The following is a 57,290-nucleotide window of genomic DNA, read 5'->3' on the forward strand; positions in this document are numbered from 1 at the left end:
CGTTCACAAGTTGAAGGCATGCTAGCCTCTATCGCAGAGCTAGCTGGCGCTACTATCCAATGCTCAGGCGCATATCCTGGTTGGAAGCCTGATCCAGAATCAGAAATCATGGCTATCTTCCGTGACATGTATGAAGGTATCTATGGTCACAAACCAAACATTATGGTCATTCACGCGGGCTTAGAGTGCGGTCTGTTCAAAGAACCATACCCTAGCATGGATATGGTCTCGTTTGGCCCAACGATCAAGTTCCCTCATTCGCCAGATGAGAAAGTGAAAATCGATACCGTTGAACTGTTCTGGAACCAAATGGTTGCGTTATTAGAAGCCATTCCTGCTAAAGCATAATTCGCTGCTTTAATCGCCATTATCAAGCCGATGTTTAACCATAACATCGGCTTTTTTGTTTCATATCAAATGGCAGTTTTGTTTTTTACGTTGCCTCTGTGTATATTGAGACAAGTTATCATTTACAGAGATCATTGATATGCAAGTTTACGGTTGTTGTGACTTAGTAAGAGAAATCTACGCCCAAATTGGTAGTGGTGACCAAGGTTATATCCCCCAGGCTATTTCTTGTGCAGTACGTGCGTTAAACGACATTGCAGCGGACGAATCCTTACCTTTGGAAACACGTGAAAAGGCAGCTTTTGCCGCCGCCAATTTACTCATTTCCGACTTTGAAGATAAGTAGAGACACATTATGAATCTAGCGAACTTTGAGAGTATGGACCCCATCATGCTGATGAGTATTGTTAATATGAAGCTACGGGACGATTTTGGTGGCGATCTCGACAAACTTGCTAACTTCTTCGATATCAGTAAGTCGGCATTGATTGAGAAACTAGCAGGTGCTGGGTTTGATTTTCTTCCCGAGGCTGGTCAATTTAGATAAGACGTAGACACGACGTTTTCTTCTTGGTAAAAAGCTCTGCAAATGCAGAGCTTTTTACTTATCTCATACTGTTTGTCTTAGCCAAACGATGCCCAAATAACCGTAATCACTAAGATCGGGCAGACAAATTTCACGTAGAAAGGCCATACCTTGCCAAACCAGCCAAGCTGAAAGTCTGGACAGCCTTGTTCAAGCTCTTTTATCTTACCAGCTCGGCTCCAGACCCAACCACCAAATAAGCAGAACAACAGGGCAGCGACTGGTTGTAAATATTGTGTCGCTACCATAGCAACCAGGCCAAATAGCTCTGCAAAATTAAACACAATATAGACACTAAATAGAGCGATTAATGCGCCCAATACCCAACTGGTTTTCTTACGGCCAGTCTTGAAGCGTTCATCTACTAACGCTACCGGACATTCAAGCATCGAAATAGAAGACGTTAGCGCTGCAATAGTAAGCAACAAGAAGAAAACAACAGAAAACACTAAACCCAATAAACCAAGAGATTCAAACATCAATGGCAGCACGGTAAAAACAAGCGTGTCGGAGCTCAATAATGAACCGTCTTCAGCATAAATTTGTACCCCTTTCTGCATAGCAACAAACATCGCTGGCATCACCACCAAACCAGCGATAAATGCCACCGCTGTATCTACTAACGTGACGTTCATCGCCATCTTCGGCAGGTTCTCTTTTTTTGAAAGGTAAGAGCCATAAATCAGCATTGAACAGCCACCTATCGTTAATGAGAAAAAGCCCTGTCCCATGGCAGCAAGAATTAATTTCCTGTCCCAAACTTTTTCGAAATCAGGGATTAGGTAATGCTTGAGCCCTTCCATCGCTCCTTGTTGCATCATGATATAAACGAATAACAACGCAAATAGAATGAAGAGTGAAGGCATTAATCGGGTTGACCATTTCTCGATCCCCTGTTTAACACCACCTTGAACGATAAGAACAGTGAGAAGGTAGAAGACAATGGTACCGAACACGTTGCGTTCGACACTAAAACCCTTGAACCAATCGGCAAGACTCGTTAAGCCTGCAATATCTGCTAACGCACCAAACAAGAAGCAAATCAGCCAGCCACCAACAATGGAATAAAATGCTAGTACTGCGCATGGCACAGAAAGGCCAATCCAGCCAACAAGGCCGCCCGCTCGTTTACCTAGAGCATTAGTGGTTAGTGACTTCATACTATCCACTGGGTTAGCTTGACCATGACGACCAATCGCCATTTCCACAACCAACATAGGAAAGGCGACCACCAAAATCATCACCAAATAAACCAACAAAAATGCCCCACCGCCATTACTTGCTGCTTGAGTTGGGAACCCCCAGATGTTGCCGAGACCAACGGCTGCACCAGCTGCAGCCAGTATAAAGCCAAGTCGAGAACCAAAATGCTCCCTTGGAGCGGAAGAAGAGTTAGAAATGTCCACTGCGAATATCATGCCGTACTAGTTTGCTGGTACAGTATGATAAAAATGCGACGAGAGCAATATTACTTAGTTAAATAATCTAATATAAGCTTCAGCATTGATAGTAAGTTTTTCGTTACAGTAAAACAAAAGCAACTTAATTTACAATTACCAAAAAATGCAACACTAAAACCTAACATTCTAATACAAAAAACTCCGCTATTACTTTTTAAGCACTAGCGGAGCTCATAGATAACTAACAGTAATAACAAAGTTAAATAGTAAAGACTTGATAATCCTTTAACTCTGGGATTTTCTTTTGAAGATCTTGCTCTTGTTCAGCAACATCATTGAGAGAATCGCAGTAATCCTCTGCTTGTTGCTTCAACGATTCAGACTGTACCTTCATGGTTTCTGACATACGAGTTTTGAGCTCGTCCATCTGCTTCGATAATTCAGTCAAATTCAAGCCTCCCTCTTCACTCATTTTCTCTTGAAGAGCAGTAAACGCGCTACTAAAGAATTCTTTATTAAAGACTTCTTTCGCTTTAGCGACATCTTGTTCCCAATTGTCCATAAAGGAGCTAAAGGCTTCAGATTGGAGAACAAACTCGCCATTGTTTTCATATCGAGATTCCACATCGGCAAAAAACTCGGCAACGGCTTGTTTTACGTTTTGGAACGCTTCTGAGTTGTCAAAACTCTCTGCAACATCGTCGATAAGTTCATTGGTAAGTTCGAGCCCGTTTTCCGCAAGCTCCTTTGCTTTAGGCACGTACTTATTCATGTTTTCACGATAACTTTCAAGCGCATCTTTTTGCAACTGAGTTAGCTCTATCGCTTTCCCATTGATGAATAAATTATTGTCTTCATCAATAAGTACTTTAGAAGCGGGGGTCTTTACAATTTCTACCTGCTCGCCATCAAGGTGAACTTCATTCTTGATATCGACACCACACTGACCCACAGCCAAAGCATGACCCGAGGCTAGTAAGGTGCTTAATAATAGACTACGACTGAACACTCTATTGTGTATCTTCATAAATTACCCTATAGCATACGCTTAATATAAGTGAATAATAGCATAATGCGTCAGTTTCTCTCCAATACTAACCACAACCTCATCATCAATAGACTTACCAATTAGGGCCTTACCTAAAGGCGAGTGTGGTGTGACTACCTTGATTGTCGCCTCTTCAATGGTCAGGCCGCCAGCACATGGAAGTACGAAAAATCGCGACACCACTTCATCTTCATCTTCTATCTCTACCACGGCGGTAAGTCTAACATTGTCTAATGACGAGAATGGATTCAATACCATTTTTCGAAGTAATGCGATATCGCTTTTTACTTGCTCCAACCTCACGGCTTGCCCGTGAGCAAGATATGACGCTTCTAAAGCCAAGGTATCATATTTATGCTCTGGCACTGTTTCTTCATTGGTAGCGGCGTCAACCGTTTTCTCCATCGCAGAAGTTAACGTCACAACGTTCTGCTCCAGTTGAGCGATCACGTCGTCTAGCAGCACTTGCTTGTCCATTGAGCTCCTTACTACAATTACTAGTTAACAATGTAACGGTTAATCTTCAAACATCGTTAGTTGGCGAGCTTGCTCTAAGGGCTCCAACATAACGCTTAATCCTAACAAACGAATCTCGCGGCCTTGTTGACGCTCTAGCACCTCTCGCAGCAAGTCTTTAAAATATGCTAAATCCAATCTATTGTGGACATGCTCGATGGTAGTTAGTTTAAAGTCAGCAAACTTCACTTTGATGCCTTGCTTGATAACATTACGTTTAGGCTGAGATTTATTAAGTCGCATATCCAGTTCTGGATACAACTTCTCTTCTATTACTTGCCAACATTGTTCAAAGGAGGAAATATTAGTACTAAACGTCCTTTCGACACCAATAGACTTACGCTCTCGCTCAACGACCACTTCCCGCTCATCAATTCCGTGACTCTTTTTCCACAGAGAAGCACCAAGGCGGCCAAACCGTACGATCAGCTCTCGGTAATCACTATTACGAACGTCTAAACAAGTAAAAAGACCTGCTTTGTTAAGTTTCTCAAGGCTGACCTTTCCCACTCCGGGTATCTTACCAAGTTCGAGCTCATCAACAACCTGTTGTACTTTACCGGGTGGAATCACAAACTGCCCATTTGGCTTATTCATGTCTGAAGCGATTTTGGCGAGAAATTTTAATGGTGCGACGCCTGCTGAAGCCGTGAGTTGTAATTCATCCCAGATGTCTTTGCGAATCGCTTCCGCAATAAGAGTTGCAGAATTTTGACAGTGTGGAGAGTCGGTAACGTCTAAATAAGCCTCGTCCAGAGACAGTGGCTCAATCAACGAAGTATAGCGAGAGAATATCTCTCGAATCTTAACTGAGGTCTCTTTATAGATCTGCATACGTCCAGGGACTAACAACAAATTGGGACAAAGCTTGAGCGCTTGTGCAGTTGGCATGGCTGAACGAACCCCAAACTTTCGGGCTTCATAATTGCACGTGCTTATTACGCCTCTCTGACGCTCACTGCCACCGACCGCTAGTGCCTTGCCACGATAGTGAGGGTTATCTCGCATTTCCACTGCGGCGTAGAAGCAATCCATATCGACATGGATGAATTTTCGTATTTTGTCAGACACCGCCACTCACAACTGTTTATTTATACAGTTCAATTATACGACGAGTTTCCAGGTAATCAAAACAAAAAGACCAGAGCATTACTCTGGTCTTTCATCAAGTATTAAGGTTGACGCAATTATCAAAACCGCAGCAAACCGGATTGAACGCTTACGCAATACGGTCCTTTTCCCACGCTGCTAGCTTTTCAGCACGCGCTTGCTCACGTGCTTCACGCTTCTTACGTGCGTCACATGGTTCTGGGCAGTTACAAACTTTGTCAATGCCTACGGCACCTAGTCCACCGCAGCTACCTTTTACCACTTTCTTCTGGATAATATAGCCAATCGACATGGCAGCAATAACCGCTAAGAAAACACCAAACGTAATTAAAAATGTATTCATGTGATTGACCTATTACTTGTTCAGATAAGGTTTAAACGCTTCTGATGCAAACTCTTCAAAACCGTCTTCTGTTTTAACTATGATAAAGGCTGGGATATTGTTTTGCTCAGCGATCTCTAGTGCTTTCTCTTCACCCAAAACCATCAGTCCTGTCGCAAGTCCATCCGCTGTCATGGATGACTTATCCAAAATCGTCACCGACACCACTTTATTATGAATCGGCTTACCTGTCGAAGGATCAATGATGTGAGAGTAGCGTACTCCATCCTTCTCAAAGTAGTTGCGATAATCACCTGACGTGGCAATTGCCATATCTCCAGGTTCAATAATCTCTTGTACATTGCGTTCGTCTACGGTTGGTTTTTCAATGGCAATACGCCACTTCACACCTTCACGATTAATGCCTTTTAGACGCATTTCACCGCCGACTTCAACCATGTAATCTTGAACGCCAATACTTTCTAGGTAATCTGCAACTACATCGACACCCCAACCTTTTGCGATAGTAGACAGATCGACATAAAGGCTACGAAGATCTTTTCTTAACGTTGTATCTGTTGCAGACAAATGTTTGATGCCTGTTTGCGCTTTACGAGCAGCAAGTTCTTCATCACTAGGAACTACTTCTGGACGAGCTTCTGGTCCAAAGCCCCACAAATTAACCAATGGACCCACCGTCACGTCTAGCGCGCCTTGCGTCAGTTCATTCAAACGAATGGCTTCATTAACTACGATGGCTGTTTGTCGGGAAACCGGAAATGGTTCCGTACCATAGTAACGGTTGAAGCGACTCAGTTCTGAGTCTTGACGATACGTCGACATCTGGTCGTTTACTTCTTCAAGTAATCGATTTATTTCAGCTTGAATGACTTCCGGTTTAGGGGAGGTATCAGTCACAATGTACTTAACATTGTAGATTGTACCCATCGTTGGTCCACTCAAATGAACCTGTTCACGCTGGTTGCCGCAGCCCGATAAAATTACTGTCGCAAACAATGCAACCAAAATTAGCTTAAGATGTTTAGCTAGATGAAACATACCTTTACTCACCTACTTTCAAAAGTATTTACGTTTGCCCCAAAAGATTAAGGCTTAGACAAACGTAAATAGTTTCAGAAACTTAGAAACAGGAATTGTGTTGTCCTGAAAATACAAATGGCTGACTCACATGAGCCAGCCATGTCGATACTTCAATGAAGATTAACCACCGAAGTCATCTAGAAGAATGTTTTCATCTTCTACACCAAGATCTTTCAGCATGCCGATAACAGCCGCGTTCATCATTGGTGGACCACACATGTAGTATTCACAATCTTCTGGTGCTTCGTGATCTTTGAGGTAGTTCTCATAGATTACGTTGTGGATGAAGCCTGTGTAACCATCCCAGTTATCTTCTGGCATTGGGTCAGATAGAGCAACGTGCCACTGGAAGTTATCGTTCTCAGCCTGTAGACCGTCGAAATCTTCTACATAGAACATTTCGCGTACAGAACGAGCACCATACCAGAAAGACATCTTACGCTTAGACTTCAGACGCTTAAGTTGGTCAAAGATGTGCGAGCGCATTGGAGCCATACCAGCACCACCACCGATGAATACCATTTCGTTGTCTGTTTCTTTCGCGAAGAACTCACCAAACGGTCCTGAAATCGTACACTTATCACCTTCTTTAAGTGACCAGATGAACGAAGACATGATACCCGGTGGTACATCAGGATTATTAGGCGGCGGCGTAGCGATACGCACGTTTAGCATAATAATACCTTCTTCTTCAGGGTAGTTAGCCATTGAGTATGCACGGATGCATTCCTCATTAACCACTGACTCGTAGCGGAACAGGTTAAACTTGTCCCAGTCTTCACGATACTCTTCAGGTACGTCGAAGTCAGAGTACTTAACATGGTGAGCAGGTGCTTCGATCTGGATGTAACCACCAGCACGGAAAGGTACTGATTCGCCATCTGGAATCTGAAGCTTAAGCTCTTTGATGAAGGTCGCTTTGTTATCGTTAGAGATAACACTACATTCCCACTTCTTAACACCGAAGATTTCTTCTGGAAGTTCGATGTCCATGTCCGTCTTCATGTTAACCTGACATGCTAGACGCTCACCTTCACGTGCTTCACCTTTAGTAATATGGTCAAGCTCAGTAGGTAGAATATCGCCACCACCAGTTTTCACTTTCACGCGGCACTGACCACAAGAGCCACCACCACCACAAGCAGAAGATACGAATACGCCAGCACCAGCTAGAGCACCCAGAAGCTTACCGCCTGGTTGAGTTACGATTGCCTTCTCAGGATCGCCGTTTACAGAGATCGTGATGTCGCCTGTTGGTACTAGCTTAGATTTAGCGAACAAAATCACTAAAACTAGGGCTAGAACAATCAGCGTAAACATCACTACACCAAGAATAATGTCCATTGACTATTCCTTATACCTTACAGTTGAACACCAGAGAAAGACATGAAGCCTAGTGCCATCAGACCTACTGTGATGAACGTGATACCAAGACCACGAAGACCAGGAGGTACATCAGAGTACTTCATCTTCTCACGGATACCCGCTAGCGCAACGATAGCTAGCATCCAACCCACACCAGAACCGAAGCCGTATACGACTGATTCAGCAAAATTGTAATCACGCTGTACCATGAATGATACGCCACCAAAAATCGCACAGTTAACCGTGATTAGCGGTAGGAAGATACCTAGTGCGTTATACAAAGGTGGGAAGAAGCGGTCCAGTACCATCTCTAGGATTTGTACTAGTGCTGCGATTACACCGATAAAGGTAATAAAGTTCAAGAAGCTAAGGTCAACACCTGCAACCAGCGCATTTTCTCTTAGTACTAGGTTATATAGTAGGTTGTTCACTGGTACCGCAACGGTAAGAACAACGATAACTGCAACACCTAGACCAAATGATGTCTTAACTTTCTTAGATACCGCAAGGAATGTACACATACCTAAGAAGAAAGAAAGCGCTAAGTTTTCAATGAAAATCGACTTAACTAGTAAGCTAATATAATGTTCCATGACTACCTTACTCCTTCGCTTCTACTTGTTCTGGCTTAAAGATACGAATTGCCCAAATCATAAAGCCGATTAGGAAGAACGCTGAAGGTGCTAGAAGCATCATACCGTTTGGCTGATACCAACCACCGTTACTTACTAGTGGTAGAACTTCCAAACCAAACAGCTTACCAGAACCAAGAAGTTCACGGAAAAACGCAACTGTTAACAATACGAAACCGTAACCTAGGCCGTTACCAATACCATCGATGAATGACGGTAGTGGCTCAGATTTCATTGCAAATGCCTCTGCACGACCCATTACGATACAGTTAGTAATGATCAAGCTTACGAAAACTGAAAGCTGTTTTGAAATATCATAAAGATACGCTTTCAAAACTTGGTCAACCACGATTACCAATGATGCGATAATCGCCATTTGTACGATGATACGCACACTGTTTGGCATGTGGTTACGAATAAGAGAAACGAATAAGTTAGACAGAGCAGTTACAAAAATAACCGCGATCGTCATAACAAATGCTGTCTCTAGTTTGGTGGTCACTGCCAATGCAGAACAAACACCAAGAACCTGTAACGCAATCGGGTTGTTATCCAACACCGGTGCGAGCAAGCTCTTCTTCATTTCTTTAGCATCAGACATTAGTTTAGACCTCCGTCACGAACGTTTGCTAGGAATGGACCAAAGCCCATATTGCCCAACCAGAAGTCGAAAGTACCTTGAACGCCGTTAGCTGTCAGTGTTGCACCAGATAGGCCATCAACACCGTGCTCAGAACCTTCAGGAGCACCACCTTTCACGATCTTAATCGCTGGCTTGAAGTTATCATCATAAAGCTTCTTGCCAACAAACTGAGCGCGCCAAGTTGGGTTTTCAACTTCACCGCCTAATCCTGGGGTTTCACCTTGTTCATAGTAAGTAATACCGTTAACAGTATTACCATCAGTTTGAACTGCTACGAACGCATACATCATAGACCATAGACCATTACCGTGAACTGGTAGAATTACGCTTGTCACTTTGTCGTCTTGCTTAACTAAGTACACAGTACCGATGTTTGCACGACGTAGGATCTTAGCTTTGTCTTCATCAGCAGTTAGACGAATAGACTCAGCTGGGTCTTTAGCTGCACGACGCTGATCGTAAGTTTCTGCGTCACCTTCAACAAATTTACCAGTGTTGAAATCAACCAAACGAGGTTCGATGTACTCATGGTAAAGGTCTGCAACAGAACCTTCAGCTTTGATGCCAGCTACTTCAACAATCTTTGACTGTTTATCTAGCTTAGCGTTAGCAACTTGTTTGTCTTTTAGAAAAACGGCTGCGGTCGATACAACGATTGAGCACACTAAGCTCAACGCGATAACAACAAACAGCGTCTTTTTAATGCTATCGTTATTACTTGCCATAGCGTGCTTCTCTCCGTTTAACGTTCTTCTCGATCACAAAGTGGTCGAATAGCGGTGCGAACAAGTTAGCAAATAGAATTGCTAGCATCATACCTTCTGGGTATGCAGGGTTCACAACACGGATCATGACACACATAGCGCCAATCAAAATACCGTAAGCCCACTTACCTTTATTAGTGAACGAAGCCGATACTGGATCCGTTGCCATAAAGAACATACCGAATGCGAAACCACCTAGCACTAGGTGCCAATGCCAAGGCATTGCAAACATTGCATTAGTATCTGAGCCAACAACGTTGAATAGCGTCGCCACAGCAACCATACCAACCATAACACCTGCGATAATGCGCCATGAAGCAATGCCCATGTAAACAATCATCGCTGCACCGATCATAAGTGCAAGTGTCGATACTTCACCAATTGAGCCAGGGATGTTACCAATGAACGCGTCCATCCAAGTGATCGTTTGACCAGTAATGTTGTTGATAAGTGCGCCTTCGCCGCCTTGTGCCCATTGGCTTAGAGCCGTCGCGCCAGAGAAGCCATCTGCTGCAACCCATACCACGTCACCCGAGATTTGTGCTGGGTACGCAAAGAATAGGAAAGCACGACCAGCTAGAGCTGGGTTAAGGAAGTTACGGCCTGTACCACCAAAGATCTCTTTTGCTACAACAACACCGAAGGTAATACCTAGGGCTGCTTGCCAAAGAGGAAGAGTTGGTGGAACAATCAGTGCGAACAGAATAGAAGTTACAAAGAAACCTTCGTTAACTTCGTGCTTGCGCACCATACAGAACAAGACTTCCCAGAAACCACCAACAATGAATACTGTCGCGTAGATTGGTAGGAAGTAAGTTGCACCAAGTAGCATCTTACTGCCCCAACCCGCATCAGTCCCTAGCGTTCCGCCAAGACCTTGAGTTAGCCAGTAGTGCCAGTTGCCATCGATAACGCCCGCAAGCTCAGCGCCAGCGTAAAGATGGTTAAGTGCCATAATTGCTTGGTTACCCGCATTGTACATACCCCAGAACATTGCTGGGAATACTGCGAACCAAACCATGATCATGATGCGTTTTAGGTCAACGCTATCACGGACATGCGAGCTGCGCTTCGTGACCAGACCTGGCGTGTAGAATAGCGTTGCCGCTGCTTCGTACAGTGCAAACCACTTTTCATGTTTGCCGCCTGGTTCGAAATGATGCTCGATATCCTCGATGAATTTCTTAAGCATGGATTACCCTTCCTTCTCAATATTGTCTAGGCACTCACGGAGGAGTTGACCATATTCGTACTTACCTGGACAAACAAAGGTGCATAGCGCCAAATCTTCTTCATCTAGTTCAAGAGCACCAAGACGCTGAGCGCTGTCCTGATCACCTGCACATAGATCACGAAGTAATAACGTTGGCTCCATATCTAAAGGCATTACTTTCTCGTAGTTGCCGATTGGAACCATTGCACGATCACTACCGTTAGTCGTAGTTGTCATGTTGAACAACTGACCTTTGAATAGGTGACCTAGGAACGAACGAGTAATTGAGAACTTGTTCTTACCTGGTGTTGCCCAACCAAACAGTTCTTTATCACGACCTTCGCGCAATACAGAAACTTGTTGATGGTAACGACCTAGATAAGCGTGTGGACCAGAAGCTTGAGTACCAGACAGTACTGAACCAGAAATGATTCGTACTTCACCAGGCATCAACTCGTTGTTAGTCACATCATCTAGGCTTGCACCTAGTTGAGTTCTGACTAAACGAGGGTTATTAACTACTGGACCAGCAAGTGAAATCACACGATCTGTATAGATTTCGCCAGTGGTGAAGAGCTTACCGAATGCAATCACATCTTGATAATTAATGCTCCAAGCAACGTTATTCACGCTAACTGGATATAGGAAATGCATGTGAGTGCCAACAAGACCAGCAGGGTGTGGACCATTGAAAACATGCTCTTCGACATTGGATTGATTTGAGCGAGGTAGACTCGTTCCTTTTTTGCAGACGTAAACTTTGCCTTCTGTCAATTTAGACAGAATATCAAGACCTGCAACGAACGCTTCTTTTTGCTCATTGATAACCAATTCAGGCTCAGCCGCAAGTGGATTAGTATCCATTGCAGTTACGAAAATCGCTTGAGTCGTTGAATCGATCGCCGGTACCTTGCTAAACGGACGAGTACGCAACGCAGTCCACATACCTGATTCAACCAGTTGAGTTTTGATCACTTCGCGATCAAGACCTGCTAGTTGGTCAGCTGTGTAGCTATCGAAAGTAACTTGCTCGTCACCTGCCACTTCAATCACAACAGATTGTAGGACACGCTTCGCGCCACGGTTAACTTCAATAACCTTACCGCTTGCTGGAGAAGTGAACTTAACACCAGGGTTCTTTTTATCTTCAAAAAGAACCTGACCTTTTTTCACTTCATCACCCACGCGAGCATGCATTGTTGGACGCATACCCACGTACTCTTCGCCAAGCAAGGCGACTTTAGTGATGGACTTACCATCATTAATCACCTGGGATGGAGTTCCTGCGATAGGAAGATCCAAGCCCTTCTTTATTGTAATCATACGCACTTGCACTACTTTTATCGGGAAAAAGATTCTTTAAAATTGCGTAACATATAGACACGACATTGAGTGTCTAACCTTGGTTTTACTAGCACCAAGGCAGCAACATCACTTTAACAATCTCGTCATAGAATCACTGCGAGATTTTTCTGGTGCGGTAGTTTAGCATCATTTGCAAAGGGGATGCCATGATGAATCCCTGTAAAGGGGTCATTATTTCGAAACTTTTGCTATCTCTAGGGTTGTGAATATGTATAACTTTGACCAATCGCACAAAGTCTTATTAACCCTTTTGAAAATAAGCGATTGCTCCATTCATATCCTGAAACATTCCTCATTAACAAAAACACATAACATTATATGTTGACACGCTGTTAATGAATTACCACCAAAGTGGTAGCAACTCCATCAAACACTTACGTAAAAATAACTGAGGTTTATTGTTGACGCGTGTGATTGTTACCGAAACGCTATGACCTGCACCAAAACTAGAAAGAGTATAGAGCTATTTACCGCCGCCTGCGCAATTAGGGCTGTCTGGGGCAAGTTGATTCTCTTTTGTCCACTCTTCTGGTGTATAAGTATGGATTGCTAAGGCATGAACAGGACCTGCCAATTCATCTGCTAAGACCGTGTTGACTTTACGGTGCCTTGCAATAAGACGCTCGCCATTAAAGCTATCGCTGACAACAATTACTTTAAAATGACTCTCCGAACCTGGAGGGACATTATGCATATTGCTTTCGTTGCGAACATCTAAGAATGTGGGGTTGAAAGTCTGATGGAGCTTTTGCTCGATGGTTTGTTGAATCATCTTACTTCCTTGGGCTGTAACTATTTATTTTTATTTAGACGGTAAAGTATATACTTTACTTAATCAAGAATCTTCCCTTAAATCATATTCGCCTTGGCGAAAGTTCCGAGATTTTGTCAAAATACAACCATTGTCACCAAATCACAGCATTATGAAGACTGAATTAAACCTATTTGAGCGCTCATATTCACTATTTCGTTTCCCTAAACTCAACAATGAACAACTTCAAGCTTGGGATGCTGGAGACGAATACCTGATTCAACATTTTGAAGAGCTAAAAATACCCACCGGATCTAATATACTGATTCTTAACGACAGTTTTGGTGCCTTAAGTTGCTGGTTTTCAGAACAGCATCAGGTGACTACAATCAGTGATTCTTTTATTTCTCATCAGGGCATTAAGCATAATTTAGCGCTTAACCATTGCAAGCCCATCGATCTTCGTGCCTCAACCGATGAATGGCCGCAACAGGTAGATATCGTGTTGATGCAGATTCCCCGCAACAATCGTTACTTGACATGGCAGCTCAACCAAGTCGCCTTAAAGTACAAAGATAACTGCTCGATCATTGCCGTAAACAAAGCAAAAGAGATCCATAGTTCTACTCTTAAGATTTTTGAAAAATATGCGGGACACACCACAACTTCACTCGCTTGGAAAAAGCATCGTTTGGTGTTTTCAGAGCTGAACAGCGCACATCAAGAGAGTATTGACCCTTATACCACTTGGCCAGTAGCAGAGCATAAATTGGTACTTTCTAACTTACCAAATGTGTACTCGGGGGAAAGTCTTGATTTGGGTGCTCGGTTTATCCTAGAACATCTTAAGAGCGACACCAAATATCAAGACATCGTCGATTTGGGCTGCGGTAATGGCGTATTAACACTGAAGCTAAAACAACTCAACCCTCAAGCAAAAATCACGGCTATCGACGAAAGCTTTATGGCCGTGAAGTCAGCTCATCACAACCTAACTTTAAACAACCTAGCGCTAGATGGTTGTGAATTTGTGGCAAATAATTGCTTAGACGGCTTCCAAGCAGACAGTCAAGATTTGGTGGTTTGCAACCCTCCTTTCCATCAACAACAAGCGGTGACCGATCACATTGCGTGGCAAATGTTCTGTGATGCTAAGCAAGTTCTTCGAGATACAGGGGAGTTAATGGTTATCGGCAATCGCCATCTAGGCTACGATAAAAAACTGGCGCGACTCTTTGGCAAACACAATGTAAAACTTGTCGCATCTAACGCCAAATTTGTTATTTTACAGGCAACTAAGTAAAGTTTGAGTCATTGTTGCTGCTAATAGTCATATAGCTTAACAATAATCGGATAATATTCATCATGAGGTCCAAGCGGACTTCATAACTTTACTCGTCATTTTGAAGAGTGTGAAAAGGAATAATCAATGAAAAAGCTCGTTCTGGCTGCTTCAGTCGTTTTACTTGCTGCATGTGCAAGTCCTCAAAAAGAACAGATTAATTTTGCGCCAACCGCAGCAACCAGCGCTGCCAAGATCGTTGAAGGTAAGGCGATGTCCATCTCCAGCCAAGATGTACGTACTGCGCAATACGTAGCTTTACTGGATAACGGTCGAGCAAACATCACCCCTGTACATACTCGACAAAATGTTCGCATTGGTATCGAGAACGCCCTAGTTAACCAATTCTCTTCAGAAGGTTATCAGGTAACCGTAAACAGTAAGAACACACTAAAAGTTGAAATCCAAGAAGCATTAGTCTCGGTCAAGCATACCGTGATGGAGAATGACATGAACGCGACAGTCATTCTTGAGCTGACGGCGGAAAATGAACAAGGTAAATTGGTGAAAACCTACACAGGGACAGCAAAGCGTTCTGGATTAATGAGTGCTTCTAACGAAGAGATCGAAACCGTACTTAATGACACCGTAAACCTTGTTTTAAAAGAAATTGCTAACGATACTGAGCTACAAGATTACATGAAGGAACGTTTCTAATGATGAAAACACTTGTCGCCTCTCTAGCACTGATCGCTACTAGCGTTTTTGCAGGACCAAAAGTAGAAGTCGAAACAAATTTGGGCTCATTCACCGTAGAGTTGAACCAAGAGAAAGCACCTATCACGGTAGAAAACTTCTTAACCTATGTTGAAGATGGCAGTTACGTAAATAGTCAATTTCACCGCGTAATTCCGGGATTTATGGCACAAGGTGGTGGTTTTGATAGCAAGTTTAACCGCTTACCGGTTAACGCCCCAATCAAAAATGAAGCTTCAAACGGACTGGATAATGACGCGGCAACCATTGCCATGGCTAGAACCCAAGATCCAAACTCTGCAACACGTCAGTTCTTTATTAACTTCGTTGATAATGACTTCTTGAATTACAGCGTGACGAACCCAGGTTATGCTGTGTTTGGTCAAGTTATTGAAGGCTTTGATGTAGTTCAAAAAATGGCGCAGAAACCAACCCGTAGCGTTCGTGGTATGCGAGATGTTCCAATGGAGCCAATCGTCATTACTAAAATGGAAATTATTCAGTAACTTAGCATTAAAAAGTTGATTCAATATTGATAGTCAACTAAACCCATAGCTTGATAGCATAGTTCGTCATTTGAACTGGCTATCAACATTTTGGGATAAAGGGAGCGCAATTGTGGAACAAAAAATGACGTGGTTAGACACGGTCAAAAGCTATTGGGACAAACGACTGCTTTGGGTCTTTATGTTGGGATGCTCAAGTGGCTTTCCATGGGTTCTGATTGGCTCTAATATGTCTGGATGGCTAAAAGATGCAGGTTTAACTCGTGCTGCCATCGGATATTTTGGTTCTGTTTTTGCTGTCTATGCCATCAACTTTTTGTGGGCTCCATTAGTCGATAGGGTAAAATTGCCCGTCCTGCACTCAGCCCTCGGTCAACGTCGTAGTTGGATATTCTTGTGTCAGAGCTTCATTCTGGTTGCTACCTTATTTATTGCAGGTGTTAACCCCGCCAATGATTTGATGTTTACGTCAATGCTCGCTTTGTGTATCGCAATTTCATCAGCGACACAAGATATTGCTATCGATGCATTTCGTATCGACACCTTCCCGAAATCTGAGTCGAACAAGCTACCCCAAGCATCAGCTATGGCTGTGATTGGTTGGTGGACAGGCTACTCGTTACCTGGCTACCTGGCGTTTATCAATGCCGACTCAATGGGATGGAATGGCGTCTACTACGGCATGGCCGGTATCGTTGCTATTTTGATGCTATTTACTCTTCTCGTAGGAGAGCCAACAACCGCAAGGGATAAATTGCAAGCTGAAGCCGAGAAGCGCCATGAGAAAGTGGTTGGCAACCCAGTAATTAGCTGGCTATCAGTTACTGTTATTGAACCTTTTCTCGACTTCTTTCGCCGTAATGGTGTTCAGGTCGCGATTACCCTACTGTTGTTTGTTTTCTTGTTTAAGATCGGCGAAGCCTTCTTAGGCAGAATGTCAATTCCGTTCTACAAAGAGATCGGTTTTAGTAACGAGCAAATTGGCTACTATTCCAAACTCATTGGCTGGGGCGCAACCATCTTATTTACACTATTGGGCAGCATGTTCAACGTGCGTTTTGGTATTGTAAAAGGGTTGATGATTGGCGGTATCGCGATGAGTGCCAGTAATTTGATGTTTGCATGGATCGCGAAGGTTGGTCCGACTGAGCACCTGTTCTTAGCAACCATTTTAGTGGACAACTTTACTACCGCCTTCTCCACTGTTGCCTTCGTTTCGTTCCTTACCGTACTAACGGGACAGGCTTTCTCGGCGACACAATACGCCCTATTGGCCTCTTTGGGTAACTTCGGTAGAACTACCTTGGCTTCATTTAGTGGGGAATTGGTTGATGCGCTAAATGACTGGGCCCTATTCTTTGTCATTACATCGCTAATGGTTATTCCCAGTCTTATTATGCTGTATTCATTAAGGCACTATTTTGCCGACCTCTTGGATAAAGCACGCGAAAGAGACCGACAAGAAATCAAAGAAGATAAGTTAGCTGAATAGTTGAAATAAAAAAGAGCCTCAAATTTACGTTGAGGCTCTTTCCTTTGCGATATGACCCTATCTTGCACCTAAGGATACATCCCCTTCCCAAACATATTAAATACTCTTGCTACGCCTTGGGTAAAGATCATTGGCTCGGTTAGGATCGACAGGCACAAACAATCTTGTCCTTCAACGGTCTGAGGCGCATGTTTAGTTTCTCCGTCTTCACGAATGAAATCACCAACATGATATTCGCCGTTTTCATCTTTAAAACTACCGTGTAATACAAGTGTTGATTCAAACCCTTTGTGGGTGTGCTGGGGTACCTGAACGCCTTGGTTGATGTAGAGTAGGCTTACCCTACATTCCTCATCAACATCAATTGTTGAAGTAAACACCTTGCCGCCATAACTCCGCCATTCACTCATCCTTTCTACGAGAGGAGCTATCGTCGCCGGAACAATAAACTCTTTGCCATCTACCTGAACCTTGCCGGGTTTTCTCGCCTTGGGTTTAGAATAGTCAGCGTCAAGGGTCATTATATCGTCAAGCATGTTGGAAAAAACCATCTCCAAATCTTTTGAAGATTTTTCTTCCTTCGAACTTAAAAGCATCATAGCTTCGCCTGCTTCTGCTTCAAATTTCATCACTTTGGAGCGACATTCTGAGCAAGTCTCAATGTGAGAGGCGATTGCTGCACCGTGCGCAGAATCTATCTCACCCGTCGCATAAAGCTTTAATAATTCTGAACTAGGGTGATGACTCATATCAATTTGCCTCCATTGAATGTCGAAGTTTCTCCACTGCCAATCTCAACCGCGATTTAACAGTCCCCAACGGAATGTTGAACATTTCAGCAACTTGTTGGTGAGGTAACTCTTCCAAATAAACCGCTTGCACTACTTCCCTCTGAGCTTTGGGTAACTCATCCAAAAACCTAATTATCTGTTCTTTCAAACGATCAGTTTCCGGAGAATAGTGTTCAACAAAATCTGGTGGGCAATAGTCTGTAGGCCAGATGTCGTCAGCATGGACATGCAGCTCTTTACCCTTTTGCTTGCGGAGCATATCGAAACATAAGTTGCGCGCAATAGTGTATATCCAAGTCGACAGCGAACTTTTCGATCCATCGAATAGATGTGCTTTTTGCCAGACCGTCGCCATGGTCTCTTGCACCATTTCGATGGCCACTTGCTCATTGCCCATGTGCTTGTAGGTAAATTGCTTCAAGCGAGGAGTGAAATAGTTAAACAGGTTGGCAAAGGCACTTTTGTCCCTTTGCTTAACCCGTTCCATACATTCTGCCCATTCTTGCTTACTAAGGGCTTGGGGACTATCTAATGTCATGCCTTGTATCCCTAGTTTTCCAGATGATCCAAATCTCTTCCTATTTAATACGTCGAATTTACAACAACGATCACTGCGGTTGAACAAATATTTAGTGCCTGGTTGCATTATCAGCGTCGTCGCTACGAAACGCTTCCCCCAAAAATGACAACGTAGCCGAGCAATCCTGTTGTGTTACGAGATGTTCGAAGTGATGACACTCTAGTGGCAGTACTTCCAACCATCTCTGGCTTACCCAAGCTGCGTCGTCAAAAAAGCGATGCAGGTACAAGTTGCCAATTTGAGGAAACTTTTCGTAGACGTGCTGGAGACGCTCACCGATGAATTGGTCTTCATCACTCAAATTTGTCGGAGGCCAACTCTCTATCCAACTGACTTGGGCTTGACGCAAACCGTCTTCTTCAGACTCGACATGGTGAATCTGAAATTTGCGAATCCCAGACACGGTGACGCCAAGCATCCCGTCATCAAGGCTCTCAAAATCTACGATACTGACGTAAGTGCCTACAGATGAAACGTTACTGGGGATGGCTCCCGCGGATGCACTGATCAAGCAGACGCCGAAACCTGATTCATTTTTCAGACACTCCGTTACCATGCGCTTGTAACGAGGTTCAAAGATCCTGAGCCTCATTTTTCCCTCAGGCAACACCACTGAGCGCAAAGGAAACAACTTTATCTGCGTCATCATAGTTCCTTTTAGTTTTCGATACCCTTTCTACGCTAACTCACTAAATACGATCAGAACCAAAATATGTTAACAACTATCGAGATTTTGTTATCACACAGATCGACAATATTGATTAAATTGTAGGCTATTTATAAAAGTTCCCATCCACCGCTAGTATTTGTGATTACTCTCACAAACTTTAGTAAACGTTTGCGATGTTGCACATTTACTTTGAGATATAAATCGCTATCATGCCCACCCATCGGATGAGTTCGCATGGATTCGCGGCTAATTTCAGTACAACTTAAAGAGTAGTTAACACTATGCGTAAATCACTTTTAGCTCTTGGCGTTGTTGCAGCGGTAGCTTCAGTACCAGCTTCAGCAGAATATCTATACGGTTTTGGTGGCGTTTATCTTGATCATCAGAGCTGGGATCACGGTCCTAACTCTATCCAAGATGGTAACAACGGTAACGGTCGTAACCAGTTTGTTCTTGGTATTGAAGGTGGTGCGGGTTTCACTTGGGGTGAACTGTACGGTTTCTACGATCGCGAAAGTGTTGAAAAAAGTGCCTCTGAGCAAAAGAACTCATTCAAAGGTACTGCACACGTTTACCTAGGTGATACTGGCGTATCGCTATACGGTCAGGTTTACCACCACGACAACCCATCGCAAAGTGAAACCAACCGTGTTTTAGGTCTTGGTTACACGGCTCTACAAGGTGATAACTGGTTCTTCAAACCTTGGATTGGTGTTCATGACATCACATCTTGGGATGATTTTGGAGTCAACAAAAATGTTAACGGTCGAAATGGCTACATGGCAGGTTGGACAGCACGCTACGGTTTCGAAGCGTTTGGCCAAAACTTCTCGTTCGTTAACTGGAACGAAATCGAATTTGACCGTAACGATGCGTATGCAGAAAACCAAGGCGGTAAAAATGGCCTTAACGGTGCATTGCTATTCAACTGGCACGCAACAGAGCACCTAACTGCAGCTATCCAATACCGTTACTTCAACAACAAGCTTGGTGTTTACGGTTCTTCTGGTGCAAATCAACAGCACTACGGTGATGCAATCATCTACCGTCTACAATACAACTTCTAATTCTTCGAAGTTAGATAAAATGGCGCTGCGGCGCCATTTTTTGTATCACCAACTCGCTAACATAGCTTTCGAAAACCACAGCTAAATTTGCTATTCTTCTACCCTCTCTTTCCACGATTACATAGCTATTGTGAATATTACTATTTTAGGCCCCGGCGCCATTGGCTCTTTGTACGCTTATAAGCTTCATCAGGCAGGGCATCGAGCTTCGGTTTGGGGGCGTTCACCTCAAGATACCGTAGCCATCGAGCTAGATGGTGGTAGTGCTATCCACTTACCCAATTGCGATATTACCTCACTTAAAGCGAGTGATCTTGTTATCGTTACATTGAAAGCATGGCAAGTGGAATTGGCTTTAAAGCCACTACTGAAACATTTAAATAGCGATACCATCTTGCTCTTTCTTCACAATGGTATGGGCACCGTTGAGCACTTAGAAACCGCCGTTAATCACCACCCAGTGTTACTTGGTACTTCTACTCACGGCGCGCTTAAACTATCAAGCTCACAAGTACGCCATACTGGCCTAGGCCAGACCTTTATTGGGGCCTGGAATGACAAAGGCTCACGTTGTTCCTTTATCGCCGACGTTCTCGACCATGCTTTTAAACCAGTAGTTTGGAATTCTGAAATTCAAACTGCACTATGGAGCAAACTTGTTATTAACTGCGCCATAAACCCATTAACAGCTATCAACAACTGTCAAAATGGTGGACTGGCTCATAAAGATTATCAGCAACAGATCGCCATGGTAGTGCGCGAAGCAACTGAGTGTGCAAACAAAGTAGGAGTGACTCTTAAAGCAGAAGAGATGTTGGATACCGTCTACAAAGTCATCCATGCCACTGCGCAAAACTACTCATCCATGCATCAAGACATTTATAATAAAAGACAAAGCGAAATTGATTATATTACCGGCTATGTGGTCTCTATTTCAAAGCGATACGGTATTGCTGTTCCCACCAACCTAGCCCTGTATCATCAAATTAAACAGATCGAATCAAGTTGGAATCAACATGACTAAGAAAATCCTTGTTCCCATAGCGCCAGGCACCGAAGAGATGGAAGCGATTACCATCATCGACATTATGGTGCGTGCAGGTTTCAACGTGACCGTCGCTAGCGCGGCATTTGATGGCGCGCTGACGATGAAAGCGTCACGTGGTGTCACCCTGACTGCGGATTGCAGGCTGGTCGATGTCGCCGATGAAGAGTTCGATGTTATCGCCTTACCAGGCGGTGTAGGCGGCGCCGAAACATTTCGAGACAGCACATTATTAGTCGAAATGGTTCGCCAACACCAATACGACGGCAAACTGGTTGGTGCTATCTGCGCAGCTCCTGCATTGGTGTTGCAACATCACCAGCTTTACCCGAATGCGCTGATGACTGGCCACCCAAGTTTTCAATCACATATCCCAGAAAACCGCTGGCGCAGCAAACGAGTAACAATTGATATCAACCACAACCTTATCACAAGCCAAGGCCCTGGAACCGCCCTCGAATTTGCGATTGAAATTATCATCGCCTTATGTGGTAAAGAAAAAGCCTGGCAAGTGGCTGAGCCTATGATCACCAACCCGACTCTTCACTATCATAAAATGGGTAAATACGATGAGTGAGTTACTCAACATTCGGGCCCAGTTCCCAGCTATTGATGGCGATTTGGTTTATCTGGACAGTGCGGCAACGACACAAAAACCGCAAGCTGTAATCGACTGTATCACTCAGTATTATGGTAACCAAAACGCCAACGTCCATCGTGGTTCACATTCACTCACCGCAGTTGCAACCGAGCGCTTTGAAGCAGCGAGAGAAACCGTGGCGCGCTTTATTAATGCGGCTTCTAGTAAAGAGATCATCTGGACACGAGGGGCAACCGAAGCACTCAATCTTATCGCACAGACTTACGCTCGAAGCACCCTACAACCAGGGGACGAGATTCTGGTTTCTGAGATGGAACATCATGCAAATATTGTCCCGTGGCAAATCGTTGCTGAGCAAACTGGCGCGAAGGTTGTTAAGATTCCAATAACACCAGAATGTCACTTTGATCTTAATGCGTTTGAGGCGCTACTCAACCCGAGAACGAAAATTGTCGCCACTACGCAAGTCACTAATGTTACTGGAACTGCTCTGCCGCTAGATAAGATTGTAACGCTAACCCGGGCTAACACCGATGCCATTATCATAGTCGACGGTGCGCAAGGTATTGTTCATCAGCAAACGGATGTACAAGCGTTGGATGCTGATTTCTACGTCTTTTCAGGACATAAACTGTATGCACCAGCTGGTATTGGGGTGCTGTATGGCAAGCTAGCCCTACTGGAAGCTATGCCGCCTTGGCATGGTGGTGGCAAGATGGTGGAAAAAGTGTCTTTTGAAGGCACCACATTTAGTCAACTACCCGGAAAGTTTGAAGCTGGGACTCCGAATGTGGCAGGAGCCTTAGCACTAGCTTGTGCCATAGATTGGCTATCAAGCTATGACCGTCAACTACTGGAGAGTCACATCAGTGACCTACAACATCAAGCTTTTCAGGGTTTAAGCGCCTTAGAGGATATTCGCATCATTGGTTACCAACCTGGTGCAAGCGTCATCACTTTTGTGATGGATGGCGTTCACCATCAAGATATCGCCACGCTGTTAGATCAACAGAACATTGCAGTAAGAGCTGGTCATCACTGTGCTCATCCATTAATGGATGCGCTTGGTGTGAAGGGAACAGTTCGAGCATCTTTTGCTATTTACAACACAAAAGAAGATGTAGAGAGATTTCTTATCGCACTAACTAAAGCGGTGGATATGCTGTAACGATAACGTTTCAAACTTCAACAACATCGCTTCAATAATAAGGTCGACTAACGAATGTGAGTCGACCTTATTTATAACCAATTACTCTGACGCTTTAGACTTAATGACATCAACAATGGCTTTCAAGCCATTACCGCGAGATGGACTAAGATGATTGATGAGGTTTAACTGTGCGAAATACTCATCCAAGTCGAACGCCAATATTTGCTCCGATGTTTTACCATTGAAAGCTGCCAAAACGATAGCGATCAAGCCACGAACGATTCGCGCATCAGAATCTGCCTGAATCTGCCATTTGCCCTCTTGCTGGGTAAGTACTAACCATACTGAGCTTTCGCAGCCAGCAACTAGAACCTGATCCTGCTTGAGAGATTCATCCAATACTGGCAACTTCTTACCCCACTGAATAACCTGTCGATAGCGATCTTCCCAACCTTTCAATTGAGCCATGGCGTCAACAACATCTTGTGCGTTGATTTCCAATCCAAATGGGTTGTTGTTACCTGATGACATAAGCGGCCTCTATTTCTGCGCGTATTTCTGAATAAGCTTCTCAACGATACGAGACACCGCAACAAAGCCAAATGTCGCAGTCACTACCGTAGCCGCGCCAAAACCACTTGCACAATCCATACGTTTTGGCCCTTCCGCCGTAGACTTCACTCCACAGACAGAACCATCAGCTTGAGGGTATTTAAGCTGCTCCGTAGAAAATACGCAGTCAATGCCAAACTTACGTGCAGGGTTCTTACTGAAGTTGTGATGACGACGCAAAGTGTCTTTGAGTTTCTTAGCTAACGGGTCTTGAATCGTTTTTGTCAGATCCGCCACCATAATTTGTGTTGGATCGGTCTGTCCACCAGCTCCACCAGTGGTCACAACTTTGATTTTGTTGCTACGACAGTAGGCCAATAGCGCTGCCTTAGGTTTAATGCTGTCAATGGCATCCAGTACATAGTCAAAGTCTTTACTGATGTATTCCGAGACATTGTCTGCTGTAATAAAGTCATCAATCAAATTAACTTTGCATTCGGGGTTAATCAATTTTACCCGCTCAGCCATAACTTCAATTTTGCTCTGACCAACAGTACCTGACATCGCATGGATTTGGCGATTAATGTTGGTCACACAAACGTCATCCATATCGATAAGAGTCAGCTCACCCACGCCAGTTCTTGCAAGCGCTTCAACCGCCCATGAACCCACACCACCAATTCCTACCACACAAATATGCGCCGCACGTAAGATCTCGACCTCACTGTTGCCGTATAGTCTGCGCGTGCCGCCAAATCTTTGATTGTAGCTATCAGAAGCTGGTTGGTTAAGTTCTCGCATGGGTTACCTAACTTGTCTCGGAGAAAAAAGAAAGAGTGCGATTTATACGCACTCTTAGTAAAAAGGTCAACTATGTACGAAACACGCTCGTACTATTTTCTCAATGTTACTTTTTCTCAGGTGGCAATGCCCAAGGACTCTCTGTCGCCGAGTTTTCTAGACCAAGCTTCCAAACTCGACCAAAGTGCTTATAGTGACCAGCCTGTGTACCCGCAAAATCACCCATCCCATGATATAAGTCGAAGTGATTTCCTTTTACCGCCCCACCAGTATCAAGCACAATCAATAGACGTAATTCATGGGCACCACTCCACGTACCATCCGCATTCAACAGCGGTACTTCTGCAAGGATTGGTGTTCCCATTGGAAATGCTGAGCGATCACCCGCTACCGACGCCATTGGCAATAATGGAATGCCAGCCGTACCCGTCACCGGTGCGGCATCTTGAGGCTGGAAGAACACATACGAGGTATTTTGCTCTAGTAGCTCTTGCACGGTCTGCTCATCTTGCTGCATCACCCAATCTTTGATGGCTTTAAGCGACATCTTTTCTTTTGGTACTTCACCGCGTTCAATAAGCACACGTCCGATACTCACGTACGCCTTGTTGTTTTTGCCGGCATAGGCGAAATATTCGAGCGTGTCATCATCTTCAAAATGAACAAAGCCACTACCCTGCACTTCCATAATGAATGGATCAATCAAGTTGCTTGCATAGCCAAGCTCTAAACCTTGACCATTAAGCGCACCACCGTAGATTTCAGCTCGAGTTGGGCAGTCTTGCGAACAATCTGGTAAGGCATAGACCGGATAGCGGAAGGTTTCATCTGGCTTGTGACGCAGTTCCATCACTGGCGAAAAATAGCCTGTAAATAACACATTACCTTTGTTATCGCCGCCCCCTAATTGGGCCGCTTGCACACCAAAATTTGCCAGTTGCGCTGGATCGCCACTTTGGATCGCCCACGCCTCTAGTTGCTCATACAAAGGCTGATAGATTTTAGCCATCGACGGCGACTTCTTAATCACTTCATCTGCCTGACTTGCAAAAGAGTTGAAGTTTCTAGGTTGGTTCGACTCGATAACTTCGGTCTTGTTAAGCAGTTTGGTAAATTCGCCATCTTGATATTGCTGAGCGCGGTCAGTTTGTGCGCAGCCAAATACGAGCAATACAGAGGCGAGAGGCAGAATACGTTTGATCAAGTTAGTCATCCCTTATTTGTGGTGCATTCAGGATGGCAAACTCTTTAAAAAAGCGCAATAAAACCGAACGTTATAGTAGGTTGTTTTTGTGTTTTCCTGACAAAACAAAGATGGGATTGTAATGAGTCGGTGATAATTGCCTCAATTCCGTTTTAGCTTCATTGAGAATGTGATAACGATACAAGGTAGGACCAACATAGAATGACAATTCATCACGAGTAAGCTCAAAGTCTGTCGCAACTACTCGGTTATCGATAACCACTTTATCAGGAGTAAGCTCGAAGGAATCTCTAGCAAAAGGAGCCGCATCTCTTTCGTACCAAACACCGTACACGGCCTGTTTTGGATTCGCATGAGATTGATAACGGTCATACAAGTCTTGATATAATCCTAATACTGCTAAGCTACCGACTAACGCCAGCACGATTAAGGTTCGTTCCAACCACTTATTGGGTTTTAGTCTAGCTGCCGGTACTGCTTTGATTCCGACTGCACCGCTTTGCTTACCGCTACTCATACCAAGCCTTACCATTTATCGACAGCGCCATATTGTCACTGCAAATCCAATCATGCAACTCATCACCTAAACTGCGCAAATTAAACCTTGCGCAATACTGAATAAAAAGTCATTATTTCAACATAAATAAACCAAGAGTAAGCCGCGTGAAGATTCGTAGTACCGCCTTAGTTAAAGGATTTAGGCAGTCCACACCTTATGTTAATGCACACCGTAACAAGACCATGGTCATTATGTTAGGTGGCGAAGCGTTTTCCGATAAAAACTTCACCAATATCGTCAGCGACATTGCCTTACTGCACAGCCTCGGTGTCAAACTGGTTCTCGTCCACGGCGCGAGACCACAGATAAACCAATTACTGGAGCAAAATGATTGCCATTGTCCTTACCACAAGGGAACACGTGTCACGACGGAAAAATGTCTCGATTACGTGATGCAAGCGACGGGAAGATTGCAACTCGACATCACCGCTCGCCTGTCTATGAGTCTTAATAATACTCCTATGGCAGGCAATCAACTTAACGTCATCAGTGGCAACTTCGTTATCGCGCAACCTCTTGGAGTCGATAATGGCATCGACTACTGTCACAGTGGGCGAGTCCGTCGTATCGATATCCAAGGAATCAACCAAGTACTCGATCAAGGTTCTATTGTACTTCTTGGTCCGGTTGCCGGCTCTGTCACAGGCGAAACTTTTAACCTTCTCTCAGAAGAAGTGGCGACCCAAGTCGCAATAAAATTAAATGCCGATAAATTAATTGGTTTTTGTTCCGAGCAAGGCGTGCTGGATGAAAATGGAAATGCTATTGCAGAACTATTCCCTGCCGAGGTCAATCAACTTATCGAGCAGTTCGAGGATAAAGAACGCGTTAACGAGGGTGAAAGCAGCGGTACGCTACGTTTTTTACGTGGCGCTCAGTCGGCTTGTCGCGCGGGTGTTCCTCGTTGTCACCTTATCAGCTATAAAATTGATGGCGCATTGATACAAGAGCTATTCTCTCTTGACGGTATCGGAACGCAAATAGTCATGGCCAGTGCCGAACAAGTTCGACAGGCCGATATTGATGATATTGGCGGTATTTTTGATTTGATTCGCCCGCTTGAAGAAAAAGGTATTTTAGTTCGTCGTTCGCGCGAGCAACTTGAGCAGGAAATCCATCAGTTTACCATCATAGAAAAAGATGGGTTGATCATTGGCTGTGCGGCACTTTATCCATATCTACATGAAAAGATGGCAGAAATGGCCTGTGTCGCTATTCATCCCGATTATCGTGATGGCAACCGTGGCGTGTTATTACTCAATCACATGAAACAACAATCAAAGATGAAAGGGATAGAGCAGATCTTTGTGCTAACCACTCATAGCTTGCACTGGTTTAGAGAGCAAGGATTCTTAGAGATCGGTGTAGAATCCCTGCCAATGGCTAAACAAGATTTGTACAACCTACAGCGCAAATCAAAGATCTTGTCTGTAGCAGTTTAATCATAGCTCGATAGCAGTCGATTTTATGAAATCGATTGCTATCAATAAAATTCACAAATTATTTTACTTCTCAAAGATTACTGTCTAAAATTCGCTCAAATCACAGGCATTTTTGTGATGGGACTCCCAAATACATAGTGCTTTTTGGGGAATGCAAGGATAGCTAGGTGTGCCACGACAACTTTAAGAGTGACATCTATGCGTACAGTTATTTGCAATTCCATTCAGAGCTTCTGGGATATGGCTGAAAACCAGTTCTTAGAAGGACACAATGTCCATTGCGTGTTTCCGGTAACTGACAAGGTAAAGTCTCTAATGAAGATTTACCAACAACAGTATCGAATCAACCAAATCACGTATTCAGAAGTCTTTAACTAAAGGCTTTGGGCATCTACCGCCATGGATGGTGGAAAACCACTCACTGTATCCCTCTCTTTCTTACGTTTTAGTTCACTAATCGCTTCGCTAAACCACTATGTCGTAACGTTTTATGGCGAATACCTCGATTCACGACTCGCTGATCAGCCACCAAAGTGAACTGTTTTTTCGCTCGAGTAATGCCAGTGTAGATAAGCTCTTTAGTCAACAAGGGCGAGAAGTCGGCTGGTAAAATCATAAACGTATGAGAAAACTCACTGCCTTGAGACTTATGAATCGTCATCGCATAAGCCGTCTCATGCTCAGGCATACGGCTCGGCAGCACAGACTTAATACTACCATCAGGCAATTCAAAAAATACTTTCAGCCTTGGTGTCTCAGCGCAATGGTCCCACATACAAATGCCGATATCACCGTTAAATAAGCCAAGACCATGATCGTTCCTTGTCACCATAACAGGGCGACCGATATACCACGCTTCATCGCCTCTTGAAATGAGTCCGCGCTGCTTTAAACGTTTTTCGATTCGCTGGTTAAGCCCCGATACCCCAAAGTCGCCTTCACGCACCGCACACAATAATCGGCTTTGGGCAAAACTGGAGAGCACCTCTCTCGCCAAACGCTGCTGCCAATGTGACAACGTTTCAGCACTTTGCAGTTCTTCTCCGTGCGGATTGGCACGCACCAATAGCGTCAGGTAATCTTTGTAAGTACGTACTAGCTTATCAACTAACTGTTGATAGCTATCCGCGCTTAAGGCTAGCCATTCAATATCATCAAATGTTTTGTTCCAGACCTGATCAAAACCGTAGCTATTTGCCGAGTTAACTTGCTTAGCCAGTTGACCGATGCCAGACCTTGCATCAAAACGATAACTTTTTTGTAGCACACACAAACTATCAACCAATGCTGAGGTGGATTTTGAAGATTCCACTTTGCCAGCTAATCGGCAATCAAACTGCGTTAACGCTTGAATCAAATCATTTTGCTGACTGCTATAACCAAACTGAGCAAAGTCACAAATGTCCGACAACACTGCTCCGGCTTCCACTGAGGCTAGCTGGTCTTTGTCTCCAAGAAGAATAAGTCGAGCATGCGCCGGTAACGCATCCAATAGACGATGCATCATCGGCAGATCCACCATAGACGCTTCATCGAGAACCAACACATCTAAATGCAATGGGTTAGCGTTGTTATGTCGAAACTCAACGCGACCGGGGATTGCACCGAGCAAGCGATGTAGCGTGCTCGACTCCGTTGGAATTTGCTGCTTAATTTCTGGCTCCACAGTTAACGAGTCTACCGCTTTACCTATGGATTCCGTCAAACGAGCTGCCGCCTTCCCCGTTGGCGCCACCAGCTTAATTGAAGGTGATTCACCGGCTTGATTCGCCTGATGTACCATCGCAGCTAACAACTTAGTTACCGTCGTAGTTTTGCCAGTACCGGGACCACCTGATATCACCGCGAATCGACGTGTAAGCGCAACTGCGGCTGCTACTTTTTGCCAGTTTAAACACAGAGATAATGGAATAGCATCATCCAAACCTTGAAGTGCTTTTACGTTTGTCGCTTGCGTGACTATATCGTCAACATATTGCCAATCGATAGATTCCGGCTTAACCACATCGAGAAAATCGCAGATAACTTGCTGACGCATAACCTGATTATTCTGCTCTGCGGGTAGAGCAGACAAAGCGGAATAAAGATAGTGGTACTCACGCGTGAATAGGCGGTCTAACATCTTTGCGACGCTTTGCAGCGCATTTCTCTCAATGGAAATCGGTTCAGCCATGGCATGGAGGCGAGTAGCGATCGTCTGCTCAAAGTAGTAATAACGCTGTAGATATAATCTATTTTGCTGCCAAACCAATGGCGTGACCGCCGATGTCATAATGTCGTTTGGAGACAAACAGGTAACCGTAGACGCCTCCGTCATTACCTTTTGCCAATCGACTTGATTCACCATGCACTCTAGCGACTCAGCAGCTTCACCGTACAAACCGATCAAGCTTGGCATCGGCAGAGAGACTTGCTCATCTGCATCAAGGTTGACGCAAATATGCCCTTGACCTAATTGGTAGCTTGTAACCGCAGCTAACCACATCAACGGATCTCGATGCTGTTGCTCAATGGAAGAGATAAACTTCGCAAACTGAAAATCCAGCGGTCTCAAGACATTTTTTTCCGCTAGATACGTGACCCATTCGGAGAAGTTTTTTAATACCATTGCCATCAGAATCCTAACCCCATTTGCTCATTTGTCTCATCTAATTGCAAAGACTCTCCTGAAATAAGCCCATCTAATGCTTCTATCATGGCTTTGTCGGGCCTAGCACTAAAAATACCGGAGTCAGAGTCGGGCCTAACACCACGTAAAAAGAGATAAAACACGCCGCCAAAATGCTGGTCATAATCGTAATCAGAGATACGGGTTTTCAAGAACCGATGCAGCGCTAGTGCATAAATTTGGTATTGGAGATCATAGCGATGATCAACCATAGCGTTATCGAGTTGATGTTTTTGATAACGCTCTGCTTCATCACCTAAATGGTTAGATTTCCAGTCGAGCACATAGTACTTACCTTGATGTTCGAACACTAGGTCAATAAAACCTTTAAGCATGCCTTTAACGGTGTAAAAGCCCAGTTCGCTCGCCTTAGCGGATAACGCATCGTAGCGTTGTATAACACGGTTTAATGACACCGCATCAAGCACTTCAATCGGCAAAAGAAATTCCATTTCCACCAAACGTTGCATAGAGTCCTTATCCCTTAAGTACAGCGCTTCACCATCTAGCACCGTATTCATGACCTGATCGACAAGTTGCTGAATCACCGGTAACCATTCTGCATCGTATTGCTCTCGCTCGAGAAGCTGTCGAATAACCTCGCTATTTTGTAGTGATGTCGCGGGCTCGGTAAATTCGATTTCTTCAAACACGGTATGTAAAAACGTGCCGGGACGCGCCCCTTTAGGAAAATGAAAAATGGTTTTTTCTGGTTCCAATAACACGTCGACTTCATGCTCTTCGGATGAATCGATATCAAGTCCAGATGCTTCAATAAACACCTCACTATCGTTGCTATGATGGCTCTGTTTTACAAGGGCTGAATAACTGGTGATTCGCCAGTCACGATCAATGGCCATTGATTGAGCTTTAGCGACGAGCTCTTCGGTCGGTTGCGCCAACTCTTGATAACGCTCCTCATCAAGTTCTGGTACCTCTGTGATAGCGATAGCTTGAGAAGCATTGGCAAGCTGATTGAGCGCAGAACTTAACTCGCTCACTCCCATTTCTTGACCATTTTGGATTAGATGCCCTATTGCGCTGTGATGAACTCCAGTTGGCTCCTTGGTTGAGCGGCCATTTCTCAGTGGCGCCATCCCGATAAAACAACCATAAACTGCACGAGTTAATGCCACATAGATGAGGCGCAAATCTTCGGCAAGCCGCTCTTTATCGGCTTGTGCCATAGAGGCTGATGATTGACGTAGATCGAGTACCGATGATTGGCTTTCGGCATCATAATACTTGGCTTCCATCGCTTCTCGATAATTCACCACAAACGGCAAATAAACCAAGTCGTATTCCAAACCCTTTGACTTATGAATAGTGATAATCTGAACGAGATTACGCTCTGACTCTAAACGCTGAATATGCTCATCACTAGAGCCTAATCCTTGCTTGGCATCCTCTATCGCTTGCCCCAACCAACGTAGTAATGCACTGTCGCTCTCCATATCTTGTCTTGCTGCTTGCAGCAGTTCGCCCAAGTGGAGATAGTCGGTAAGTAATCGCTCACCACCATCAGTAGACAACAATCGGTTGGAGATTTCTCGCTTAAACAATACTGAACGCAGCATTGGTAAAATACCGCGCGATATCCACTGTTGGCGATAGTCACGAAATTCAGCAACCACTTGTTCCCAGAGATTTTCATCATTATTGAGGCTGTCCAGTTGAACGGCAGGCAGAGCAAATAGCTGGGAGGCTAACGCACTTTTTAGCATTCTTTCATCGTCTTGATGCCAAACTGCCAGCATCAAACGCAGTAAGTCATCAGCTATTTCGCTGGTAAAAACGCTATCCCGGTTGGAAAGATAAACACTAGCGATACCGCGCTCAGCCAAGGCCTGTTTAATCAACTGACCTTCACTACCAGTTCTCACCAACACAGCGATATTGCCCGCTTCAATTGCTTCGTTTTTGTCACCATTAATCAGCGCTGCTTTACCGGTTTGGGACTGGGTCAACACCTGTTTGATGTGCTGAGCGGTAGCGGCTGCCATCGTTGGTACATACTCACTTTTAGCAACGGGGGATTCCGCGTCTTGGAGCCAAAACTGCATTGCCGCTTGATGTTCACCGTTAAACTGCCACTGCATTTTACTCGCTTTAGGGCTAGCATTGACAGCATGAAACGGAATGTCATCATCGTAGAGAAAAGCCGAATCTGCCTGCTTAAACAGTGCATTAACGCCGTTGACCATACTCTCGCTGGAACGCCAGTTCGTACCTAGCGTATAGTGGTCTTGTACCTGGTTTCGAGCTTGTATATAAGTAAAGATATCAGCGCCACGAAATCCATAGATCGCCTGTTTCGGGTCACCAATCATAAACCAACCACAGTCGGCGTGACTTAAGTACACATGACTAAATATCTGATACTGAAGCGGATCCGTATCTTGGAACTCATCGATCATCGCAACCGGAAATTGTGTTCGGATTTTTTCCGCCAGACTGTCACCAGATTCGCTGTCCAAAGCCGCCGACAAATGGGTCAGCAAATCATCAAATGAGAGCCATTGCTTTTGTTCCTTAGCTAGAGCCAATCGCTGACGACAATGCTGAATAGCCAATGCCAACAACGAGGTTTTGAGCTCAGGTGGCTGTGCTAAGAAGGCTTCAATCTCAGTAAAGATCGTCATCGTTGGCGCGTCGCCTTTAGGCGTTTTTTCTGTGAGAACGTTTTGAGCGAATTTTTCTAATTGCGTTGGTAGGTAGTAGTCCAATGTTTCTTGTTTAGACCAATCAGTAATCGCCTCAACCCAAGTCGGCAGTGACTTTTTAGTGTAACTGCGTTTGTTTACATCCGATTGACTCACACATCCAACAATGTCGTCAGCGACCGCTAGCCATTCCGACTTAAGGGTTCGGATTCGCTGTAAATTCTGTGCATGAAGCTGGGTAATATCACTACAAGCATCGACATTTGTTAGCGACAGCGCCGGGCCTGTCAAGTAATTGGCAATGACTTTGAGTAGATCATTTGGCGTCGCCCATAGCTTTCGGACTTCACTCGCAAGCTCCAACCCCAGAGGATAAAACTGACTGCGCCAAAAATCTGCGACCACTTGAGCTTTTAGTCGGCTTTCGTCGGTGATGAATTCATTATTAAATCGAGATCCAGACTCAAACGCATTTTGTGTCAGCATTCTTTGGCAAAAACCGTGGATGGTGTACACCGCCGCTTCGTCCATTTGACGTTCTGCCTGAAGCAAAGTATCTACCGCAAAGCGATGATCTGTGATGTCATCTAGAAGAGGTTTAATGACCGGGTCGTCACTATCACCGCGCGCAAAAGCAATTCGAGCCTGATGAATTCGAGCGCGAATACGATCTCTAAGCTCAGCCGTTGCCGCTTCAGTAAACGTTACGACTAAGATCTGGTCGACAGTTAGTGGCTGTTTATGACGACTTTGGTCGCTGCCATGACCGAGAAGTAGGCGCAAATAAAGGCCCGCAATGGTAAATGTTTTACCAGTACCCGCTGACGCTTCTATTAATCTTGCACCGTGCAATGGAAATTGCATGGTGTCTAACGCTATTGGTTCATGGCTCTGTGACATGGTGTTTAAACTCAACTGTGTGATCCAACGCTTAATTCTTTAATTCTATCAATAAGATGAAACTATCATTTATACAGGGTGCGATCGCATTCACGGAATTCATTATCTGCTCCCACTACTATGCGCCCTAGAAACTGGTCCCTCTGACCTACTTGGCCGCACAGCAATCTCCCTACACACTATAAAAATACTGGCGGCCGCCCCCTTTCTTGCTCACGCAGCCTTCCCAAATTCACGAAACTTTCCCTATTCATGAGAGTAGTACTCTTCAGCATCCATACTTAGGGTTCTTGGGGCTTCTAGCACGAGCTGCGAGACTAACTTGAGATCATTGGCAAGCACTTCACTCCATTCAGGCCAGACTCTAGAAATATAAGGATTCTCGCCCTCTCCCGTTTGCATGTAACCACCGATAAATCGAGCTTCCATTTTACTCAACATCTTTTCATCGTTCGGAGTCCAGTTGCCTCGACTATAGTTCGCCTCGATACCTGCTAATGCCGATTCAGGGAAATAGGCTAGAGGTTTATCCAAACCACCAAGAAACAACTCAAGTAATTGCTTCATATACTGTTCCGCTTGAACGCTATCAAGTTGAGGATAGACACGATGTACTACCCCTTCTTTTTTGTCGTAGGCTAGCATATGGGTCGCTGCTGGTTGACCTGCGAGGGTCAGTGCTAAATGGTCAATCCACGCACTTAAATAGTCACTAGAACGCAAACGCCCACTGCGGTATCTAAGCAAGCCCGAGGCATAAATACCCGTGACCCAACCTTGTAACTTAATGGCGCTCGAACCTAAGGTTAATTGCAGGTTTATTTCGGTATCGTCCAGTGCTCTATTCGACAACGGTCTCACGGCCTTAGCGAGTTCTTCAGTTTGCGCCACGTTCGATGCAAATTCCAAATCACCAAAGTGATTGATAGGTAGATAGCCTTGCGCCTTCTGTTCGGATTTAAATGCCGTTAGCAAGTCAGTGCCGTCTTCTGATTTGGTAAAAACATCAAGTAGCTCTTTTCGCAATACAAAGCTCTCTAATCCATTAAGCGCAAAAGGTTCATCGTCTTCGGTTGTAAACTGCTGTGAATCAAAACTGACTTCAAGCCTGCGGTTGAATAGATATTGAACGGGCAACCGCCAAAAACGCTGCAACTCGGTAAGTTCCAGCTCAACAATACTGCCGACGGCACGTTCAATAGGCTCAAGCGTAAATGGCTCTGAACCGTCAAACCTCACATTACTGAGCTGCTGCAAAGCAGCGGGTAGCCACTCAGAGGCATAACTTTGATAGCTGTGTGCGGACTTAAAATGAGAAGCACTAAACGGCACCATCGCGTATTCCTGAACCAAACTGTTGCGAAGTTTGGCTCCAGACTCATCCACGCTTAATTCACTATCTCCTTGCAAGCAGTAGTTTTGCTCACAATATTCCACCAGCTCTGATACTAGTACCGAAGGTACTCGCTCAGTGTTGTCCTGAATAGAGCGTCCAACGTAGCTAATATAAAGCTGTTGCTGTGCCGATAATAAGGCTTCCAAAAATAGATAGCGGTCATCATCTCGACGAGATCGATCTCCCGGTTTGGTGCGACCTGTCATTAAGTCAAAACTTTCAGGTGGAACACTTCTCGGGTAAACACCGTCATTCATACCAAGCAAACACACAGCTTTAAATGGTATCGAGCGCATTGGCATTAAGGTACAGAAGTTGACTTGCCCAGCAAGGAAGCGCTGACTGACTCGTGATCCCGATAGCTTATCGATAAAATATTGGCGTACAATGCGAGGTGCAAGTGGTTCGCTATAGCAAGCATCTTGAAGCTGTTCTTTGAGACCAGAAAGCGTGTCACGAATCGCTTTTACAACCACTTCACCTTCTAGATCAACATCAAAGAAATCATCCAACAAGGCATTAATGTGGGTTTGCCATGTATCTATTGGCGCGGATTTGGCAAGCAATGCTCGATACTTGGTAATAGTGTCAATAAACTGTGCCAGTTTTCCTGCACTTTCGGCTTGCATACCTTGAGTCTGCTCATAAGGCGCAATGGTGCCATGCTCAAACTCAAACAAGCCTGCTTGTTCGCTGATAGCATACCCGGCCAGCATTCGAGAAATACCGAACATCCATGAGTTTTGCTCAAATTCAGGTAAGTCGAACTCACTGGCAGTGTGGTTATCCAAACCCCAACGTATCTGAGCCTCTTCGACCCAAAGTTTTAATGTAGCAAATTCACTGTCACTGATATTGAATCGCTGCAAAATAGCAGGTACCTCAAGCAATTCAAGTAACTCACTACTGGAACAACGCAACTCAGGTAACTGCAATAATAGGTTAAAAGCATTCAATAAAGGGCTTTCTTTGTCTGCCGTTCGGTCCGAGATCGAAAATGGAATGTAGCGCTCACCGGAAGCATTACCAAATACCGCCTGAATCGCAGGGCTATAAGCGTTGATGTCGGCTACCATGACAATTACATCACGCGGCTTGAGATCGGGGTTACGATCAAACATCGCTAGCAAGTTATCATGCAACACTTCCACTTCACGCATTGGACTGTGGCAAACGTGTAAAGATAGTGAATGATCTTGAGGTGAAATGGTTGGCTTATGTTGAGAACTTAGCAACAACTGATCATCTTGGTGTTCTTCTAAGTTCAAAATATCCGCTTGGATATTCTCCAACAACGTCGTTCGCTGTCCATCAACAAATGCTTCTATTTCGTTCGACTCCAGCTGTGAAAGAAGATAGAGATTATCCCTTCCTAACTTACCCATAGACGCTAGTAAGCTGTTACCAACTTCAGAGATATGCAGTTCATCTTCGATATTTTGATCGATAGAGCCTTTAAGCTGCTCCACCATCGACATATCGTCAGAATGTGCCACATCAGCAATTTGTTGTAAGTGCTTACGCTTGTTGGCAGCAAGCTTAGAAAGATATTTTCTGTCCCGCACTTCACCCCAGTAGTAACGACAAGGGTTGGTGAACATCAGATGCACATCAATATGCTGCCCGAGCGCCTTAAGTGCGTCCAAATATCGCGGAGGCAAAGAAGAAATGCCGAAAACAAATAAACGCTTAGGCAGCTTATCTAAACCATGCGACTTCACATCCACATTGTGTGTTAAGGCATCAATAAAGTGTTCATAGAGGTTAGCACGGTGGTAAGGTGACTGACCTAACGCTACCGTATGATCATACAACGCCTGCCATAGCTTAGGTTGCCAAGGCTGCTGCTCTTCTAGTTCAACGACAGGTTCCCCCGCTTCCCATGCCGCTATCCACTCTGGTCGATAAACCAAATAGCCGTCATAGATATCGGCGATTTTTTCTGCCAATTGATAGCGTTTCGAGGCATCGGCATCATCGGAAAGGTACTGAGCGAGCGGAGCAAAGTCTGGGTCATTGAGATGAAGCGGTAACAGATGCATGATTTTCCATGTCATCGCTTCTTTATTGAATGCACTGCGCTTGGGCACCTCATCCAAGACTTGAACAAATCGGTCCCAAATAAACGTCGCGGGAAGTGGAAAGTCGATATTGGCAGCAATGCCAAATTCTTGTGCCAGCGCCATTTTCAGCCATTGTGACATACCTGGACTTTGCACAAGAATCTGTTCTTTTTCAAATGGATTCTCTAGTGGGTCAATTTTGATTAATTGCACCAGCAGAGATTTCAATACATCGATTTGATTTGAGTGATAAACGGTGAACACGTTGCCGCGCGCCTTTAACTAATTGTCCTCACTCAAGATTAACACATTAACTTCAGTTCTAATATTCACTTGAACTCTACGCTGCTTGATGTGAGGGTTTAGGTAGGTAAGCCATTAGATAACGGACCGCTACGTAGCTCACAACAATCGTTGCCACAATTAACTCAATATTGGCTAGCATTCGAACTTGCTGAATCGCACTCTCTGATATTCCGTGAGCGCCCATCCAAGCCACCAATTTGTACAAGGCTGTAGCACCAATAACCATAGGAAAGGTAAACGCCGCATAGCCTGGGCTAAATGGTAAGCGAAGCAATTTAATGAACGCCAAGTAGATAATCATCGTCATCAGTACCGCGATACCGAACAGTAGTGCAAGTATCACTGGTGAAGGCTCTGCTGCTACAGTTAGGTAGCCAGCAAGTGAGAGACTCGCAGGCGCTGCCATAATTGCTAATGTTGGTTTAGCTGCGTCTGGAATTTCATGAGTGAAAATCAAACGATAAATCATGGTAGGAAGCATCACTGCGTACACACCTAGGCCAAAGTACAAGGCACCGTTTGCTACCCATTGCAGATTTGGATTACCAGAGAACGCCACATCTGCAACCACAATACCAACAGGTGGTACAAACCAGCTTGGTACCATATGGTGTAATTCGAAATCACGACTGCGGTGATAAACAAAGCTTGCTAGGAACACGATATGTAAGCCTACAGCAACTAGCCAGATACCATCGCCAAGTCTAGGTAAAAACTGACCAACTGAGTGAGAAACCACCATAGTGGCCATTGCAAACGTAGGAACAACACTGCCTACAACAGGGTGTGCTAGGTCTTCTCTTAATAGGTGGTTATGAAATAAAAATTTGTAAGCCAAAATCACAAGCAATACACTCGCGATGGCCGCGCCCATCCACTGTGCGCCATGATGCAGTTCCAGTGCATTTTCCCAGCACCAGCCAAGACTCGCGATACCTAGAGCCAATCCTGCCATTGGTGTAGGTGCGCCTTTAACTCTGTAGTGTGCTTTTTTCACGGTCGCAATCATTATTAGCTGCCTCAATTAATGTGTTGCGCTTATTCTAACTCTGTCTTATGTTTAGGTATATCCATTAAAATTCAACCAACGTTCAGATTAACTAAACATGACTCCACATATCTCGCTTAAGCAACTTAAAGTCTTCGTAGCCGTCACCCAGCATCAAACGCTCACTGCTGCGTCGGAAACACTGTTTCTCTCAAAAGCGGCGGTGAGTATGTCGTTAAGTGAACTAGAAAAGCAAATCGGCCATGCTCTTTTTGATCGGGTAAATAACCGTTTGGTGATCAATCAAGAGGGTCAGAAATTACTCCCTCTCGCCGATGAACTGCTTAGTCGAAGTCGCGACATAGAATCTCTATTTAGCGATGAGCAAAGCTATCGCGGGCAATTACGCATTGGCGCTAGTGACACCGTTGGTAATCAATTAGCGCCGTTTTTATTGAGTGATTTTCGCCAGCAACACCAACATAAAGCGCAACAGTTGTTTATCTCCAATACCGCGTTGATCTGCCAAAAGCTCATCGATTATGAGTTGGATATCGGCTTGGTTGAAGGTAAAACGCTGCATCCCGAACTTAATAGCACTCAGTTTAGTGAAGACGAAATGTGTATCGTATCTTCGGTCAATCACCCACTAGCAAACGGCGGCATGAATGATTTAACCTTACTTGAAAACAGCGATTGGATATTGAGAGAACCTGGCTCCGGCACAAGAGAGTTTTTCTTAAGAACGGTTGCACCAAGAATAGAGGTATGGCACGAAGCATTCGAGCTGAATACCACAGAAGCGATCATTAACTGCGTATCGGCGGGATTAGGTCTCGCGTGTTTATCTAAACTTGCCGCACAAACCGCGATTAATGACGGTCGTATCAAACAACTTCCTGTTGCGCTGGATATGAAACGACGGTTCTGGGTATTAGTTCATAAAGAGAAATATCAGAGCCCGCTGCTTAAGAACTTTATCGATTTTTGTCAGGTGTGGGATAAAGCCTAGTCTTGCATGAATAGGAAATAGGCAATCAGTTCTCACTTTTGACCCGCCGACTGGACAAGCGGATCTCGCATCTGTATAAACAGACAGTATTACACGTTTCAAAATTAACATATTAGAGGATTAACCATGGCTGTAATCGTCAAGTACGTGGTGGAACGCAACGGAGAAGAAAAGATGACTTTTACCTCTAAAGCTGAAGCTGACGCTTATGACAAAATGTTGGATATGGCAGACGAGTTATTCTCACTGCTAGGCGAAAGTGAGCTCATTGAAGATGAAGCAAAACAGGAAGAGCTGTCCCTTTTCCTTGCTCAACGCAAAGAAGAAGTGCTTTATGCTCTGGGTGCTAAGCGTAAACCAACACCAAAGAAACCAAAAGTGGTTGAGCCTGTAGAAGAGGACGATAGCGAGGCTGCAGCGTAATTCGCTTACCTTAATTTCTCCCTTCTCATCAATAAACCAGCACCGACCAATCAGGTCCTGCTGGTTTTTTTGTCTCTAATAGCGACTATTTCTTATTAGACAAAACTATCGCTAAAAAGACAAAGGGTATCGTTTTACAGACTTTTGCCATTTTTGCCCTTTCATCACATCCTGTCACTCTATAAGATGATTGCCAACAAATTACACCAAGTCGCTGCAGTTTGGCGCGACTTTTGGACAATTCTATACATGGAGAACGAGAGTCATGGCAGCATTTTCAATTGCTTTCGGCAGCGCAACCAAAAACCGCGACGGTAAAATCATCGAAGCGTTTTTCCCACATCCACGTCTAAATCCAAGTGATGCACTGGTCTCAGCCATTGCTGAAGTAGCAGGTTACACAGACGGTAACCAAGCGATTGAAGTAACTGCAGAGCAAAGCGCCGCATTAGCGACAGCATTCGCCTCAAACGACGATGCACAAAACGCAGCTTTCGCTGAAAAAGCAGCAAACTCTTCTCAACCATTAGTTATCGTTATTCTTGCCACTGACGAGAAGCCACAATCTGTTGCAGAAGGCTTCCTGAAGCTACAACTGATTTCTAACCGCTTGGTTCAACCACACGGCACTGTGTTAGACGGCATCTTTGGTCTGCTTCATAACATCGCGTGGACTAACCAAGGTGCTATCGACCTTCCAGAGCTGGCTGACCGCCAAATCGAGGCTCGCCTTGCGGGCGAAACACTAACGGTTGATTGCGTCGATAAGTTCCCGAAAATGGTGGACTATGTGGTTCCAACTGGCGTTCGTATTGCCGACACTTCTCGTGTACGTCTTGGCGCACATGTTGGTGAAGGTACAACGGTTATGCATGAAGGCTTCATCAACTTTAACGCAGGCACGACAGGCGTTAGCATGGTTGAAGGCCGAATTTCTGCTGGCGTTGTCGTTGGTAACGGCTCTGATATTGGTGGTGGTGCATCTATCATGGGTACACTGTCAGGTGGCGGCACGGTTGTGGTATCTATCGGTGAGAACTCATTACTGGGCGCGAATGCTGGTCTAGGTTTCCCGCTTGGTGATCGCTGTACTGTTGAGTCTGGTCTGTATGTTACAGCGGGTTCTAAAGTACGTATGCTTGATGCTTCTGGTCAAGAAGTAGAAATCGTCAAAGCACGTGACCTTGCAGGTAAGCCAGACCTACTATTCCGTCGCAACTCTGTGACTGGTCAAATCGAATGTCTAACCAATAAGACTGCGGTTGAGCTAAACAGCGAGCTACACAGCAACAACTAGTCGGTAGTAATAGCCCGATGTTAAAGAAGAGCCTCAGCATAGTGCTGAGGCTCTTTTTATATATCCAAATCTTTATTGTCGATACTTACTGGGACTTGTTTGTTAATCAAATTGACTAACATAATAGAACGCGCTTCACCGTCAGCCTCTTGGAAGATGGCTTCAATGCCAGCAAACTGACCACCAATGACTCTAACGCACTCCCCTTTGTCAGGAAGGTCAGCGCAATCTGGCTCATCGCAATGAACAATAGATCTTAATTCAAAAATCAGATCACCATTGATCTCTTTAGGATGAGCGCCAAAACGAATGAAATCAACCACACCTCGTGTCGAGCGAACGGTAGTGAAAGAAGGCCCTACCTCATAATCAAACTTCACGAATACATAGGATGGAAAGAGCGGCTCTTTCACATTCTGTCGTTTGCCACGCAATATTTTTTCTACCGAGATCTCTGGGTAGTAGCACTCTAAGCCTTGATTTTCGAGATGCATTTTCGCGCGAGCTTGTTCTCCGCGCTTACAATAAAGCAAATACCAACGTTTCATTTTCACTGCATAATGTTTCTAATTACCTACATCGTATCACTAAATTTGCGGTCTTTCTCTAAAGTTCAATTAATGAATCGAATAGTAAAGAGGAATATTCCTAATAATTGCGAGTTAACAAAAAATGAAATGTTAGTTTGCAGCACATTTTTCTCGTACTATCCCTGAAAAATTTACTTACATTTCATCGTGTTAAACATTTCATTCACAATATCTATTAATTAATGCTATTGCAGTTATTAATTTGGTCATGTATACAAGTTGGCACATTATATTCTTTGATAACTAAAATTAGTAAAACTTATGACAGCACAGCACAACATCCTAGGCCACCCACGAGGCCTGTTTCTATTGTTCGGTACCGAACTATGGGAACGTTTTTCCTATTACGCAATGCGTGCCATCCTAGTTCTGTTCTTAACTGATGCTACTATGAATGGCGGTATGGGCTGGTCCACTAAAGATGCTCTAGATCTCTATGGTATCTATACTGGACTTGTTTACATCACTCCACTTATCGGTGGTTACATTGCCGATAACTTCCTTGGCCAACGCAAATCTATCATCATTGGTGGTGTATTGATGGCGGCAGGTCAATTTACTCTAGCTGCAGCGGCATCAGGCGAGCCTAATGCGCACTTATTTTATGGCGGTTTGGCACTTCTTATCGCTGGTAACGGTATGTTTAAGCCAAACATTTCAACCATGGTTGGTGACCTTTACGAAGAAGGCGACAACCGTCGTGATGGTGCCTTCACTATCTTCTATATGGGTATCAACTTAGGTGCACTACTAGCGGGTATCATAGTGGGCTCAGCAACGGATTCATTCGGTTGGTCAGCAGGTTTTGTGGTTGCTGGTATCGGTATGGTGCTCAGCTTAATCATGCAGCTTACTATGGCGAAATCTTGGTTAGGTGAAATCGGTAACGTGCCTGCGGCTGCTCGTGCAAAAGCACTGAACAACTCAAAAACAAAGGCGCCATTAACTAAAGAAGAGATCGATCGCCTTAAAGTTATCCTTATCATGGGTCTATTTGTTATCGTTTTCTGGGCTGGTTTTGAACAAGCCGGTGGCCTGATGAACATCTACACGCAGCAATATACAGACCGTATGATTGGTGACTTTGAAGTACCAGCAGCTTGGTTCCAATCGCTAAACCCGTTCTTCATTATTACTCTTGCTCCTGTTTTAGCGGCAGTTTGGGTGAAACTTGGTAAGCGTGAACCTAACTCTCCAGTTAAATTTGCTCTAGCACTATTCTTCCTAGCACTTGGCTTCCTTTGTATGGTTGGTGCGGTGATGGAGCAAGGCGGCGACACTGCAGTTAAAACCTCTATGCTTTGGTTAGTGGGTGCGTTCTTCTTCCACACACTAGGTGAGCTTTGCCTATCTCCGATCGGCCTATCACTTGTAACGAAATTAGCACCGCTTCGCCTCGCATCACTTATGATGGGTGCATGGTTCGGTTTCAATGCGATTGCAAACTATGTGGCTGGCCTTATTGGTTCACACGTTGGTGAACTAGGTGCAATGGCTATCTTTGGCGGCATTGCCGCAACGGCCGTCATTTGTGGTGTTATTTTACTCGTGTTCTCAAGTACCTTAGTAAAATGGATGCACGGTGCCGAGTCTAACGGTATTAGCAAGGCTCAAGAAGTAGAAGAGCAACAAGCACAACTCGCTTAATAAACCAATAAGCTTAAAAACTAAAAAGGGTCAGACATTCAATGTCTGACCCCTTTTTTAATTAAGACAAGCCATTAAGCAGACTGAACCAATTCAACCATCATGTCGATGTGTTCCTGCGAATCGTTAAGACAGCTAATATAACGATAACTTTCGCCACCCGCTTCGATGAAGGTTTCTTTCGCCTCCACCGCGATTTCTTCCAGTGTTTCTAAACAATCCACCGAGAATGCCGGTGTGATAATATCAAGCGATTTAATGCCTTTATCTGGCATTTGCTTTAACGTCTGTTCCGTATACGGTTGTAACCATTCCTCACGACCAAAAATGGACTGATAACTCATTCCTATTTGCGACGAATCTAGGCCTAACTCTTCACCCAGAAGCTTCGTCGTCGCTTCACAATGCAGAGGATAGACGTCACCGTTATCAGCGTAGCGTTTGGGAATACCATGATATGAGCACAGCAAGTAATCCGCTCTTCCGTGCTGCTCCCAATGTGCTCGTACTGAATTGGCTAGCGCTTTGATATAACGAGCGTTGTCATGATAGTCGCGCACCAATGAAATGCTCGGAAGCGTCGAGATAGATTTACAAGCCTTGGCAATACCATCAAATGCAGCGGCAGTCGTCGTCCCAGAGTACTGAGGATAAAGTGGCAGTACCACGACCTTATCAACCCCTTGATCTAGTAGTCTTGAGAGACCATCTTTAAGCGAAGGATTGCCATAGCTCATACCAAGTTCAACAGGCATATCCAGAGCTTGCGCCAGTTTGTCGGCTTGTTGACGGGAATACACCATTAGAGGTGAGCCCTGCTCCATCCATACTGATTGATACAGTTTAGCGACCTTAGGAGAACGAATAGGCAAGATTACCCCGTGCAAAATAGGGCACCAAAGCCAACGATTCATATCCACAACGCGGTGATCATGCAAGAATTCTTGTAAGAACGCTTTCACTCCTTTTGCTGTAGGTTCATCAGGCGTACCTAAGTTAACCAGCAAAACTCCCGTTTTTAGCGAACCGCTCATAGACTTCCTTTTAGTTGTTATTTGATTTCTAAACGAATTATATACTCTAGCTGAGCATCCATGGATCAAAAAAAACGACCTAAGAAGGTCGTTTTTTTACTTGATTCACAATTGTGAATTAAGACAGAGCTTTTTCGATATCTGCGCTTACGTCAGCAACTTGCTTAGTACCGTCAAATTTCAGGTACTTAGTGTTACCCGCTTCAGCTTCTTTACCGTAGTAAGCAATCAGCGGCGCAGTTTGATCGTGGTAAACGCCTAGACGAGCACGCACTGTCTCTTCTTTGTCGTCATCACGAACTACTAGGTCTTCACCTGTTACGTCGTCTTTACCTTCCACTTTAGGTGGGTTGTAAACAACGTGGTATGTACGACCAGATGCTAGGTGAGCACGACGACCCGCCATACGCTCAACAATCACATCATCAGCAACGTCAAACTCTATAACGTAGTCTACGTCTACACCCATCTCTTTCAGGCCATCAGCTTGAGGGATAGTGCGAGGGAAACCATCTAGTAAGAAACCTTTTTCACAGTCGTCTTGAGCAATACGCTCTTTGATTAGACCAAGAATGATATCGTCTGACACTAGTTGACCTGCATCGATAACCGCTTTGGCTTTCTTACCAAGCTCAGTGCCTGCTTTGATTGCTGCACGTAGCATGTCACCAGTAGAGATTTGAGGGATACCGTACTTCTCCATGATGAATTGAGCTTGTGTGCCTTTACCAGCACCTGGAGCACCTAAAAGAATGATGCGCATGATTTGTCCTCTTATACTTAAAAAGATTTTATACCGAAGCTCACAGCGAAAGGCTTCACCTTAGTGGCTGCTTTACGATAAGTTTCGGTATAAAGATGAATTCTGAATGTATAAACATTGCTCAACAAAGATCTGAATGTTTATGCGTGCGGCGCATTCTAACACAGAAATCTTTTGCTTGGCGCGAAATACGACTAAAGAATAGCCAACAAGCATCTAAAGTTCGCTAACTCTGTGTTAAACCACACTTTAAAATGAATGAGCCCAATAGTATTGGGCTCATTTTTATGCTTTAAGTCACAAAATAAATCTAAGGATATTAGACTTTAGACAAAAGCTTATTCACTGCACCTAGGAATTGAGATGGATCTGTCATAGAGCCACGCTCAGCCAGCATTGCTTGCCCTAGTAATACTTCAACCCAGCGACCAAACGCATCTTCATCCGCTTCGTCTGCCATGCGTTTAACCAGCTCATGCTCAGGGTTAATTTCAAAGATGTACTTAACTTCAGGCACTTCCTGACCAGCTGCTTCAAGCAACTTCGCCATCTGTGTGCCCATTTCGAAGTCATCGGTAACCACAACAGCTGGAGTAGTCGCAAGCTTGAACGTGGTGCGAACTTCCTTAACGCGATCACCTAGGTAAGCTTGAGTGCGCTCGACCACAGACTTAAACTCTTCCTCTGTCTCTTTTTGCTTCTCTTTTTCCGCTTCGTCTTCAAACTTACTTAAATCAAGACCCGACTTAGTAATAGACTGGAACTGCTTACCGTCAAACTCGGTTAGGTAGTTCATTAGCCATTCGTCAATGCGGTCATACATAAGAATAACTTCAATGCCTTTCGCTTTGAATTGCTCCAAGTGTGGGCTGTTTTTTGCCGCCGCGTAACTATCCGCAGTTAGGTAATAGATCTTGTCTTGTTCTTCTTTCATGCGCTCAACATAAGACGCAAGAGACACAGTTTGCTCAGCCGAATCCACCTCCGTCGACGCAAAACGAAGCAGGCCAGCGACCTTCTCCTTATTTGCCATGTCTTCCGCTGGGCCTTCTTTCAGTACTAGGCCAAACTCCTTCCAGAACGCTTGATATTTCTCTTCATCATTCTTAGCCATGCGTTCAAGCATAGTTAGCACGCGCTTGGTGCATGCGCCACGCAGTGACTGAGTTACTTTGTTGTCTTGAAGAATTTCACGCGAAACGTTAAGTGGTAGATCATTTGAATCAATTAGACCACGGACAAAACGCAAATAAGATGGCATGAACTGTTCTGCGTCATCCATAATAAATACACGTTGTACATACAGCTTAAGTCCGCTCTTATGATCGCGATTCATCATATCCCAAGGCGCTTTAGCTGGAATGTACAACAAGCTAGTGTAGTCATTCTTACCTTCTACGCGGTTGTGACTCCATAGCAGAGGGTCAGCAAAGTCATGAGACACATGCTTATAGAACTCTTGATACTCTTCATCGGTAATATCAGATTTGTTGCGAGTCCAAAGTGCTTGCGCTTTGTTGATCTGTTCCCACTTACCTTGTTCTGTCTCTTTACCTTCTTCATCACGCTCAAGCGTCCAAATAGATACTGGAATGCCGATGTGGTCTGAATATTTGCTGATCACATCACGAAGGCGCCATTCAGATAGGAACTCTTTGCCTTCTTCACGCATGTGAAGAATGATATCCGTACCACGTGTTTCTTTAGTAATATCTTCGATGGTGTAGTCGCCTTCACCGGCAGAGTGCCATTGCACCGCTTGGTCAGCTGCAGCACCCGCTGCGCGTGTGCGCACGGTCACCGCGTCTGCCACGATAAACGCTGAGTAGAAACCAACACCGAATTGACCGATAAGTTGTGAGTCTTTACTTTGCTCATCTGACAATTTAGCAAAGAACTCTTTTGTGCCTGATTTTGCAATGGTGCCTAAGTGTTCGATCACATCATCGCGCGTCATACCGATACCATTATCAGAAACGGTTAACGTGTTGCTGTCTGCATCAAACGACAACTTAACACCAAGGTCCGCATCACCTTGATATAAATCTGCGTTAGATAAAGCCTGAAAGCGCAGCTTATCCGCCGCATCGGACGCATTGGAGATTAACTCTCTTAGAAAGATCTCTTTGTTTGAATACAGAGAGTGAATCATTAAGTGAAGAAGTTGTTTTACCTCTGACTGAAAGCCACGGGTTTCTTTATTGTTAGTTTCAGCGGTGCTCATGCTATCTCCATTACACATTTAATACCGAGTTTTGACATTTTCTGGAACTCGCTATTGCTATGATTAATCTGCTAAAGAAATGAGGATGAAGATTGTAAATTCAAGGTCAAAAAACATAAAAATGCTGTTTTTTTGATTTGTTTTTATTATCCTACTGCTCCTGACTATAAAAAAATCCTAAAATCCTATAATTGGCTCTGCAATTATTCAGTGCCAAAATATCAGTATCTGTCGCGTTGCGGCACTAAAAAGAAGAATGCAATGAGTAACATAGGCACTAAGTTTATACTCGGTCAAAAGTACATTTTTGACCCTAATAGCAACTCTTTAGTCGATCAAACCAATAACGATGAAGTAGTCCGTCTTGGTAGTAATGAAAGTCGCATTTTACTTCTACTCGCTGAAAGACCGAACGAAGTCGTGACCCGTAACGACCTTCATGAATTTGTTTGGAGAGATCAAGGCTTTGAAGTCGATGACTCAAGCTTGACTCAAGCTATCTCTACACTTCGTAAGATGCTGAAGGATCCAACAAAATCACCGCAATTTGTTAAGACGGTGCCTAAACGTGGCTATCAACTTATATCTAGTGTTGAGCGCTCTGTACCTGTCGCTTCATCAGAAGCCATAAATGAAGCTCCTGTTGTTGACCTTGCCAAAGAACTGCAAGAGCCAAGTGCTGCGTCAGCGACTCCTTACTCAGAGCCAGTCATCCCACCGGCCCCAAAAGAGAAAACGCCGCCAACCGTTTGGGCAATGGTCGTAGTGGCAATTTTGCTACCTATTCTTGTACTTATGGCAACCAATCCAGCACAGTCTAGCTTTAAAGAGCTTGGTATGGTGGAAAGCGTGAAGATTGTGACGCCTGAAAACCACCCTGATGTCTCTAGCTGGCAACCAAAGATTGAGCAATGTGTTGCTAAGTATATTGAAACACATACTGACGACATGCTGCCTCTAGAGGTGATTGTAACAGGCGATCAGAGTGATCAAATTGCCCTTAACTTTATTCATAGCGTCGAATTCTCTGGTGAAAATAGCACAATGCGTATTTTTACTGAGCAATCAGACCTAAGCAAAGTGTGCAAGTAAGGAGTGTCCTGATGAAAATGAAATACGCTGCTATTTTACTTGCGCTATCTACTGCTCTAAGTGCTTGGCTTTACTGGGGAAGTGATTTAAAAATCGAGCAAGTTCTAACCTCCAATGAATGGCAATCCAACATGGTGGGTATCATTGCTGCTCGTGACTATCCGGATACAGATATCGGACCGTTAAGCCGTTTAGAAATGTCGGCTAATGTAAAGTATTTGCCGGGTGGTGAATATATCCGTGAATCTTCAATGCGCTTATACGGTAGTGATCCAGAAAAACACACCTTGATTAAGATTTCTGAGAAAGGCGCTTGGGCCATCAGTGACAACTACTTACTGATTTCACCTCGAGAGTTCAAAGACACTGCGACGGCACAATCGGATGAGTTTACTCATGAGCAACTTGCGATGATTAAGCAGTTCCTAAAAATGGAAGCTCAGCAGAGTCGCCGTATTGATATTGTTAACGAAAAAACACTATTGCTGACCAGTTTAAACCAAGGTTCATCCATCTTATTTTCTAACTAAGTTAGATGTTAAATATTATAAAGGAGGCGATTGCCTCCTTTGTTTTTGTAGCAAAAAAGTTTACGCCCATAAAAAAACCAGAGCCAGGCTCTGGTTTTTTTGTTTGCCACCCAACACGACGCTTAGCCTAGTAGGCTCAATGCTGCGTTTGGCGCTTGTTTCGCTTGTGCCAAAATCGAACTTGAAGCTTGCGATAGAATTTGGTTCTTCGTCATCGCTGTCGTCTCTTTCGCGAAGTCCGTGTCTTTGATACGGCTCTTCGACGCGTTCACATTCTCATTGATGTTGTCTAGGTTGTTGATAGCGTGGTTGAAGCGGTTTTGGAAAGCACCAAGCTCTGCACGGTGACTATCCACATACTTCATCGCTGAGTCCAGAATCGCAACGGACTCCTGAGCGCCACCTACTGACGTGACATCAATATCGTTAACTGTTGCTGCTGCCGCTGCACCTGACATGTCTAGCTCACCTGAACCCGCTAGCGTACCACCGAAGCTTAATGATGCGCTGTCGATGTCTTTATTGTTGCTGGCGAATACTTGTAGAGCGCCATCTTCATCTACAGACGCTTGCACTAGGTCAGTTTGACCATTGATGTACGTCGCTAGCTGCTCAATGTCGTCGCCTTGTTTCGCGTTAATCGTCAGCGTTGTCATCGCGTTACCCGCGCTGTCGTTCATGTCGATTGTCAGTGTTGAGCTTGCTGCCACTGACCAATCTTTATCTTTTGCGTTTGCTGCTTGGTAAACCGAGCCACCCATGCCGCTGTTGTCTGAGCGCATATCTTTCAGGCTTAGCATCACCGCTTCACCATTATTTGAACCGATTTGGAATGACTGAGTACCGTAAGTACCGTTCAGTAGACGGTTACCACCAAATGCTGTGGTTTCAGCGACGCGGTTTAGTTCGTTGTTCAGTGCCGTCACTTCTTCTTGAATCGCCACACGCTCTGCTTTTGAGTTTGAGCCGTTTGCCGATTGCAGTGATAGGTCACGCATACGTTGCAGGATGTTCGTTGTCTCATTCATCGCGCCTTCAGCAGTTTGAGCGATAGAGATACCATCGTTCGCGTTGCGCACTGCCACATCAAGACCACGGCTTTGAACGTTCAAACGGTTCGAAATTTGTAGACCCGCTGCGTCGTCTTTCGCACTGTTGATTTTATGACCTGAAGACAAACGCTCCATTGATGTTGCTTGCGCTTGACTTGCATTGTTTAAGTAACGCTGAGCCGTCATCGCTGAAACGTTAGTATTTACATTCACTGCCATGTTGTTTCTCCAATTGATTTTCCGGTGTAGCGGTTTCCGACGTCTCGGAAAACCAAGTAGTTCTCTCAAAGTTACTATCTTTATCGTCTTCAAAAAGAAAGACTTGAGAAGTTTATTTATGGAAAACCACTTTTTTTATGGCGTTGGGCATGATTTGTGATAAGAAACATAAAAAGTGAAGTTTTGCAGGAAAAAGAGCTAAAGTTATCTGCCAAGCCGTCGTACGACCTATTTTGCGATTAGCTCTGCAAAAGAGTAAGTGCTAGGTTGGGTGTCTGTTTTGCTTGAGCCAAAATCGTAGTGCTAACCTGTTGAAGGATTTGTTGCTTTAACATTTCAGTCGTTTCTTTCGCGTAGTCAGTATCTTTAATGCGGCTGTTCGAAGACGATAAGTTCTCTTCCATATTTGCCAGATTATTAATGGTATGACCTAGCCTATTTTGATAAGCCCCTAGCTCAGCCCGATGACCATCCACATACTTTAAAGCTTGATCGATTACAGACACCGACATTTGCGCACCGCCTACTCCTTCGATAGACAAATTATCCACCGTCACAATACCCTGTGTCGCAATATCTAAAGCTTGAGCAAAGTTCCCTGAAAATGTAACGCTACTGGTGACTTGCTGGGAGTCAGCGAACAATTGTAACTGCCCCTGCTCGTTTACTGAGGCTGACATCGTATCCGTTTGCCCGTTAATGTAAGTCGCAACCTGTTCAATATCATCGCCAACTTTAAGCTCTATCGTGTCAGTCTGAGTTCTACCTTGAGCATCTTGATAACTGAAACTCAAGCTGCGATTACTTGAATCCACCTGCCACGATTCAGAAACGCTATTATTGGCACGATAAGCAACTCCGCCCATTTCCAATTGGTCAGAACGCATATTTTTTAGTTCAACCTGAATGGCCTCTCCTGCCTGGGCACCTATTTGAAACGTGGTCTTACCAAAGCTTCCATTGAGCAATCTTTTACCACCGAACGAGGTGGTTTCTGCGATTCGATTTAGCTCATCATTGAGGGCAGAAAACTCTTCTTGTAGCGCCTTTCGCTCTTGAGCCGAGTTGGAACCATTGGCTGATTGCAGCGAGAGGTCTCGCATTCGTTGTAGGATTGCCGTGGTTTCATTCATCGCGCCTTCTGCGGTTTGCATGATGGAAATACCATCATTTGCATTACGCTGCGCTACACCTAGGCCACTGATTTGAGCTTCTAATCGATTAGAAATTTGCAGGCCCGCTACATCGTCCTTAGCACTATTAATGCGATAGCCAGACGACAGACGCTCTAACGACTGATTCAACGCCTGAGACGCTTTATTCAGTTGATTTTGGGCCATCATTGCACTGACATTGGTATTAACAGTAATCGACATACAAGTTCCGAAAACAAAAGGGTTACTTTGATATCGACTAAATGAGAAAAAACTGAAGGGGAAAAAGATAGTGAGAAGGTTCCTAGTACAAACGCCTAGGAACCAAGATATGGATTATGCTGCGATATTTAGTGAGGCAAGCATCTCTTGCGACGGCGCAAAGAAATACGCCCCTGTGACCGCTTTGGTAAAGCGTAACAACTGGTCAGTTTTACCATCAGTTGCACCGTACATACTTTCAAGCATCGCATCGAAGTTATGTACCGTATGACAATAAGCAATGAACAGTAAGCCATGAGCGCCACTTACCGTACCATACGGCAAGCTGTGACGAACAATTTTAAGTCCTTTGCCTTCCTCTTTGATGTCTACACGCCCTACGTGAGATGCAGCAGGAACATCATCCAGCTCTATAGAATCAGGCTTGGTACGACCGATTACTTTCTCTTGTGCTGCAACATTAAGGCGGTTCCACGCAGGCAGATTATGTTCAAAACGTTGCACCATTACGTAACTTCCAGAGGCAAACTCACCATCAGCAACTAATGCGACTTCACCACGCTGATCACCTTTCGGGTTTTCAGTGCCATCAATAAAGTCCGTCATATCACGAGCATCCATAAAGCGATAGCCGTAGGTCTCATCCACAACAGTTACGTCCTCAGCAATCTGACCCATGAGTTTACGCAACACATAAAAATGCAGATCATGACGCTTAGAGTGACAATGCACTAATACATCTACTTCAGTCGATGGGGCGTGAATATCACCTTCACCTAGTTCTGGGAACGCTTTCAGCTCTGGCGGCATCGCCTGTTCAAACTGTGTCCAGAATGAGTGAGAGAACGCCACTGATGACGTCAGTTCAGCACCAGGTTGAGACTCATTAAGCTCTTTTACTAACTGTGGTAATGCTTGCAGTGCACTTAGCACTTGCTGAGGGTTTTGATTCACTTTTAACTGCATGTACAACGCAAATGGTTCAGCATCAGGCGTTATCGCACTTTGTGGTAATGACATTGATCTTTCCTCTGTTTTTGCACAGTGTATTTTTAACTAGTTACTCGTAGTATGACCTTGATCAGTAACTGTATTGATTTTTCTTGGCATCGCTAAGCAATCTATCACATAGCGACTATTTACCAAATAAATAGCAAACCAGCACAGCAGTACCAGAGTCATCGCGTTGGTCCAGGTAAACTGCCAGTGCTGTAAGCTGACTAAGTAGACAGTATGTCCTAGCTGCATTAGCACCACGAGAATAGAAGTGCCTCTTAAATAGCTAACAGAGCGATTGATTTTGTCTGTATCCGCTTTACGCAATCCCATTAGCCACATTCCTACAACAATCGGTAGCCCCATGGCCAATCCGAGGTAAAGCATAGTGTGGTTTGGGTAAACATACTCGAGAATTTGACTTCCATCTTGGCGACTCGCACCAGCAACAATAAATACCACCCAGGCACGTGTCAGGAACGCCCACCCTAACCAGAGCCAAACTGGCGCTTTGAGGATTCCGTGCTGGTCATATTGTTCTATGCCATAGCGCATAATACGTCTCAAATTCTAACTAATATCAAACTATATGGTGTTAATGGCGCAATGATTCAAGTTCAAACTCTTGGTTATGATAAAATGCAGCAAATTTTGAGTTAGGATGAGTATGAAAACCAACAAAAGTGCGCCTTCTGTAGAAACGCAGCAAGAAGCGATGCGCATAGCGAAATCAACCCAAAAGCCTGGTCAAACAAAAGAACAGACTAAATTGATCGCTCAAGGAATTGAAAAAGGCATCGCGCAATTTAAAAAACAGCAGAAAGAGAAAAAACGTCAGGCAGATAAAGCGCTAAAAAAACAGAAAAGAGATAAGCAGCAACGTGAGCACGTTGAAGCAGGCAATCAAACACAAGATGTTCAAGTTCAAGAAGTAGGCTCTACGCGTTTACCTTGGATGTTATTGGTATTCAGCTGGATAGGTTTTATCGCTTATGTTGCTCTTAACTAAACGCGGTCTCGGTGCTCTAACTGCACTGATTGTGTTGCAAGGCTGCTCAACACCAAGCAATCAACTTTCGTCAACACAAGCTGAGCGCGTTGAGGTAAGACTGGATGCCACTATGGATGTCTCATCTTGCGTTTGGAAAGGCGACATCACTGGTTCAGAAGGACGCTGGTATAGCTCGATTTTTTATGGCAATGATGCACTGGCCCGTGGCGCAATGAATGACATAAAGAATCATGCAAGTGAGTTGGAAGCAGATACTGTACTTTTGCTATCCCCTCTCGACTTTCAAACGTCGGTAACCTTGATAGGTAGCGCATACCGCTGTAAAAAATAAAGCCAGAGTCTTCACTCTGGCCTCATTTATCATCCATATGCACACGGCTGATACTTAATTCACACTCAACAACGATCTGCTGTTTAAACGCCAAGAGTCGACTCGATGTCATTCTGGCGTTCAATCACCCATTGGCTGTCGAATGGTCCCCAGTCAGATAACTGGTAATAACCATCATTGTGTCTACGCCCATCTTGAACAAACATGAGCTCAATGCCGATACCAGGTAGCGCCTTGATTACATCTTGAATTGTTCGGCGAGGCCACCCCGTTTTTTCGATAAGTTTTGGCACATTCGGTCTCTCGATGCTCTCAACAAGCAATGCGAGATAGAGACGACGTGCAAAAACAGGACTCAGTTCCATTGACACCTCCTATTTATGTGCATTTCCAATATATTGGATTTCAACAAGATGGTGTTGCGCTTGATCAATTTCTCGATAATCCGCGCGATATCAACAATTCAGATTTTGTAACTTTTCATCAATATCGGTCAATTTAGCTGGCTTTTCTGTTGTTTTTGCGCCATCTGTTCAGAGCAAGCAGATCAGAACAAGTGTGATAAAGAACAAGTTTTTGTTTATAAGGAGAGTTCTTGATAGGATGCTTGAAAACAAAATTGCCGAGTCGGCAAGTCAAATATAGAAAGGAAGTCATTATGTCGATCACCATGTTTGGGATCCCTAACTGCGACACAATTAAAAAAGCTAAAAAGTGGCTCGAAGCTAATGACGTGGAGTACACATTTCACGACTATCGTAAGACTGGCATTTCAGAGCAAATGGTTCGCGAGTTTTGTGATGCTCTAGGTTGGGAACAAGTACTAAACAAACGCGGCACGACGTACCGCCAGCTTTCACAAGAGCAAAAAGACACACTTAATGAAGACTCAGCGATTTCACTTCTTGTTGAGCACCCTGCCATGATTAAACGTCCTATTATCGATATTGACGGCAGCAAACACATCGGCTTCAAAGCTGATCAATACCAACAAATTTTCAACGCATAATTCGAATTAACGATAAGTACAAGGATCATCAAGGATGACAGACAGCCCCGTATTGGCACTCGCAAAAGATTTAATTAGTCGCGAATCAGTAACACCGGAAGATGCAGATTGCCAAAAGGTAATGATTGAACGCCTAGAAAAACTCGGCTTTGAGATCGAAGTGATGGTGTTTGAAGACACCACCAACTTTTGGGCTCGCAAAGGAAGTGAAGCGCCACTATTTGCCTTTGCAGGCCATACCGATGTTGTACCAGCCGGACCAAGAGAGCAATGGCATACCCCACCATTTGAACCAACGATCATTGATGGTCATCTTCATGGACGTGGTGCAGCAGATATGAAAGGCTCGCTAGCCTGTATGATTGTTGCGGTAGAACGATTTATTGAACAGAACCCAAACCACAAGGGCTCCATTGCTTTCTTGATCACCTCTGATGAAGAAGGCCCATTTATTAATGGAACAACCCGAGTGGTCGATACCTTGATGGAGCGTAACGAGCTGATCGACATGTGTATTGTAGGAGAACCTTCAAGTACGCTAGCGGTTGGCGATGTGGTTAAAAATGGCCGTCGTGGTTCTATCACTGGTGATTTGAAAGTAAAAGGCATACAAGGTCATGTTGCTTACCCTCACCTAGCAAACAACCCAGTGCATCAAGCGCTTCCTGCATTAGCAGAGCTTGCAGCAACAAAATGGGATGAAGGTAACGACTTCTTTCCTCCGACCAGCTTCCAGATCCCTAATCTACATTCTGGCACCGGTGCAACTAATGTGATTCCTGGTGAACTCGATGTGCAGTTCAACTTCCGTTTCAGTACTGAACTGACCGACGAAGACATCAAACAACGCGTACATTCGACACTAGACCTTCATGGGTTAGATTACGAGTTAAAATGGACGTTAAGCGGTCATCCGTTCTTGACGGATAAAGGTAATTTACTGGACGCGGTAGTTGATGCAGTGGAAGAGGTCAACCATAAGAAACCTGAGCTTCTAACGACAGGCGGTACATCCGACGGCCGCTTCATTGCACGCATGGGCACTCAAGTAGTAGAGCTTGGTCCTGTTAACGCAACCATTCACAAGGTAAACGAATGTGTAAACATTGCTGATCTTGAAAAGCTCACCGATATGTACGAGAAAACTCTTTTTAACCTTTTGAGTAAATAGATATGGATAGAAAGCAGCTTGTTGGTCAAAGTGAATGTGAGTTGGTTCCACTTCAAGTTGGAAACAAAGTGTTTCTTGTGCATCAGCAAGTTAGGCAAGATTTGCACGCTCTGATTCAAGCTGCTTCATCCGATGGATTTCAACTGTATATCGCCAGTGGATTTCGAAGTTTCGAGCGTCAACTTGGTATTTGGAACAACAAAATGTCAGGGGGTAAGCCAATTCTAGACGATGATAGCCACCCCATGGATACTGCCTCATTGTCTGATGAGCAAAAGGTTCGAGCAATTTTGCGTTGGAGTGCTTTGCCCGGTGCAAGTCGCCACCACTGGGGTACCGATTTTGATATCTATGCAGGTAACTTGTTACCTGTTGACACTTCTCTCGCCTTAGAGCCTTGGGAATATACACAAGGTCATCAAGTACCCTTCTATCAATGGCTAAAAAACAATGCTGGTCAGTATGGTTTCCGTTTTCCTTATCAGCAAGATCGTGGCGGAGTAGCCTTTGAACCCTGGCATATAAGCCACCATGCCACGGCAGAACAATGTCTTAGCCAACTTTCCATCACATTGCTTCAAGAAACTTTAGAGCAATCAGAGATTTTGGGACAACGTGCCATACTTTCTCAACTTGATTACATCTACAATCAATATATAACAAATATACAACGTTGAGAGTGAAGTATGATCGAATGGCTATTTAACCCGTGGGTTATCATTATTGTTGTTGTAGCCGTTGTTATTGGCAACATTGCAGCACTGAAACACACCGCCAATATGAAGTTCAACCAAGAAGATAACGTCCGTTCACGTAAACATGAACTCGACCGCCTCAATGAGTTAGATAAACAAAAATATGGCGAT

General features: G+C 44.4%; 58 protein-coding genes (2 of these 58 only partly in view). 25 read left to right on the plus strand and 33 right to left on the minus strand.

Annotated features, from left to right (window positions below):
• From VME0621_RS09290 to VME0621_RS09300, 3 genes are all read left to right on the plus strand, one after another.
• Positions 1-348: the end of an aminoacyl-histidine dipeptidase gene (locus tag VME0621_RS09290; protein WP_062458094.1), read on the plus strand. 1,122 nt of this gene lie to the left of the window's left edge; 348 of the gene's 1,470 nt are visible here — the last part of the coding sequence; its start codon lies off the left edge, out of view; the stop codon is at positions 346-348.
• A 139-nt stretch (positions 349-487) separates the two neighbouring features.
• A complete protein-coding gene (locus tag VME0621_RS09295; RefSeq protein ID WP_006075713.1) occupies positions 488-694 on the plus strand; it encodes a YaeP family protein in 207 nt (68 codons plus the stop codon).
• 9 nt (positions 695-703) lie between these two features.
• Positions 704-895, plus strand: coding sequence for a DUF4250 domain-containing protein (locus VME0621_RS09300; protein ID WP_038229260.1), 192 nt, complete (start codon positions 704-706; stop codon positions 893-895).
• 77 nt (positions 896-972) lie between these two features.
• Here VME0621_RS09300 and VME0621_RS09305 read toward each other — a convergent pair whose 3' ends face one another.
• From VME0621_RS09305 to bolA, 13 genes are all read right to left on the minus strand, one after another.
• A complete protein-coding gene (locus VME0621_RS09305) occupies positions 973-2,334 on the minus strand; it encodes a sodium-dependent transporter (RefSeq protein ID WP_172427882.1) in 1,362 nt (453 codons plus the stop codon).
• Between the two features lie 259 nt (positions 2,335-2,593).
• The gene (locus VME0621_RS09310; RefSeq protein ID WP_006075176.1) at positions 2,594-3,361 is read right to left on the minus strand and encodes a DUF2884 family protein; all 768 of its coding nucleotides are present in this window, start codon (positions 3,359-3,361) and stop codon (positions 2,594-2,596) included.
• Positions 3,362-3,382: 21 nt separating this feature from the next.
• Positions 3,383-3,859, minus strand: coding sequence for a GreA/GreB family elongation factor (locus tag VME0621_RS09315; RefSeq protein WP_038229253.1), 477 nt, complete (start codon positions 3,857-3,859; stop codon positions 3,383-3,385).
• Between the two features lie 39 nt (positions 3,860-3,898).
• Positions 3,899-4,969 carry a DNA polymerase IV gene (dinB, locus tag VME0621_RS09320; protein WP_082795495.1) on the minus strand — a complete coding sequence of 357 codons (1,071 nt, stop codon included), beginning with the start codon at positions 4,967-4,969 and terminating at the stop codon, positions 3,899-3,901.
• A 148-nt stretch (positions 4,970-5,117) separates the two neighbouring features.
• Positions 5,118-5,351 (minus strand): (Na+)-NQR maturation NqrM, encoded by a 234-nt coding sequence (gene nqrM / locus VME0621_RS09325; protein ID WP_006075179.1) that lies wholly within the window; start codon positions 5,349-5,351, stop codon positions 5,118-5,120.
• 12 nt (positions 5,352-5,363) lie between these two features.
• The gene (locus VME0621_RS09330; RefSeq protein WP_062458102.1) at positions 5,364-6,389 is read right to left on the minus strand and encodes an FAD:protein FMN transferase; all 1,026 of its coding nucleotides are present in this window, start codon (positions 6,387-6,389) and stop codon (positions 5,364-5,366) included.
• Positions 6,390-6,551: 162 nt separating this feature from the next.
• Positions 6,552-7,775: an NADH:ubiquinone reductase (Na(+)-transporting) subunit F gene (gene nqrF, locus VME0621_RS09335; protein WP_006075181.1), complete on the minus strand. Its 1,224-nt coding sequence runs from the start codon at positions 7,773-7,775 to the stop codon at positions 6,552-6,554.
• 17 nt (positions 7,776-7,792) lie between these two features.
• Positions 7,793-8,389 (minus strand): NADH:ubiquinone reductase (Na(+)-transporting) subunit E, encoded by a 597-nt coding sequence (nqrE, locus tag VME0621_RS09340; protein WP_038229250.1) that lies wholly within the window; start codon positions 8,387-8,389, stop codon positions 7,793-7,795.
• A 7-nt stretch (positions 8,390-8,396) separates the two neighbouring features.
• Positions 8,397-9,029 carry an NADH:ubiquinone reductase (Na(+)-transporting) subunit D gene (locus VME0621_RS09345; protein WP_038229248.1) on the minus strand — a complete coding sequence of 211 codons (633 nt, stop codon included), beginning with the start codon at positions 9,027-9,029 and terminating at the stop codon, positions 8,397-8,399.
• Complete coding sequence (locus tag VME0621_RS09350; protein ID WP_038229246.1) at positions 9,029-9,796, minus strand: Na(+)-translocating NADH-quinone reductase subunit C; 768 nt, start codon at positions 9,794-9,796, stop codon at positions 9,029-9,031. The genes VME0621_RS09345 and VME0621_RS09350 overlap by 1 nt, the downstream gene beginning before the upstream one ends.
• Positions 9,786-11,027, minus strand: a complete 1,242-nt coding sequence (locus VME0621_RS26575) for an NADH:ubiquinone reductase (Na(+)-transporting) subunit B (RefSeq protein ID WP_006075186.1) — start codon at positions 11,025-11,027, stop codon at positions 9,786-9,788. Before VME0621_RS26575 ends, VME0621_RS09350 begins: the two co-directional genes overlap by 11 nt.
• Before the next feature lie 3 nt (positions 11,028-11,030).
• A complete protein-coding gene (locus VME0621_RS26580) occupies positions 11,031-12,371 on the minus strand; it encodes a Na(+)-translocating NADH-quinone reductase subunit A (protein WP_006075187.1) in 1,341 nt (446 codons plus the stop codon).
• A gap of 505 nt (positions 12,372-12,876) precedes the next feature.
• Entirely contained in the window at positions 12,877-13,185 is a 309-nt protein-coding gene (bolA, locus tag VME0621_RS09365; RefSeq protein WP_062458105.1) for a transcriptional regulator BolA, read from the minus strand.
• Positions 13,186-13,336: 151 nt separating this feature from the next.
• On the opposite strand from bolA, the gene VME0621_RS09370 reads away from it, so the two are divergent.
• From VME0621_RS09370 to VME0621_RS09385, 4 genes are all read left to right on the plus strand, one after another.
• Positions 13,337-14,467: a methyltransferase gene (locus VME0621_RS09370; protein WP_062458107.1), complete on the plus strand. Its 1,131-nt coding sequence runs from the start codon at positions 13,337-13,339 to the stop codon at positions 14,465-14,467.
• 126 nt (positions 14,468-14,593) lie between these two features.
• Positions 14,594-15,163 carry a YajG family lipoprotein gene (locus VME0621_RS09375; protein WP_062458110.1) on the plus strand — a complete coding sequence of 190 codons (570 nt, stop codon included), beginning with the start codon at positions 14,594-14,596 and terminating at the stop codon, positions 15,161-15,163.
• Complete coding sequence (locus VME0621_RS09380) at positions 15,163-15,708, plus strand: peptidylprolyl isomerase (RefSeq protein ID WP_082795496.1); 546 nt, start codon at positions 15,163-15,165, stop codon at positions 15,706-15,708. The genes VME0621_RS09375 and VME0621_RS09380 overlap by 1 nt, the downstream gene beginning before the upstream one ends.
• A gap of 124 nt (positions 15,709-15,832) precedes the next feature.
• Positions 15,833-17,200 carry an AmpG family muropeptide MFS transporter gene (locus VME0621_RS09385; RefSeq protein ID WP_062458284.1) on the plus strand — a complete coding sequence of 456 codons (1,368 nt, stop codon included), beginning with the start codon at positions 15,833-15,835 and terminating at the stop codon, positions 17,198-17,200.
• A gap of 68 nt (positions 17,201-17,268) precedes the next feature.
• On the opposite strand, the gene VME0621_RS09390 is transcribed toward VME0621_RS09385, so the two are convergent.
• From VME0621_RS09390 to VME0621_RS09400, 3 genes are all read right to left on the minus strand, one after another.
• Entirely contained in the window at positions 17,269-17,949 is a 681-nt protein-coding gene (locus VME0621_RS09390; RefSeq protein WP_062458112.1) for a ChrR family anti-sigma-E factor, read from the minus strand.
• A gap of 1 nt (position 17,950) precedes the next feature.
• Complete coding sequence (locus VME0621_RS09395; protein WP_038229236.1) at positions 17,951-18,529, minus strand: RNA polymerase sigma factor; 579 nt, start codon at positions 18,527-18,529, stop codon at positions 17,951-17,953.
• Positions 18,530-18,620: 91 nt separating this feature from the next.
• Positions 18,621-19,217, minus strand: a complete 597-nt coding sequence (locus VME0621_RS09400; RefSeq protein ID WP_062458115.1) for an LON peptidase substrate-binding domain-containing protein — start codon at positions 19,215-19,217, stop codon at positions 18,621-18,623.
• Positions 19,218-19,522: 305 nt separating this feature from the next.
• On the opposite strand from VME0621_RS09400, the gene VME0621_RS09405 reads away from it, so the two are divergent.
• From VME0621_RS09405 to csdA, 4 genes are all read left to right on the plus strand, one after another.
• Positions 19,523-20,308 (plus strand): outer membrane protein OmpK, encoded by a 786-nt coding sequence (locus tag VME0621_RS09405; protein ID WP_062458116.1) that lies wholly within the window; start codon positions 19,523-19,525, stop codon positions 20,306-20,308.
• A gap of 130 nt (positions 20,309-20,438) precedes the next feature.
• Entirely contained in the window at positions 20,439-21,332 is an 894-nt protein-coding gene (gene panE / locus VME0621_RS09410) for a 2-dehydropantoate 2-reductase (protein ID WP_062458119.1), read from the plus strand.
• Positions 21,325-21,930 carry a DJ-1 family glyoxalase III gene (locus VME0621_RS09415; protein WP_006071112.1) on the plus strand — a complete coding sequence of 202 codons (606 nt, stop codon included), beginning with the start codon at positions 21,325-21,327 and terminating at the stop codon, positions 21,928-21,930. The genes panE and VME0621_RS09415 overlap by 8 nt, the downstream gene beginning before the upstream one ends.
• A complete protein-coding gene (gene csdA / locus VME0621_RS09420; protein WP_062458122.1) occupies positions 21,923-23,122 on the plus strand; it encodes a cysteine desulfurase CsdA in 1,200 nt (399 codons plus the stop codon). The genes VME0621_RS09415 and csdA overlap by 8 nt, the downstream gene beginning before the upstream one ends.
• A gap of 81 nt (positions 23,123-23,203) precedes the next feature.
• On the opposite strand, the gene csdE is transcribed toward csdA, so the two are convergent.
• From csdE to VME0621_RS09440, 4 genes are all read right to left on the minus strand, one after another.
• On the minus strand, positions 23,204-23,635 hold the full coding sequence (csdE, locus tag VME0621_RS09425) for a cysteine desulfurase sulfur acceptor subunit CsdE (protein WP_062458125.1): 432 nt from the start codon (positions 23,633-23,635) through the stop codon (positions 23,204-23,206).
• A 9-nt stretch (positions 23,636-23,644) separates the two neighbouring features.
• Positions 23,645-24,457, minus strand: coding sequence for a tRNA cyclic N6-threonylcarbamoyladenosine(37) synthase TcdA (tcdA, locus tag VME0621_RS09430; RefSeq protein WP_006071107.1), 813 nt, complete (start codon positions 24,455-24,457; stop codon positions 23,645-23,647).
• A 106-nt stretch (positions 24,458-24,563) separates the two neighbouring features.
• Positions 24,564-25,661: a murein transglycosylase A gene (gene mltA, locus VME0621_RS09435; protein WP_038222258.1), complete on the minus strand. Its 1,098-nt coding sequence runs from the start codon at positions 25,659-25,661 to the stop codon at positions 24,564-24,566.
• 70 nt (positions 25,662-25,731) lie between these two features.
• Positions 25,732-26,178, minus strand: coding sequence for a DUF2850 domain-containing protein (locus VME0621_RS09440; protein ID WP_006071103.1), 447 nt, complete (start codon positions 26,176-26,178; stop codon positions 25,732-25,734).
• A 146-nt stretch (positions 26,179-26,324) separates the two neighbouring features.
• Between VME0621_RS09440 and argA the strand changes: the two genes are divergently transcribed.
• Positions 26,325-27,662, plus strand: a complete 1,338-nt coding sequence (gene argA / locus VME0621_RS09445) for an amino-acid N-acetyltransferase (protein WP_038222242.1) — start codon at positions 26,325-26,327, stop codon at positions 27,660-27,662.
• A gap of 198 nt (positions 27,663-27,860) precedes the next feature.
• On the plus strand, positions 27,861-28,040 hold the full coding sequence (locus VME0621_RS09450; protein WP_006071100.1) for a hypothetical protein: 180 nt from the start codon (positions 27,861-27,863) through the stop codon (positions 28,038-28,040).
• A 67-nt stretch (positions 28,041-28,107) separates the two neighbouring features.
• Here the strand turns inward: VME0621_RS09450 and recD are convergent, their stop codons facing one another.
• The 4 genes from recD to VME0621_RS09470 form a co-directional block, all read right to left on the minus strand.
• On the minus strand, positions 28,108-30,276 hold the full coding sequence (recD, locus tag VME0621_RS09455; protein ID WP_062458129.1) for an exodeoxyribonuclease V subunit alpha: 2,169 nt from the start codon (positions 30,274-30,276) through the stop codon (positions 28,108-28,110).
• Positions 30,276-33,893, minus strand: coding sequence for an exodeoxyribonuclease V subunit beta (gene recB / locus VME0621_RS09460; protein WP_062458132.1), 3,618 nt, complete (start codon positions 33,891-33,893; stop codon positions 30,276-30,278). Before recB ends, recD begins: the two co-directional genes overlap by 1 nt.
• A 246-nt stretch (positions 33,894-34,139) precedes the next feature.
• The gene (recC, locus tag VME0621_RS09465) at positions 34,140-37,616 is read right to left on the minus strand and encodes an exodeoxyribonuclease V subunit gamma (protein ID WP_062458135.1); all 3,477 of its coding nucleotides are present in this window, start codon (positions 37,614-37,616) and stop codon (positions 34,140-34,142) included.
• A gap of 76 nt (positions 37,617-37,692) precedes the next feature.
• Positions 37,693-38,667 carry a TDT family transporter gene (locus VME0621_RS09470; protein ID WP_062458138.1) on the minus strand — a complete coding sequence of 325 codons (975 nt, stop codon included), beginning with the start codon at positions 38,665-38,667 and terminating at the stop codon, positions 37,693-37,695.
• Positions 38,668-38,764: 97 nt separating this feature from the next.
• Here VME0621_RS09470 and VME0621_RS09475 point away from each other — a divergent pair, with 97 nt between their 5' ends.
• The 3 genes from VME0621_RS09475 to dapD all read left to right on the plus strand — a co-directional run bounded on the left by VME0621_RS09475 (position 38,765) and on the right by dapD (position 41,378).
• A complete protein-coding gene (locus VME0621_RS09475; RefSeq protein ID WP_038229212.1) occupies positions 38,765-39,658 on the plus strand; it encodes a LysR family transcriptional regulator in 894 nt (297 codons plus the stop codon).
• A gap of 126 nt (positions 39,659-39,784) precedes the next feature.
• Positions 39,785-40,081, plus strand: a complete 297-nt coding sequence (locus tag VME0621_RS09480) for a YebG family protein (protein ID WP_006071091.1) — start codon at positions 39,785-39,787, stop codon at positions 40,079-40,081.
• A gap of 265 nt (positions 40,082-40,346) precedes the next feature.
• The gene (gene dapD / locus VME0621_RS09485) at positions 40,347-41,378 is read left to right on the plus strand and encodes a 2,3,4,5-tetrahydropyridine-2,6-dicarboxylate N-succinyltransferase (protein ID WP_038229211.1); all 1,032 of its coding nucleotides are present in this window, start codon (positions 40,347-40,349) and stop codon (positions 41,376-41,378) included.
• 56 nt (positions 41,379-41,434) lie between these two features.
• Here dapD and rfaH read toward each other — a convergent pair whose 3' ends face one another.
• Positions 41,435-41,926, minus strand: coding sequence for a transcription/translation regulatory transformer protein RfaH (rfaH, locus tag VME0621_RS09490; RefSeq protein ID WP_038229209.1), 492 nt, complete (start codon positions 41,924-41,926; stop codon positions 41,435-41,437).
• Positions 41,927-42,229: 303 nt separating this feature from the next.
• On the opposite strand from rfaH, the gene VME0621_RS09495 reads away from it, so the two are divergent.
• The gene (locus VME0621_RS09495; protein ID WP_038229208.1) at positions 42,230-43,615 is read left to right on the plus strand and encodes a peptide MFS transporter; all 1,386 of its coding nucleotides are present in this window, start codon (positions 42,230-42,232) and stop codon (positions 43,613-43,615) included.
• 74 nt (positions 43,616-43,689) lie between these two features.
• Here VME0621_RS09495 and hemH read toward each other — a convergent pair whose 3' ends face one another.
• From hemH to htpG, 3 genes are all read right to left on the minus strand, one after another.
• A complete protein-coding gene (gene hemH, locus VME0621_RS09500; protein WP_062458142.1) occupies positions 43,690-44,649 on the minus strand; it encodes a ferrochelatase in 960 nt (319 codons plus the stop codon).
• A 118-nt stretch (positions 44,650-44,767) separates the two neighbouring features.
• Positions 44,768-45,412, minus strand: coding sequence for an adenylate kinase (gene adk, locus VME0621_RS09505; protein WP_006071083.1), 645 nt, complete (start codon positions 45,410-45,412; stop codon positions 44,768-44,770).
• Positions 45,413-45,731: 319 nt separating this feature from the next.
• Positions 45,732-47,636, minus strand: a complete 1,905-nt coding sequence (gene htpG / locus VME0621_RS09510; protein WP_062458145.1) for a molecular chaperone HtpG — start codon at positions 47,634-47,636, stop codon at positions 45,732-45,734.
• 261 nt (positions 47,637-47,897) lie between these two features.
• Between htpG and VME0621_RS09515 the strand changes: the two genes are divergently transcribed.
• Positions 47,898-48,728 (plus strand): winged helix-turn-helix domain-containing protein, encoded by an 831-nt coding sequence (locus VME0621_RS09515; protein WP_038229205.1) that lies wholly within the window; start codon positions 47,898-47,900, stop codon positions 48,726-48,728.
• Between the two features lie 11 nt (positions 48,729-48,739).
• On the plus strand, positions 48,740-49,258 hold the full coding sequence (locus VME0621_RS09520; protein ID WP_038229203.1) for a regulatory protein ToxS: 519 nt from the start codon (positions 48,740-48,742) through the stop codon (positions 49,256-49,258).
• Positions 49,259-49,380: 122 nt separating this feature from the next.
• On the opposite strand, the gene VME0621_RS09525 is transcribed toward VME0621_RS09520, so the two are convergent.
• The 4 genes from VME0621_RS09525 to VME0621_RS09540 form a co-directional block, all read right to left on the minus strand.
• Positions 49,381-50,529 (minus strand): flagellin, encoded by a 1,149-nt coding sequence (locus VME0621_RS09525; protein ID WP_062457967.1) that lies wholly within the window; start codon positions 50,527-50,529, stop codon positions 49,381-49,383.
• A gap of 239 nt (positions 50,530-50,768) precedes the next feature.
• Positions 50,769-51,905 (minus strand): flagellin, encoded by a 1,137-nt coding sequence (locus VME0621_RS09530; protein WP_062458150.1) that lies wholly within the window; start codon positions 51,903-51,905, stop codon positions 50,769-50,771.
• 114 nt (positions 51,906-52,019) lie between these two features.
• A complete protein-coding gene (locus VME0621_RS09535; protein ID WP_038227832.1) occupies positions 52,020-52,925 on the minus strand; it encodes a Dyp-type peroxidase in 906 nt (301 codons plus the stop codon).
• A gap of 36 nt (positions 52,926-52,961) precedes the next feature.
• On the minus strand, positions 52,962-53,456 hold the full coding sequence (locus tag VME0621_RS09540) for a DUF2919 domain-containing protein (protein WP_062458153.1): 495 nt from the start codon (positions 53,454-53,456) through the stop codon (positions 52,962-52,964).
• A 112-nt stretch (positions 53,457-53,568) separates the two neighbouring features.
• Between VME0621_RS09540 and VME0621_RS09545 the strand changes: the two genes are divergently transcribed.
• The gene (locus tag VME0621_RS09545) at positions 53,569-53,910 is read left to right on the plus strand and encodes a DUF2956 domain-containing protein (RefSeq protein WP_038227834.1); all 342 of its coding nucleotides are present in this window, start codon (positions 53,569-53,571) and stop codon (positions 53,908-53,910) included.
• On the plus strand, positions 53,894-54,244 hold the full coding sequence (locus VME0621_RS09550) for a DUF4156 domain-containing protein (protein ID WP_038227835.1): 351 nt from the start codon (positions 53,894-53,896) through the stop codon (positions 54,242-54,244). Before VME0621_RS09545 ends, VME0621_RS09550 begins: the two co-directional genes overlap by 17 nt.
• An 83-nt stretch (positions 54,245-54,327) precedes the next feature.
• Here the strand turns inward: VME0621_RS09550 and VME0621_RS09555 are convergent, their stop codons facing one another.
• A complete protein-coding gene (locus tag VME0621_RS09555) occupies positions 54,328-54,609 on the minus strand; it encodes a winged helix-turn-helix domain-containing protein (protein WP_006071066.1) in 282 nt (93 codons plus the stop codon).
• Between the two features lie 293 nt (positions 54,610-54,902).
• Between VME0621_RS09555 and VME0621_RS09560 the strand changes: the two genes are divergently transcribed.
• The 4 genes in view from VME0621_RS09560 to VME0621_RS09575 are tightly spaced (at most 34 nt apart) and all read left to right on the plus strand, a layout consistent with a single transcriptional unit that may run on beyond the window.
• On the plus strand, positions 54,903-55,253 hold the full coding sequence (locus VME0621_RS09560) for an ArsC family reductase (protein ID WP_062458156.1): 351 nt from the start codon (positions 54,903-54,905) through the stop codon (positions 55,251-55,253).
• Positions 55,254-55,287: 34 nt separating this feature from the next.
• Positions 55,288-56,424 (plus strand): succinyl-diaminopimelate desuccinylase, encoded by a 1,137-nt coding sequence (gene dapE, locus VME0621_RS09565; protein WP_062458158.1) that lies wholly within the window; start codon positions 55,288-55,290, stop codon positions 56,422-56,424.
• A 2-nt stretch (positions 56,425-56,426) separates the two neighbouring features.
• Positions 56,427-57,101 (plus strand): M15 family metallopeptidase, encoded by a 675-nt coding sequence (locus tag VME0621_RS09570; RefSeq protein WP_062458161.1) that lies wholly within the window; start codon positions 56,427-56,429, stop codon positions 57,099-57,101.
• 9 nt (positions 57,102-57,110) lie between these two features.
• Positions 57,111-57,290: the 5' portion of a DUF2897 family protein gene (locus VME0621_RS09575; protein ID WP_038227839.1), read on the plus strand. Its footprint extends 30 nt past the window's final position; the window shows 180 of its 210 coding nt (coding positions 1-180); its start codon is at positions 57,111-57,113; its stop codon lies off the right edge, out of view.

Source organism: Vibrio mediterranei (assembly GCF_900088415.1).
GTDB classification, from domain to species: domain Bacteria; phylum Pseudomonadota; class Gammaproteobacteria; order Enterobacterales; family Vibrionaceae; genus Vibrio; species Vibrio mediterranei.

What these genes read in the sequence shown, in the direction of transcription:
- VME0621_RS09295 (WP_006075713.1), top strand. Translation starts at nt 488, where the DNA reads ATGCAAGTTTACGGTTGTTGTGACTTAGTAAGAGAAATCTACGCCCAA.
- VME0621_RS09300 (WP_038229260.1), top strand. Translation starts at nt 704, where the DNA reads ATGAATCTAGCGAACTTTGAGAGTATGGACCCCATCATGCTGATGAGT.
- VME0621_RS09310 (WP_006075176.1), bottom strand. Translation starts at nt 3,361, where the DNA reads ATGAAGATACACAATAGAGTGTTCAGTCGTAGTCTATTATTAAGCACC.
- VME0621_RS09315 (WP_038229253.1), bottom strand. Translation starts at nt 3,859, where the DNA reads ATGGACAAGCAAGTGCTGCTAGACGACGTGATCGCTCAACTGGAGCAG.
- nqrM (WP_006075179.1), bottom strand. Translation starts at nt 5,351, where the DNA reads ATGAATACATTTTTAATTACGTTTGGTGTTTTCTTAGCGGTTATTGCT.
- VME0621_RS09330 (WP_062458102.1), bottom strand. Translation starts at nt 6,389, where the DNA reads ATGTTTCATCTAGCTAAACATCTTAAGCTAATTTTGGTTGCATTGTTT.
- nqrF (WP_006075181.1), bottom strand. Translation starts at nt 7,775, where the DNA reads ATGGACATTATTCTTGGTGTAGTGATGTTTACGCTGATTGTTCTAGCC.
- nqrE (WP_038229250.1), bottom strand. Translation starts at nt 8,389, where the DNA reads ATGGAACATTATATTAGCTTACTAGTTAAGTCGATTTTCATTGAAAAC.
- VME0621_RS09345 (WP_038229248.1), bottom strand. Translation starts at nt 9,029, where the DNA reads ATGTCTGATGCTAAAGAAATGAAGAAGAGCTTGCTCGCACCGGTGTTG.
- VME0621_RS09350 (WP_038229246.1), bottom strand. Translation starts at nt 9,796, where the DNA reads ATGGCAAGTAATAACGATAGCATTAAAAAGACGCTGTTTGTTGTTATC.
- VME0621_RS26575 (WP_006075186.1), bottom strand. Translation starts at nt 11,027, where the DNA reads ATGCTTAAGAAATTCATCGAGGATATCGAGCATCATTTCGAACCAGGC.
- VME0621_RS26580 (WP_006075187.1), bottom strand. Translation starts at nt 12,371, where the DNA reads ATGATTACAATAAAGAAGGGCTTGGATCTTCCTATCGCAGGAACTCCA.
- bolA (WP_062458105.1), bottom strand. Translation starts at nt 13,185, where the DNA reads ATGATTCAACAAACCATCGAGCAAAAGCTCCATCAGACTTTCAACCCC.
- VME0621_RS09370 (WP_062458107.1), top strand. Translation starts at nt 13,337, where the DNA reads ATGAAGACTGAATTAAACCTATTTGAGCGCTCATATTCACTATTTCGT.
- VME0621_RS09375 (WP_062458110.1), top strand. Translation starts at nt 14,594, where the DNA reads ATGAAAAAGCTCGTTCTGGCTGCTTCAGTCGTTTTACTTGCTGCATGT.
- VME0621_RS09380 (WP_082795496.1), top strand. Translation starts at nt 15,163, where the DNA reads ATGATGAAAACACTTGTCGCCTCTCTAGCACTGATCGCTACTAGCGTT.
- VME0621_RS09385 (WP_062458284.1), top strand. Translation starts at nt 15,833, where the DNA reads ATGACGTGGTTAGACACGGTCAAAAGCTATTGGGACAAACGACTGCTT.
- VME0621_RS09390 (WP_062458112.1), bottom strand. Translation starts at nt 17,949, where the DNA reads ATGAGTCATCACCCTAGTTCAGAATTATTAAAGCTTTATGCGACGGGT.
- VME0621_RS09395 (WP_038229236.1), bottom strand. Translation starts at nt 18,529, where the DNA reads ATGACATTAGATAGTCCCCAAGCCCTTAGTAAGCAAGAATGGGCAGAA.
- VME0621_RS09400 (WP_062458115.1), bottom strand. Translation starts at nt 19,217, where the DNA reads ATGACGCAGATAAAGTTGTTTCCTTTGCGCTCAGTGGTGTTGCCTGAG.
- VME0621_RS09405 (WP_062458116.1), top strand. Translation starts at nt 19,523, where the DNA reads ATGCGTAAATCACTTTTAGCTCTTGGCGTTGTTGCAGCGGTAGCTTCA.
- VME0621_RS09415 (WP_006071112.1), top strand. Translation starts at nt 21,325, where the DNA reads ATGACTAAGAAAATCCTTGTTCCCATAGCGCCAGGCACCGAAGAGATG.
- csdA (WP_062458122.1), top strand. Translation starts at nt 21,923, where the DNA reads ATGAGTGAGTTACTCAACATTCGGGCCCAGTTCCCAGCTATTGATGGC.
- csdE (WP_062458125.1), bottom strand. Translation starts at nt 23,635, where the DNA reads ATGTCATCAGGTAACAACAACCCATTTGGATTGGAAATCAACGCACAA.
- tcdA (WP_006071107.1), bottom strand. Translation starts at nt 24,457, where the DNA reads ATGCGAGAACTTAACCAACCAGCTTCTGATAGCTACAATCAAAGATTT.
- VME0621_RS09440 (WP_006071103.1), bottom strand. Translation starts at nt 26,178, where the DNA reads ATGAGTAGCGGTAAGCAAAGCGGTGCAGTCGGAATCAAAGCAGTACCG.
- VME0621_RS09450 (WP_006071100.1), top strand. Translation starts at nt 27,861, where the DNA reads ATGCGTACAGTTATTTGCAATTCCATTCAGAGCTTCTGGGATATGGCT.
- recD (WP_062458129.1), bottom strand. Translation starts at nt 30,276, where the DNA reads ATGGCAATGGTATTAAAAAACTTCTCCGAATGGGTCACGTATCTAGCG.
- recB (WP_062458132.1), bottom strand. Translation starts at nt 33,893, where the DNA reads ATGTCACAGAGCCATGAACCAATAGCGTTAGACACCATGCAATTTCCA.
- VME0621_RS09470 (WP_062458138.1), bottom strand. Translation starts at nt 38,667, where the DNA reads ATGATTGCGACCGTGAAAAAAGCACACTACAGAGTTAAAGGCGCACCT.
- VME0621_RS09475 (WP_038229212.1), top strand. Translation starts at nt 38,765, where the DNA reads ATGACTCCACATATCTCGCTTAAGCAACTTAAAGTCTTCGTAGCCGTC.
- VME0621_RS09480 (WP_006071091.1), top strand. Translation starts at nt 39,785, where the DNA reads ATGGCTGTAATCGTCAAGTACGTGGTGGAACGCAACGGAGAAGAAAAG.
- dapD (WP_038229211.1), top strand. Translation starts at nt 40,347, where the DNA reads ATGGCAGCATTTTCAATTGCTTTCGGCAGCGCAACCAAAAACCGCGAC.
- rfaH (WP_038229209.1), bottom strand. Translation starts at nt 41,926, where the DNA reads ATGAAACGTTGGTATTTGCTTTATTGTAAGCGCGGAGAACAAGCTCGC.
- VME0621_RS09495 (WP_038229208.1), top strand. Translation starts at nt 42,230, where the DNA reads ATGACAGCACAGCACAACATCCTAGGCCACCCACGAGGCCTGTTTCTA.
- hemH (WP_062458142.1), bottom strand. Translation starts at nt 44,649, where the DNA reads ATGAGCGGTTCGCTAAAAACGGGAGTTTTGCTGGTTAACTTAGGTACG.
- adk (WP_006071083.1), bottom strand. Translation starts at nt 45,412, where the DNA reads ATGCGCATCATTCTTTTAGGTGCTCCAGGTGCTGGTAAAGGCACACAA.
- htpG (WP_062458145.1), bottom strand. Translation starts at nt 47,636, where the DNA reads ATGAGCACCGCTGAAACTAACAATAAAGAAACCCGTGGCTTTCAGTCA.
- VME0621_RS09515 (WP_038229205.1), top strand. Translation starts at nt 47,898, where the DNA reads ATGAGTAACATAGGCACTAAGTTTATACTCGGTCAAAAGTACATTTTT.
- VME0621_RS09520 (WP_038229203.1), top strand. Translation starts at nt 48,740, where the DNA reads ATGAAAATGAAATACGCTGCTATTTTACTTGCGCTATCTACTGCTCTA.
- VME0621_RS09525 (WP_062457967.1), bottom strand. Translation starts at nt 50,529, where the DNA reads ATGGCAGTGAATGTAAATACTAACGTTTCAGCGATGACGGCTCAGCGT.
- VME0621_RS09530 (WP_062458150.1), bottom strand. Translation starts at nt 51,905, where the DNA reads ATGTCGATTACTGTTAATACCAATGTCAGTGCAATGATGGCCCAAAAT.
- VME0621_RS09535 (WP_038227832.1), bottom strand. Translation starts at nt 52,925, where the DNA reads ATGTCATTACCACAAAGTGCGATAACGCCTGATGCTGAACCATTTGCG.
- VME0621_RS09540 (WP_062458153.1), bottom strand. Translation starts at nt 53,456, where the DNA reads ATGCGCTATGGCATAGAACAATATGACCAGCACGGAATCCTCAAAGCG.
- VME0621_RS09545 (WP_038227834.1), top strand. Translation starts at nt 53,569, where the DNA reads ATGAAAACCAACAAAAGTGCGCCTTCTGTAGAAACGCAGCAAGAAGCG.
- VME0621_RS09550 (WP_038227835.1), top strand. Translation starts at nt 53,894, where the DNA reads ATGTTGCTCTTAACTAAACGCGGTCTCGGTGCTCTAACTGCACTGATT.
- VME0621_RS09555 (WP_006071066.1), bottom strand. Translation starts at nt 54,609, where the DNA reads ATGGAACTGAGTCCTGTTTTTGCACGTCGTCTCTATCTCGCATTGCTT.
- VME0621_RS09560 (WP_062458156.1), top strand. Translation starts at nt 54,903, where the DNA reads ATGTCGATCACCATGTTTGGGATCCCTAACTGCGACACAATTAAAAAA.
- dapE (WP_062458158.1), top strand. Translation starts at nt 55,288, where the DNA reads ATGACAGACAGCCCCGTATTGGCACTCGCAAAAGATTTAATTAGTCGC.
- VME0621_RS09570 (WP_062458161.1), top strand. Translation starts at nt 56,427, where the DNA reads ATGGATAGAAAGCAGCTTGTTGGTCAAAGTGAATGTGAGTTGGTTCCA.